At 64.2% G+C, this 57,671-nt stretch carries 49 protein-coding genes and 2 pseudogenes (2 of these 51 only partly in view); 22 read left to right on the top strand and 29 right to left on the bottom strand.

The annotated features are described in order from the left end of the window. The 4 genes from AC5RW2_RS19380 to AC5RW2_RS19365 all read right to left on the bottom strand — a co-directional run. On the bottom strand, positions 1–11 hold the beginning of the coding sequence (locus AC5RW2_RS19380; RefSeq protein ID WP_493963649.1) for a TetR/AcrR family transcriptional regulator. It extends 1,291 nt beyond the left edge of the window; only the first 11 of its 1,302 coding nucleotides appear in the window; it begins with the start codon at positions 9–11; the stop codon falls past the left edge of the window. Positions 12–172: 161 nt separating this feature from the next. Beyond that, the gene (locus AC5RW2_RS19375) at positions 173–1,024 is read right to left on the bottom strand and encodes a TIM barrel protein (protein WP_493963648.1); all 852 of its coding nucleotides are present in this window, start codon (positions 1,022–1,024) and stop codon (positions 173–175) included. Further along, a complete protein-coding gene (locus tag AC5RW2_RS19370; protein ID WP_493963647.1) occupies positions 1,000–2,205 on the bottom strand; it encodes an acyl-CoA dehydrogenase family protein in 1,206 nt (401 codons plus the stop codon). The genes AC5RW2_RS19375 and AC5RW2_RS19370 overlap by 25 nt, the downstream gene beginning before the upstream one ends. A 142-nt stretch (positions 2,206–2,347) precedes the next feature. Continuing rightward, entirely contained in the window at positions 2,348–2,899 is a 552-nt protein-coding gene (locus tag AC5RW2_RS19365) for a flavin reductase family protein (RefSeq protein WP_493963646.1), read from the bottom strand. A gap of 471 nt (positions 2,900–3,370) precedes the next feature. On the opposite strand from AC5RW2_RS19365, the gene AC5RW2_RS19360 reads away from it, so the two are divergent. After that, positions 3,371–3,769, top strand: a complete 399-nt coding sequence (locus tag AC5RW2_RS19360; RefSeq protein ID WP_493963645.1) for a hypothetical protein — start codon at positions 3,371–3,373, stop codon at positions 3,767–3,769. Between the two features lie 163 nt (positions 3,770–3,932). Here AC5RW2_RS19360 and AC5RW2_RS19355 read toward each other — a convergent pair whose 3' ends face one another. The 11 genes from AC5RW2_RS19355 to AC5RW2_RS19305 all read right to left on the bottom strand — a co-directional run bounded on the left by AC5RW2_RS19355 (position 3,933) and on the right by AC5RW2_RS19305 (position 19,638). Next, entirely contained in the window at positions 3,933–4,901 is a 969-nt protein-coding gene (locus AC5RW2_RS19355) for a flavin reductase (protein WP_493963644.1), read from the bottom strand. 796 nt (positions 4,902–5,697) lie between these two features. After that, positions 5,698–6,900, bottom strand: coding sequence for an MFS transporter (locus tag AC5RW2_RS19350; protein ID WP_493963809.1), 1,203 nt, complete (start codon positions 6,898–6,900; stop codon positions 5,698–5,700). Positions 6,901–6,940: 40 nt separating this feature from the next. Next, positions 6,941–8,623, bottom strand: a complete 1,683-nt coding sequence (locus tag AC5RW2_RS19345; RefSeq protein ID WP_493963643.1) for an ABC-F family ATP-binding cassette domain-containing protein — start codon at positions 8,621–8,623, stop codon at positions 6,941–6,943. A 339-nt stretch (positions 8,624–8,962) separates the two neighbouring features. Further along, the gene (locus AC5RW2_RS19340) at positions 8,963–10,078 is read right to left on the bottom strand and encodes a zinc-binding dehydrogenase (RefSeq protein WP_493963642.1); all 1,116 of its coding nucleotides are present in this window, start codon (positions 10,076–10,078) and stop codon (positions 8,963–8,965) included. A 79-nt stretch (positions 10,079–10,157) separates the two neighbouring features. Next, positions 10,158–13,013 (bottom strand): helix-turn-helix transcriptional regulator, encoded by a 2,856-nt coding sequence (locus AC5RW2_RS19335; protein ID WP_493963641.1) that lies wholly within the window; start codon positions 13,011–13,013, stop codon positions 10,158–10,160. A gap of 39 nt (positions 13,014–13,052) precedes the next feature. Continuing rightward, complete coding sequence (locus AC5RW2_RS19330) at positions 13,053–13,877, bottom strand: fumarylacetoacetate hydrolase family protein (protein ID WP_493963640.1); 825 nt, start codon at positions 13,875–13,877, stop codon at positions 13,053–13,055. 107 nt (positions 13,878–13,984) lie between these two features. After that, complete coding sequence (locus AC5RW2_RS19325) at positions 13,985–14,980, bottom strand: cation diffusion facilitator family transporter (RefSeq protein ID WP_493951703.1); 996 nt, start codon at positions 14,978–14,980, stop codon at positions 13,985–13,987. Next, entirely contained in the window at positions 14,980–15,459 is a 480-nt protein-coding gene (locus tag AC5RW2_RS19320; RefSeq protein WP_493963639.1) for a transporter substrate-binding domain-containing protein, read from the bottom strand. The genes AC5RW2_RS19325 and AC5RW2_RS19320 overlap by 1 nt, the downstream gene beginning before the upstream one ends. 90 nt (positions 15,460–15,549) lie before the next feature. Next, entirely contained in the window at positions 15,550–16,569 is a 1,020-nt protein-coding gene (locus AC5RW2_RS19315) for a PHP domain-containing protein (protein ID WP_493963638.1), read from the bottom strand. Between the two features lie 40 nt (positions 16,570–16,609). Further along, on the bottom strand, positions 16,610–18,049 hold the full coding sequence (locus tag AC5RW2_RS19310) for a phytoene desaturase family protein (RefSeq protein WP_493963637.1): 1,440 nt from the start codon (positions 18,047–18,049) through the stop codon (positions 16,610–16,612). Further along, positions 18,046–19,638 carry a glycosyltransferase family 87 protein gene (locus AC5RW2_RS19305; RefSeq protein ID WP_493963636.1) on the bottom strand — a complete coding sequence of 531 codons (1,593 nt, stop codon included), beginning with the start codon at positions 19,636–19,638 and terminating at the stop codon, positions 18,046–18,048. The genes AC5RW2_RS19310 and AC5RW2_RS19305 overlap by 4 nt, the downstream gene beginning before the upstream one ends. Before the next feature lie 140 nt (positions 19,639–19,778). Between AC5RW2_RS19305 and AC5RW2_RS19300 the strand changes: the two are divergent. The 10 genes and pseudogenes from AC5RW2_RS19300 to AC5RW2_RS19255 form a co-directional block, all read left to right on the top strand. After that, positions 19,779–20,891: pseudogene (locus tag AC5RW2_RS19300) on the top strand (cytidylyltransferase domain-containing protein); the annotation flags it as partial. A gap of 114 nt (positions 20,892–21,005) precedes the next feature. Then, the gene (locus tag AC5RW2_RS19295) at positions 21,006–21,923 is read left to right on the top strand and encodes an N-acetylneuraminate synthase family protein (RefSeq protein ID WP_493963808.1); all 918 of its coding nucleotides are present in this window, start codon (positions 21,006–21,008) and stop codon (positions 21,921–21,923) included. 10 nt (positions 21,924–21,933) lie between these two features. Further along, complete coding sequence (locus AC5RW2_RS19290; protein WP_493963635.1) at positions 21,934–22,905, top strand: glycosyltransferase; 972 nt, start codon at positions 21,934–21,936, stop codon at positions 22,903–22,905. Next, positions 22,902–24,254 carry a polysialyltransferase family glycosyltransferase gene (locus AC5RW2_RS19285; protein WP_493963634.1) on the top strand — a complete coding sequence of 451 codons (1,353 nt, stop codon included), beginning with the start codon at positions 22,902–22,904 and terminating at the stop codon, positions 24,252–24,254. The genes AC5RW2_RS19290 and AC5RW2_RS19285 overlap by 4 nt, the downstream gene beginning before the upstream one ends. 10 nt (positions 24,255–24,264) lie before the next feature. Beyond that, positions 24,265–25,377, top strand: coding sequence for a hypothetical protein (locus AC5RW2_RS19280; RefSeq protein WP_493963633.1), 1,113 nt, complete (start codon positions 24,265–24,267; stop codon positions 25,375–25,377). After that, on the top strand, positions 25,374–26,618 hold the full coding sequence (locus AC5RW2_RS19275) for a DUF6716 putative glycosyltransferase (RefSeq protein ID WP_493963632.1): 1,245 nt from the start codon (positions 25,374–25,376) through the stop codon (positions 26,616–26,618). The genes AC5RW2_RS19280 and AC5RW2_RS19275 overlap by 4 nt, the downstream gene beginning before the upstream one ends. A gap of 69 nt (positions 26,619–26,687) precedes the next feature. After that, a complete protein-coding gene (locus AC5RW2_RS19270) occupies positions 26,688–27,119 on the top strand; it encodes a hypothetical protein (protein ID WP_493951712.1) in 432 nt (143 codons plus the stop codon). An 81-nt stretch (positions 27,120–27,200) separates the two neighbouring features. Next, positions 27,201–27,878, top strand: coding sequence for a DUF6766 family protein (locus AC5RW2_RS19265; protein WP_493963631.1), 678 nt, complete (start codon positions 27,201–27,203; stop codon positions 27,876–27,878). A 133-nt stretch (positions 27,879–28,011) separates the two neighbouring features. Beyond that, a complete protein-coding gene (locus tag AC5RW2_RS19260) occupies positions 28,012–29,097 on the top strand; it encodes an inositol-3-phosphate synthase (protein ID WP_493963630.1) in 1,086 nt (361 codons plus the stop codon). A gap of 86 nt (positions 29,098–29,183) precedes the next feature. Continuing rightward, entirely contained in the window at positions 29,184–30,284 is a 1,101-nt protein-coding gene (locus tag AC5RW2_RS19255) for an acyltransferase (protein ID WP_493951715.1), read from the top strand. A 98-nt stretch (positions 30,285–30,382) separates the two neighbouring features. On the opposite strand, the gene AC5RW2_RS19250 is transcribed toward AC5RW2_RS19255, so the two are convergent. From AC5RW2_RS19250 to AC5RW2_RS19225, 6 genes and pseudogenes are all read right to left on the bottom strand, one after another. Beyond that, a complete protein-coding gene (locus AC5RW2_RS19250) occupies positions 30,383–32,071 on the bottom strand; it encodes a formate--tetrahydrofolate ligase (RefSeq protein ID WP_493963629.1) in 1,689 nt (562 codons plus the stop codon). Between the two features lie 431 nt (positions 32,072–32,502). Then, positions 32,503–32,763 (bottom strand): GlsB/YeaQ/YmgE family stress response membrane protein, encoded by a 261-nt coding sequence (locus AC5RW2_RS19245; protein WP_493963628.1) that lies wholly within the window; start codon positions 32,761–32,763, stop codon positions 32,503–32,505. 502 nt (positions 32,764–33,265) lie between these two features. After that, positions 33,266–33,697, bottom strand: a complete 432-nt coding sequence (locus AC5RW2_RS19240; RefSeq protein WP_493951718.1) for a hypothetical protein — start codon at positions 33,695–33,697, stop codon at positions 33,266–33,268. A 798-nt stretch (positions 33,698–34,495) separates the two neighbouring features. Next, the gene (locus AC5RW2_RS19235; RefSeq protein WP_493963807.1) at positions 34,496–34,801 is read right to left on the bottom strand and encodes a histidine phosphatase family protein; all 306 of its coding nucleotides are present in this window, start codon (positions 34,799–34,801) and stop codon (positions 34,496–34,498) included. Between the two features lie 99 nt (positions 34,802–34,900). Further along, a pseudogene (locus AC5RW2_RS19230) lies at positions 34,901–35,314 on the bottom strand (histidine phosphatase family protein); the annotation flags it as partial. Positions 35,315–35,319: 5 nt separating this feature from the next. After that, positions 35,320–36,825, bottom strand: coding sequence for a CCA tRNA nucleotidyltransferase (locus AC5RW2_RS19225; protein WP_493963627.1), 1,506 nt, complete (start codon positions 36,823–36,825; stop codon positions 35,320–35,322). 101 nt (positions 36,826–36,926) lie between these two features. Between AC5RW2_RS19225 and AC5RW2_RS19220 the strand changes: the two genes are divergently transcribed. The 7 genes from AC5RW2_RS19220 to AC5RW2_RS19190 all read left to right on the top strand — a co-directional run bounded on the left by AC5RW2_RS19220 (position 36,927) and on the right by AC5RW2_RS19190 (position 44,463). Further along, positions 36,927–37,451 carry an NUDIX hydrolase gene (locus AC5RW2_RS19220; protein ID WP_493940607.1) on the top strand — a complete coding sequence of 175 codons (525 nt, stop codon included), beginning with the start codon at positions 36,927–36,929 and terminating at the stop codon, positions 37,449–37,451. Between the two features lie 54 nt (positions 37,452–37,505). Continuing rightward, positions 37,506–39,200 (top strand): murein biosynthesis integral membrane protein MurJ, encoded by a 1,695-nt coding sequence (murJ, locus tag AC5RW2_RS19215; RefSeq protein WP_493963626.1) that lies wholly within the window; start codon positions 37,506–37,508, stop codon positions 39,198–39,200. Between the two features lie 89 nt (positions 39,201–39,289). Beyond that, positions 39,290–40,813, top strand: coding sequence for an ABC transporter substrate-binding protein (locus AC5RW2_RS19210; protein WP_493963625.1), 1,524 nt, complete (start codon positions 39,290–39,292; stop codon positions 40,811–40,813). Between the two features lie 139 nt (positions 40,814–40,952). Continuing rightward, a complete protein-coding gene (gene trxB / locus AC5RW2_RS19205; protein ID WP_493963624.1) occupies positions 40,953–41,936 on the top strand; it encodes a thioredoxin-disulfide reductase in 984 nt (327 codons plus the stop codon). A gap of 26 nt (positions 41,937–41,962) precedes the next feature. Beyond that, positions 41,963–42,289, top strand: coding sequence for a thioredoxin (trxA, locus tag AC5RW2_RS19200; protein WP_127513209.1), 327 nt, complete (start codon positions 41,963–41,965; stop codon positions 42,287–42,289). Positions 42,290–42,292: 3 nt separating this feature from the next. After that, on the top strand, positions 42,293–43,480 hold the full coding sequence (locus AC5RW2_RS19195; protein WP_493963623.1) for an N-acetylmuramoyl-L-alanine amidase: 1,188 nt from the start codon (positions 42,293–42,295) through the stop codon (positions 43,478–43,480). 776 nt (positions 43,481–44,256) lie between these two features. Continuing rightward, the gene (locus AC5RW2_RS19190) at positions 44,257–44,463 is read left to right on the top strand and encodes a hypothetical protein (protein WP_493963622.1); all 207 of its coding nucleotides are present in this window, start codon (positions 44,257–44,259) and stop codon (positions 44,461–44,463) included. 2,269 nt (positions 44,464–46,732) lie between these two features. Here AC5RW2_RS19190 and AC5RW2_RS19185 read toward each other — a convergent pair. The 8 genes from AC5RW2_RS19185 to rpmH all read right to left on the bottom strand — a co-directional run bounded on the left by AC5RW2_RS19185 (position 46,733) and on the right by rpmH (position 52,528). Next, complete coding sequence (locus tag AC5RW2_RS19185) at positions 46,733–48,037, bottom strand: ParB/RepB/Spo0J family partition protein (RefSeq protein WP_493963621.1); 1,305 nt, start codon at positions 48,035–48,037, stop codon at positions 46,733–46,735. Between the two features lie 86 nt (positions 48,038–48,123). After that, a complete protein-coding gene (locus AC5RW2_RS19180; RefSeq protein ID WP_493963620.1) occupies positions 48,124–49,203 on the bottom strand; it encodes a ParA family protein in 1,080 nt (359 codons plus the stop codon). A gap of 105 nt (positions 49,204–49,308) precedes the next feature. After that, positions 49,309–49,944: a 16S rRNA (guanine(527)-N(7))-methyltransferase RsmG gene (rsmG, locus tag AC5RW2_RS19175; RefSeq protein WP_493963806.1), complete on the bottom strand. Its 636-nt coding sequence runs from the start codon at positions 49,942–49,944 to the stop codon at positions 49,309–49,311. Positions 49,945–49,984: 40 nt separating this feature from the next. Beyond that, the gene (locus AC5RW2_RS19170; RefSeq protein ID WP_493951727.1) at positions 49,985–50,551 is read right to left on the bottom strand and encodes a Jag family protein; all 567 of its coding nucleotides are present in this window, start codon (positions 50,549–50,551) and stop codon (positions 49,985–49,987) included. Next, entirely contained in the window at positions 50,548–51,513 is a 966-nt protein-coding gene (gene yidC / locus AC5RW2_RS19165; RefSeq protein WP_493940598.1) for a membrane protein insertase YidC, read from the bottom strand. Before yidC ends, AC5RW2_RS19170 begins: the two co-directional genes overlap by 4 nt. Before the next feature lie 14 nt (positions 51,514–51,527). Further along, positions 51,528–51,926, bottom strand: a complete 399-nt coding sequence (gene yidD, locus AC5RW2_RS19160; protein WP_493951728.1) for a membrane protein insertion efficiency factor YidD — start codon at positions 51,924–51,926, stop codon at positions 51,528–51,530. Next, positions 51,923–52,318, bottom strand: a complete 396-nt coding sequence (gene rnpA / locus AC5RW2_RS19155; RefSeq protein ID WP_493963619.1) for a ribonuclease P protein component — start codon at positions 52,316–52,318, stop codon at positions 51,923–51,925. The genes yidD and rnpA overlap by 4 nt, the downstream gene beginning before the upstream one ends. Before the next feature lie 72 nt (positions 52,319–52,390). Continuing rightward, positions 52,391–52,528, bottom strand: coding sequence for a 50S ribosomal protein L34 (gene rpmH / locus AC5RW2_RS19150; protein WP_127513203.1), 138 nt, complete (start codon positions 52,526–52,528; stop codon positions 52,391–52,393). A 426-nt stretch (positions 52,529–52,954) separates the two neighbouring features. Here rpmH and dnaA point away from each other — a divergent pair, with 426 nt between their 5' ends. The 4 genes from dnaA to recF all read left to right on the top strand — a co-directional run. Further along, a complete protein-coding gene (gene dnaA, locus AC5RW2_RS19145; protein WP_493951730.1) occupies positions 52,955–54,370 on the top strand; it encodes a chromosomal replication initiator protein DnaA in 1,416 nt (471 codons plus the stop codon). A gap of 508 nt (positions 54,371–54,878) precedes the next feature. After that, positions 54,879–56,003: a DNA polymerase III subunit beta gene (gene dnaN, locus AC5RW2_RS19140; protein WP_493940595.1), complete on the top strand. Its 1,125-nt coding sequence runs from the start codon at positions 54,879–54,881 to the stop codon at positions 56,001–56,003. A 41-nt stretch (positions 56,004–56,044) separates the two neighbouring features. Beyond that, on the top strand, positions 56,045–56,962 hold the full coding sequence (gene gnd, locus AC5RW2_RS19135) for a phosphogluconate dehydrogenase (NAD(+)-dependent, decarboxylating) (RefSeq protein WP_493963805.1): 918 nt from the start codon (positions 56,045–56,047) through the stop codon (positions 56,960–56,962). 10 nt (positions 56,963–56,972) lie between these two features. Then, on the top strand, positions 56,973–57,671 hold the 5' portion of the coding sequence (recF, locus tag AC5RW2_RS19130; RefSeq protein ID WP_493963618.1) for a DNA replication/repair protein RecF. The gene runs 498 nt beyond the window's last position; the window shows 699 of its 1,197 coding nt (coding positions 1–699); it begins with the start codon at positions 56,973–56,975; its stop codon lies beyond the right edge, outside the window.

The following is a 57,671-nucleotide window of genomic DNA, read 5'->3' as shown; positions in this document are numbered from 1 at the left end:
TGTGACCTCACGTTGCAGCGCCCATCTTCATCTCCAGTAATATGCGGCGTTCCATATGCAGCGGCAGCGTTCCCCCGGGTCCGGCGGAAGGCTCCCTGAGCAACCCTATCGCGATGGGTTGCGCGCAAACTCCAGAACTAGCTCTTGTCAGGCAGCTATCAGCGCGTTGGCGTTAGTGCATACCCGTGCCGCTCATAGTTCTGAGACTACTTAGCTCGCTCTCCACCGACGTAGACGCGGGGAATTCCAAACCGATTGGACCGTCATATCCGACGCTCGAAAGCACCTCTGCGAATGCCCACGGGTTACTCCGGCCGGGTGCAGGACCAATACGGCCGGGTGCGTGGGCGTATTGAGCGTGGCCGATCAAACTTCCGAAGCGAACCACCTCGGCAGCAACATTTAACTGCATCGCGAGGGCATGATATGCGTCGAACAGCATCCGTACGCTGTTATGGCCAACCGATTCGACGAACCGTGCGCAGTCCTCCGGCGTCTGCAGCAGGAAGTCGGGGACGTCGCCGTTGTTGAGGTGTTCGATCACCAACGTCACGCCCGATGCCGCAGCGAGCGGGGCGAGGTCGACTATCACATCCCGCACCTCTAACAACTGGCGCGCTGGAGAGGCGTCGCTGCGGGCGCGCCCGACAAGTACGTTGACAGCCCGGCCCCTGGCACGGCTCACGAGACCGATCGCGTCGGTAATTGCTGCCACTGCCTCGTCGCGGCGTTTAGGGGCGTTCAGGATGCCGCGGTCGCCTCGCGTGAGGTCGCCGGCGAACGCATTCATGCACGCGATTCCCACCCCAGTGTCGGACGCGGCGGCAACGAATGCTTCACGCTCGGCGTCGTCGTCGATCCACCAGCTTTCGACCCATTGAAACCCGTGGGCCGCCGCCTCAGCGGGCCGCGTGCACAAAGCGTACTCCTGGTACAGCAACGACAGGTGAGCGGACCACGGGTCCTGCGGCCGGACGAGACCCGCCCGCGTTGGAGGCGTCAGCGCTGCACCGATTCCTGCCATGCCTTGAGAATGCGGGGGGCCACATTGGCGAAGCTGGAAGGTGCGACTGCTACGTGGCTCAATGCGACGCGCATGTCGCGCGTCAACCGGGCAAGAGGCGCATTCCGCGGAACTACGGCGGATCCCGACCACAGAGCGGAAGTGGACACGACGTCCTCCATCACCCGATGAATATGGGTGGAGACCTGTTCCATGCGGGCGACGTGGTATTCGGTCACGGCTCCTTCGGTGACGGCGGCATCCCAAGCTTCCTGATATGTCTGCAACGCCCAGGCGCGCGCAGCCTGGTAATGGGACTCGATACGCACGAACTCATGCCGAAGCAGCGCATACTCGTCTAGCGGGACAGGCACGCCACCACGGCGGCGCCCCTTGACCACGGTCGACACCTCCTCGAGCGCACGCTTCATCACACCGAGGCCGAAAGCAGTGTGACCGAGATACGTCGCTCCCCAAAGACCGAAGTTGAAAATCGGGGCTTCGGCTTTGTCTGTCTCAGTCCAAGATACGAACCATTTATCTTCCAGCACGTGCTCTTTCACCAGGTACTCGCCTGACCCTGAACCGGAGAGACCGGATGCGTCCCAGTTACGCAGGAACTCAACGTTGTCCTTGTGCGGGTAACCAAACAGCACAACCGGGTTGCCCTCTTGGTCCAGTACCTTCTCGTCGTTCTCATCCACCTCGAAGAAGAGGCCTACCGGACGATCGACATGCAGGGTGCCACTGCCGAAAGGCACTGGCTTCGATTTGACCAGATAGCCGCCATCTACCTTGAGCGCTGTTCCGGGCGGGGTCGTGTTTCCGGCGCCACATAGCAGCGAATCCCGTCCGTTACCGAAAAGCTCGAACACGGTGTCGCGCTTCAAATTCATCGCGGAGATGGCACTCCCGGCCGAATGGACCATATACACCCACCCCGTGCTGGCGTCGATGCGACTAATTTCCTCCAGCACATGGATCCAGACGACGGCATCGGCCCCATGACCACCAAGTTCTGCGGGGAAGGTGAGCTTGTATAGTCCTGAGTCCTTAAACGCGTTCACCACCTTCTCTGTGACGCTCGCATTCTTTTCGCCTTCGAACATTTCTGCTTCGATCAGGGGAGTCAGGGAATGTACCACCGAGAGCCAGTAGTCGATCTGCTCTGCCTGGGTTGCAGATGCTTGTGTCATGGTCATTAAAACTTCCTTGAGAATCTTGATCCGAAAGCATTTAGTTTCGGAATCTGAGCTTCGAGACTGTCGGGGGCCCACTCCACGGTCTCAACGCGATCGGCACAACAAACGGGCAAGGTGGATGACACGCGGACGCATTCGCCTGTCAGGCGGCGCCTGCGAACGAAGGGTAACTGCCTCGGCAGAACACCATCGGGTGATCCTGGCCGCTAGCGACGTCAAGATCCAGCACCTTCCCCACGACGAGGAAATGATCGCCCAAATCAATCTCGCGGTCGAGCTCGCAATCTATCCACGCGACGACGCCGCTGTCGAGGATCGGGGCGCCGGAATGTGGCGCAGGATGATAGGTCAAGCCGCGAAACTTGTCGCCGCCGCTTGTCGCGAGCTGCTTTGCGAGCTGGCCATGGCCTTGGGCGAGAACATTGACGCAGAAACGGCCAGCTTCACGGATTTGCGGCCAGCTGGTTGATGCATGCGTCGGATAGAAACCTACGAGCTGGGGGTCAAGGGAGATAGAAGTGAAAGACCCAATGATCAGCCCGGCGGGTGTGCCATCGTCCTTGGTACCGGTGATCACCACCACGCTGGTCGGGACGTGAGAAAGCACCCTGCGAAACTTCATCGGGTCACTGTGCGGCTCGACGTCATGGCTCAAGGAGATCCCGGACGTGCGCGATTCGGTTGTTTGCTGCATGAGACTCCTTGGCTTAGCGTGACTAAACTCACCTGTGTGATGCGATGCACATAAGTATTGACCATTCAGTTTGTGGAGTCAAGCTGCGTAAAAGCGCGCCCTTGGTCGCGTTCCCAAGGACGTATAAGGTCTGAGATTTGAAGTCGTTTTTTCTGCTGAAGTGGGCCCGTATCGAAACAGTATCAATCGTCCAATTAAGGACGATGCAGCAAACGTTTTGAGGCCGGTCGCTCGGGGCTACACCTGAAGTAAACGAGCAGGTGGGTCCTCATGAGGAGACGGCCGATACTGCCCCACTTATGCCGACGGGTGTTGTCGAAACGGTTACCTCGGGGTGGCTGGAATCGGCTTGTTACTTTGCGCGTCGATCTCCGCGACGTCCGCCTGGCAGTAGATCGCAAGGTCACGGTGCCTGAGGGCGTCTTCTGACCGCCCCGATAAACCCAGGGCTGGAAGATGTCACAGAGACCCTTGAGTAATCTGGCTTACTCGGTCGGCTTCGGTTTTAGCCCGGCGATGGCCGAGGGGCTGGAGAAGATACCGGCAGATGCCTGGAAACGGGCCCATACAGCGACAGCATCGAACACGACGGCGCCTGGGTTCCTGCACCGGTTCGCGACCAACCGGAGAACCGGGTCGTGGGCCGAGCTGGAAGTCCGCCACCGGCTGCGTGCCCGCTGCGACCGCATCCGGGTCAGTAAGGACACCGGGCCAACGAACCTGCCACTGCAGGCCTTCACCTCCAACCGAATCTGGACCCACCTGGTCACGCTCGCCGTGGAATTGAGCGCCTGGATGCAGATGCCCGTCCTGCCCGGCAGCTCGGGCACGGCGCTGGGAACCCAAACGCCTGCGCGCCAGGATCTATGAAACCGCCGGCCAGATCATCACCACCGCACGCTGGATGATCCTGCACCTGGCCGGGAAAAGAGCAGGCTAAGGGAGCCCACATTCAAACCCAGGGCAGACGGCGACGCGCTAGGACCGCGGCCTCGTGGACGGATCAATCATCTGCATCCCGGAACGCCCTAGGTCACGCTGTGTTATCTCGCGCTTCAACCAATTCGCCTCCGTCGAAGAATGCCCCGTTCGCATAAACAAGTGGAGCAGCCTCATTCGAGGTGACGCGACGGACACGTCCAATGAAGATGGTGTGTGTGAGAGCATGCAGCGTGTCTTGAAGTTCTACCTCCATTGCGGCAGCAGCGCCGTCGATGAGAGGCACGCCATGCTCACCGGGGTGCCAAGAGACCTGGTCAAACTTTCGGTCCTGCTTCGTCGCGAAGACTCGCGCGACATTGAGCTGGTCGGCGGCCAGAACGTTGACGGAGAAGTGGCGTGCTGCCATGAGGTGTGAGTACGTCGAGCTTGACTTTTGGACGCAAACCAGGATCAGAGGCGGCTCAAGCGACACGCTCGAGAACGCATTGACTGCAAGCCCTCGCGGTTCCCCGTCAGATTCGATGGCAACCACGGTAACCCCTGTGACCATCTTGCGATGCATGGACCGCAGCACGTCGACGCCGACGGCTGTCTCAACGTCCTCCTCGGCCTGCTGCCGGGCGCCGCTTAAAGGGACACCAACCGTCGCATAGCCTCCACGCCGGTCGTAAGTAACGTCCTCCTCGACGACGAGATCGTCCTCGAAGCGGGCAAAGCTAGCCCCGGACACCGAGTACTCACGGCCAGTGGGAGGGAGTCCCAGGTACTCGTCCTGCAGCGTACCTTTACTCGTCCAGTAAAGGGCGAGGTCGGATTCGCCTTCAACAACCCGAGTGATGCGCATGTCCAGATCCGGAAAGCTCTTTCGCATCTCCACGATGGATGCTTTGAGCTCGTCGCGTGAGAAACGCGACTTGCGCCCTCGTCGAACGTACGAGCCAGCGAACACGTCATCGAGCGCGTCCACGTCGCCGCCTCCCCATGCACGTTCGAGGGCGTTCAAGACTGCGACCGTGCGCGGCTTCAGATTGGTCCGCGTTGGGGTGGATTCCTTAGTCATGGATACTCCCTTTTTCTCTAAAGCGGATTCTTCCCAAGAAGGATGCCGTGCCTCCCTTGTGACTAGGAGACTGAACAGTTGTTAGCTACACCTAAAGGATCATGCCCGGCCAATGCACCCGACGCGTCTGTGCACTGAAATTCACACCGACTGCATGACCAAATAACCCGGTGCGTGGTTCCCTGTAATTCGATCCGATCACGGCGAAGGCGGGTGGTGGTCGCTGCGTGCCGGTGCCCCTTACGCAAAGTCATGCGGTACGTGCCCTCCAATACAACCCCGTTATTGTCGCGATTAATGTATGCCACATCCATCTAATAGCGATGTTGTCAGTCCCTGCTGCCGCAGTCAATGATCCAGCGAGATTCACGGCCCACCAACCAACCGCGCTTGGGGTTTCGATCGAACGGTGTGGACGTGGCACACCAGGCCGGCGGCAGACGGTATCCGGGACGCAACAATGGGCGAAGTTGAAGGGAGCGGCCGACGACGCTGGGCTGTTCAATTTATCGCTGTCGTGAATTCGAGGATGCAAATTCGTACAGCCGTTCCAATCGCGCGTGTAGAGTGCCCCGCGTCTCCGTCCGCCGAGGCCGACCGGGTCCGGGGACGGCCGCTGTAGCGGGCACGCGCAGCTGCGCGAGCAGCGGCAACAACATTCGGCGAGTTGCCAGACCGCTCGGAAGTTGTCAGCGTGACGGGTGGGAGTCCGCTGCCGCGGAGCTCATCAGCCCACACAAACGGGATGCTCGGGCCGTCCGCCGATTCCAAGCACCCGCACGAGCCATAGCTGACGCTAGTCTTGGGATGGTGTTGTCTGTCGCTGCTCGCGGGCGGCCGGGGCGGTCAGCAGCGAGGCGACCATCACCGCGGCCACGGCCAGCAGGGCGTTGCGGAGGCCCACCTGTTCGCCCAGGAACCCGAGGAAAGGCGGTCCGGCCAGGAACGCCACATAGCCCAGGGTCGAGACCACCGACACCCGCCCGGCGGCCCGGGCCGGATCGTCCGCGGCCGCGGACATGCCCATGGGAAAGCCCAGCGCCGCTCCAGCGCCCCAGAGCACGGCCCCGGCGAAGGCCAGCGGCAGGTTCGGCGCCAGCACGAAGAGCAGCAGGCCGGCCAGGGCCGTGCCCAGACTGACCCGCAGCACGGCCACGCGTCCCCAGCGGTCGATGAACCGCCCGCCGGCCAGGCGCAGCAGCGTCATGGCGGCCACGAACACCCCGAACATGACCGCGCCCGTCGCCTCGGTGGCGCCGAGCCCGACGACGGTGGCCTGGGCGATCCAGTCGTTGGCGGCGCCCTCGGTCAGGGCGGCCCCGAGGACGACGACGCCGATCAGCACCGTGCGCCGTTCCCGCCAGGCGGCGAAGCGGCCGGGGCGGGCCCCGCCGTCGTCGTCATGCTGGGGCCGGTGGGGCAGGAAGGCCCGCGGCACCACCCACGTGGCGGCCGCGACCACCACCGCCAGCACCGCCAGATGGGCGGCCAGCGATACCCCGAGCACGGAGAGCCAGGCGCCGATCATGGCCCCGGCGAACGCGCCCAGGCTGAAGGCGGCGTGGAACTTCGGCATGATCGTGCGCAGCAGCTTCCGCTCGACGTCCGCGCCCTCGATGTTCTGCGCCACGTCCCACCAGGCCACGCCCACGCCGTAGCAGAACAGCGCCGCGGCGGCGGCGGGAAAGGAGCCGGCCGCCAGCGCGGCGGCGAGTCCGGCGGCGCTGGCGGCCGCGATCAGCCCGCCGGCCCGGACGCTGTTGGCCGTGCCGATCCTGGCGGCAAGCGGGCCGGCGAGGGGCAGCGAGATGACCGAGCCGAGGCCGAGGGCCAGCAGCAGCGCGCCGATGCTGCCGGCGCTGATGTCCAGCGTCGCCGCGGCGGCCGGGATGCGGGCCGCCCAGCTGGCGAAGACCAGCCCGTTGAGCCCGAAGATGGCGAAGGTCGCGTAGGTGGCGGCGCGGACCGGGCCGGGCGGTTTGCCGGGCCCGCGCTTCAGGGCCTTGCTCCGCTCGACGTTCTCCCCGACGCCGGGCGGCTCAGCGCTCCCGGACAACGCGTTCCTCGTCCCAGACCGGGGTTTCGCTCTCGTAGACCCTGCCGTCGGTGCCGAAGACCAGGAACCGGTCGAAGCTGCGCGCGAACCAGCGGTCGTGGGTCACGGCCAGCACCGTTCCTTCGAACGCATCAATGGCCCGTTCCAGCGCCTCCGCGGAGTGCAGGTCCAGGTTGTCGGTCGGCTCGTCAAGCAGCAGCAGGGTGGCGCCGGAGAGCTCCAGCAACAGGATCTGCAGCCGCGCCTGCTGGCCGCCGGAGAGCGAGTCGTACAACTGCTCCGCCTGCCGGGCCAGGCCGTAGCGGTCCAGGACGGCGGCCGCGGCCTCACGGCCCAGTCCGGAGCGGTGGTCGTCGCCGCGGTGCAGGATGTCCACCAGCGACTTGCCCAGCAGGTCCGGCCGCACGTGCGTCTGGGCGAAGAAACCGGGGCGGATCCTAGCCCCGAGCTTGACCGTGCCGGTGTGCGGCACGTCGGCGATCCGCACCTCGGAGACCGGCAGGTGCTCCTTCTCCGGGTCGGTGCCGCCGCCGGCCAGCAGGCGCAGAAAGTGGGACTTGCCCGAGCCGTTGGACCCCAGCACCCCCACCCGGTCGCCGAACCAGATCTCGGTGCTGAACGGCTTCATCAGGCCGGTCAGCTCCAGCTTGGTGGCTACCACTGCCCGCTTGGCCGTCCGCCCGCCCTTGAGCCGCATCTGCACGTTCTGTTCGATCGGCACGGCCTCCGGCGGCCCGGCCTCCAGGAACTTCTCCAGCCGGGTCTGGGCGGCGTGATAGCGGTTGGCCATGTCCGAGCGGAAGGCGGCCTTGTTCTTGTACATGTTCACCAGCTCTTTGAGCTTGGCGTGCTCCTCGTCCCACCGTTTGCGCAGTTCCTCGAACCGCGCGTTCCGGTCGTCGCGGGCCTGCAGGTAGCTTTCGAAACCGCCGCCGTGGACCCAGGCCGTGGCTCCGAGGGCGCCCGGCTCCAAAGTGACGATTCGGGTGGCCGCGTTGGCCAGCAGCTCCCGGTCGTGGCTGACGAACAGCACCGACTTCCGCGACTCGCGCAGCTTGTCCTCCAGCCAGCGCTTGCCGGGCACGTCCAGGTAGTTGTCCGGCTCGTCCAGCAGCAGCAGTTCGTCCGGTCCGGAGAACAGGGCTTCCAGCACCAGGCGCTTCTGCTCGCCGCCGGACAGGGTGGATGCGTTGCGGTACTGCGCCCGGTCGAAGGGCACGCCCAGCGAGGCCATGGTGACCTCGTCCCAGACCGTCTCCTGCTCATAGCCGCCGGCATCGCCCCAATCCGCGAGCGCCTGGGCATAGCGCATCTGGGTGGGCTCGTCGTCGTGCTCCATCATGGCCAGCTCCGCCTCGTCCACCGCGCGGGCGGCGGCGGCCAGGGCCGGCGGTGCGGCGCTGACCAGCAGGTCCCGGACGGTCGTCTGGTCGCGGACCTGGCCGACGAACTGGCGCATGATGCCCATGCTGCCCGAGCGGGCCACGGCGCCTTCATCCGGGACCACGTCGCCGGCGATGATCCGCAGCAGGGTGGTCTTGCCGGTGCCGTTGGGGCCGATCAGCGCGGTTTTGGCGCCGTCGCCGACCTTGAAGCCGACGCCGTTGAGCAACTGGCGGCCGTCGGAGAGGAAATAGGCAATATTGGAGACGTCGAGATGGGCCACGGAACCAGTCTGTCATGGCCCGGGCATACGAAATGGCTCAAAGTCAGGCCTCCCCATTAGCCAACTCACTTCGAGCCATTTCGTGTGCGGCATCTGGATCCACCGCCCGCAGGCAGGTCCCCCAACTCGGATCCCCATACCGCCGCCTCCGGTAGGTCTCCCGTCCGGTTGCTGACACCTTCAATCATGGTCGAGGACGCCTGCGTATTCCAGATCAATCCACCCTAGTTAGGAAACCCTAGGGTGCTTCGTTCCCTCACTGGGGGCCGCTGGACGCAGGCAAGGCAGGCAGCTGCCGGAGGACGTCCCGGCGGCGGCGCGGACCGTATGCGCTCGCCCTCAGGGCTTGAAGAGCCGCCGGACAACCTGCCCCTGAGCCAAGGCTTCGAGGCCCTCGTTGATCTGGTCCAGCGGGCAGGTGTCCGTGTGCAGCAGTTCGACGGGAAGCCGACCCTCGCGCCAGTACTCGATGTAGCGGGGAATATCCCGCTCCGGGACCGCATCACCCATGTAGGACCCGAGGAGGCGCTTGCCCATGCCGGCAAATTGCAGGGCGGGCACGCTGAGCTCTTGGGAGGGGTGCGGAAGGCCAACGGCGACGACGGCGCCGCCCCGGTTGGTGACCTCCAGGCAGCCGGCCAGCACGCGGGCGGAACCGGCGGCTTCGACGGCGACGTCCACGCCGCCGCCAGCCGCCTTCGCTGTGAGTGCGGCGGCTTCGTCCGGCGTCCCCACCGCGGTGGCGCCTGCCTGCAGCGCCACAGCATGCTTGGCAGTATTCGGATCAATCGCGATGACGTCCGATGCTCCCGAAATCCGGGCAGCCATGACCGCCGCCAGTCCCACGGCCCCCAGGCCGAAAACCGCCACCGTCTGCCCTGCTTCAACCCGCGCCGTGTTGATCACCGCTCCCATGCCGGTCAGGACGGCGCAACCGAACATGGCCGCCACCTCATCCGGCACGTCCTCTCCGATCACCACAACCGATTCCCGGGCGACCACCGCATGATCCGAGAACGCGGAGACGCCGAGATGGTGGTTGATCCTTCCGCCGTCGGGAGAGCGGAGCAGCGCTTCGCCGTGCAGCAGATCGCCGCTGCCGTTCGCCTCGGCGGCCCGATCGCACAGGGCCGGCCGGCCACCGAGACAGGTACGGCACTGCCCGCAACTGGGAACGAACACCAACACCACGTGGTCGCCGATCCTGACGTCGTCCACGCCTGCCCCGATGCTCGCGATGCGGCCAACCGCCTCATGCCCGAGGGCCATCGGCAAGGGGCGCACCCGGCTTCCGTCGACAACCGACAGGTCCGAATGGCACAGGCTGGAATAGCTGATGTCCACGCCAACCTCGCCATGTCGTGGCGACGGCGTGGCGAGATCCTCGATGACAAGCGGCCTGGATTCGTCGTACGGCCCGGGCAGGCCCGCAGTGTGAAGCACGGAAACACGCATGTGCCCTCCTTGATCTGGTGCTGTCTGGTGGCGTCGTTGGTTGAGCGGCCCGTCGGCTACCTGCTGCCGCGGGCCGCCGTCAGTCCCGGGGGTCGATCACGGTGGGCAGGGCCTTGCGGGAGCTGATTTCCAGCTTCGCGAAAGAGCGGGACAGGTGCCATTCAACCGCCTTGATGGTGATGAACAGCTCGGCGGCGATCTTGCGATTGGTGAGTCCTTTGGCGGCCAGCGAGCAGACCCGGTACTCGGCCGGCGTCAGCCGGTCCGCCTTGTTCTCCGCGATCATCGGCAGCTGCGAGTCCTGCTGGGCCAGCAGGCGGGTCATCCGGCGTGCCACCGCGGCGGCGCCGATCCGGTTGGCCAGCACCAGGGACTTCCGCGCGGCCGCCAGCGCTTCGGTGCGGAACACCTGCAGCTCGTCCGCCTGCGGGAACGAGAGGCACGTCTCGGCCAGGTCCGCCAGTGCCAGCGCCAGCTGGTACCGGCCTTCGTTCGCCTCCAGCAGGGCGATGGCCTCCCGCAGCATGACGACGGCGGTCCGCCCGGGTTGGGCCAGCGCGGCGAGCCGCAGTACCGTGCCGGTCAGGCGGGGAGCGCCGAAGGACCGGACCTCCTGCAGCAACTCGGCGGCAACTGCGGCGGCGTATTCGGTCTGGCCGGCGCGTGCAGCTGATTCGATGCTGCTGCGCGTCCACAGACTCAACGTGGGGCCTAGACCAGAGCCCAGGTCCATCGCTGCGGAGAAGAACTCGAGAGCCTGCAGGTGCTCGCCGTGTCCGGCGGCGACCACTCCGTGCAACTGCAGGGCCATGGCTTGGACCAGCGGCACACGCTCTTCCTCGAGCGGGACCCGCTTCAAGAGGTCGTCGGCCGCGGCAAGATCATCGCGGGCAAGATAGATCTCGGCCAGCGTCACGCAGGCCACTTCCAGGTACGTTCGCCAGCCGGTATCCGCCGCCTGCATCGCGGTTTCCAGATCCATCTGCGCCAGCCGCAGCCGGCCCCGGTTTAGGTGGATGGCACCGCGACAGTAACTCAGCGTGGCGTTGGCCATCGGCAACGAGTTGGCCCGTGCTTCGGCTATGGCTGCATCCAGCAGCTCCAAGGCGGCGGCATCCTGTTCCGAGCCATTGAGTGCTCCCGTTGCATAGTTGATGATGTTGGATTCCACGCCAACCTCGGCCAAGAGCTTCCCGCCGGCATAAGCGCGCAGCGCCAGTTCGCCGCTGCGCTCGGCGTCCGCGCCAGTCACGCTCAGCCGCAGCGCCTCCTGGACCAGCAGCATGCGGTCGCTGGGGCTATCGTCGGCCGGGTCCTGGGCCAGGATGTCCGTTATCTCCTGGCCGTAATGCGACGCAAACTGCAGCTGCTGGAATCCCGCTCCGGTAGCCGCCGCAACCACGCGACGCCTGAGCTCGGTGTCCGGTTCGTCGTCGTTCTCCAGTTCCTTCAGCGCCTGGCTGAAGCAGCGCGAACTCTCCTCCACCCGGTTGATGGCGTACTGCGCCTCGGCAAAATCCATCAGCAGTTCTACCCGGGCCCGTGTGCCCTCGGTCATGGCCAGTGCCCGGCGCCCGAAGTCCTCTGCCTGTTTAATGCGGCCGGCTGCCTGATGGGCCAGCGCGGCTTCAATCAGGATCCTGCGCTGCAGTTCGGAGGGCAGCCGTTCCTCAGCCATCGCCCGGCCGATCCAGCGCACGGCAAGCTCGCTCGAGCCGGAGCGGCGCGCGCCGGTGGCGGCGTCCAGCAGGATTTCGGCGGCAGCGGGATCTGCGCCAGGCTCGGTGGCCAGCAGATGGCCCGCGACGACGGCGGGTTCGCTCCTTTGTGCCCGCAAGGCGGCAGCCGCCAGGCCATGAAGCCCGGCCCGGCGTTCCGGATCCAGCCTGGCGAGCACTGCCTCGGCCACCAGCGCGTGCTGGATCCGCGGCCTGGGACGCAGCGAACTCAGAAAACGCGTCGCGGCCAGACGTTTCAGCACCGGGGCGATCCTGTCTGCAGGCAGTCCGGTCATCCGTGCCAGTAACTGCCCGCTGGCGTCCTCCCCCAGAATGACGACGGCGTCCAGCACCGTCCGCTCCTCCGCCGAGAGCCGGGCGAGGCGGTCTTCCAGCACCTCGGCTTCGGCGCTGGCCCCTTCGGTACCGACTTCGACGCCGCGCTCCAGGATCTCGTGCACGTAGAACGGCATCCCTCCTGCCGCCGCATGAATGCGTGCCGCCTCCGTAGGATCCACGGCGGGAATCCGATGGGCTGCCCACTCTGCCACCGCGCGGCGGTCGAGCGGTTCCAGCGGCCAATGCACCCGCCCGCCGGGGCGGAGGGCGCCGTGGCGCTGCGCACCGTGCCGGGCACCGCCGTCGGCTCCATCCAGCAGCAGGGCGTCGGTCCGGATCCCGTCACCGCGCTCGGCGCCGTGACCGGTGCGCACCCCGCGCACGATCAGCAGCGGGGCCCCGATCAGCAGCACCCCCATGTCCGAGAGCGACTGCAGCGAAAGTTCATCCAGCCACTGGGCGTCGTCCACCATGGCGATGATTGGGGCTTCCTGGGCCAGCGAGCGCAGCACCCAGGACGCGGAATAGGTGAGCGCGTCCTTATGCAGCGGCCCGCCGGCGGAGGTCAGGAACGAATGCAGCACCCTGCCCTGCCCATCGAAGGGCGGGCCGTGGTCCGGCAGCTGCTGGGCAAGCGGCGCGAACCACTGCCAGAACATGGAACCGGGCAAGGAACGACGGGCGGCGCCGGCGGCGCGCAGCAGCTTCCAGCCGCGCGAGGAGGCGTCCGCGAAAAGCGTTTCCAGCAGCGTGGTCTTGCCGATGCCGGACGGGCCGCTGACCGTCAGTTCGATGCTGTGGCCGGCTTCCACGGCTGAGGCGAGGTCGCGCCACTGCGCCACCTCATCCTCACGCCCGTACAGCCGGGTTTGTGCCACGCTTTGATCCTAAGCCGCGGCTCCGGCAAATGCGACGTTTCAGCGGGGTTCTTCGGGCACGCAGTGGTTGCGCAGCTCGCCGATCCCCTCGATCCGGGTGACCATCCGGGCCCCGGCGGGGATCCATTCCCGCGGCTTCCGGGCCAGTCCCACGCCGGCAGGGGTCCCGGTGGCGAGCAGGTCACCGGGCTCCAAGGTCATGAACTCGCTGACATAGGACACCAGCTTGGCGCAGGAGAAAATCAGGTCGGACGTGGTGCCGGACTGCTTGGTGACGCCGTCCAGCTCGCATTCCACCGCCAGCCCGGCTTCGGGATCCAGCTCATCCGCCGTGACGACGACAGGGCCCACCGGAGTCGTGCGGTCCCAGTTCTTGCCCTGGAACCACTCCGAGGTGCGGCCCTGCCAGTCGCGGACCGAGACGTCGTTCATCACCGTGTAGCCGGCAATCGCCGCGCGGGCGCCAGCCTCGTCCGCCTGTCTGACCTGGGAGCCGATCACCACGGTCAGTTCTGCTTCCCAGTCGATCTTGCTGCTGGCCGCGGGCAGCACCACATCATCCGTCGGACCGACCAACGCGTTGGCGTACTTGGTGAAGATCGTGGGGTACTTCGGGACTTCCTGGCCCACTTCTTCGGCATGCGCGTAGTAGTTAAGCCCCGCGCAAAGGATCTTGCCCGGGCGCAGGATCGGCATTGCCAGCTCCGAGTGCTGGGGGGCCGGGCCCGGTTCGCCGGAGAGAGTGCGCCAATCATCGCGCTGCAGCAGCTCGCCCACGTCCTTGGCCGGCAAGTATTCGGTGGTGTCGCCGTCCTGCCGGAACGCCTGCGTGGTTCCGTTCCGCCGTACTGTACCCAGACGCATCTGTACCTCCTCGCGGCAGCCGTGCACCGCCGTCGTTAGCTGTTGGCAGCACTAGAAGCCGCCCCTCTGCACGATATACGGTGCGGCCGGGGCCCGGCGCACCCGGGTCAAAGGTTTCTTTCAGCTTGGCGCTCGGACGATCCACCCGCTTCCTCGGGCAGTTCGGAGACCGGCACCAAGACCATGTCATGGAGCATCCAGTGCAGGTCGATGCAACCGTCCCTGGCCTCTTCGAGGGCTTTGACCGACGGGAGCCGGCCGTCGCGCGGCACGACGAAGGCTTCAGCGTGCAGCACATGGCCCTGGTCCCGGACGCGCGAACCGGACTCTTCAACCCAGTCCAGTTGGCGGAGGTACTCATCAATGCGCTGGATCAGCGGATGGGGCTCGGAGGCATCGTAGGTGGTGGCGCGGGTGTCCATCAGATCGGTGATCGATCCGCGCATGTTCTTATATCCGTCGCGCAGAATCCCCCCGGCAATGAACAGCGCTGCGGCGGCGTCGGCCCACCACAGGCCGATCCCGATGCCGGCAACACCCACGATCGATCCCACTGCTGTCTTCCAGTCGGCCTTGTTCATGTCCGCATCGGCATAGAGGACTTTGTCGTGCAGCTGCTCGGCGAGTTTTTCTTTGGCGCGGCCGAGCAGCACCGGTGGCAGGGCTGTCACTGCCATGACCGCCATCATCAGCCATCCGAGCCAGATGGTGTGGCCGAGGATCTGGACCGAGCCGATCGGCGGGTGCTCCCCCTTCAGCAGGCCCATGCCGGAATCGACCACCAGGAACGCGCCCATGGTGCAGAGAGCCACCGCCGCGACAAGGTGCGCGATTCCGGTCGACCGGTGGTATCCGTAGGGGTACTTCCGGGTGGGCGGCCGGTTGACGATTTTCATCGCCAGCAGGAACGCAAGCGGCGGCGCGAAGGAGAGCATGTCTTCAATCCAGGCCGCCTTCATCGCCTGTGAATTGCCCATCACCAGAAAGACCAGAGTGACTGACACGGCCAGGACGCCGATGGTGATCCACTGGATCCTGATGGCGCGCCGCAGGGCTTCTTGCTGCTGGTCGGGCAGCTCGGTGCGGCCAAACCTGGCGTTCATCACTGCCCCTTCCCGTCGAGAAGAAACTGTTCCAGTTCCTGCAGGAAGGCATTTTCGCCCATCCTGGAAGCCATGACGTATTCCTCCTTGCCTCCGTCGGGGGCACGGCCCTCGGCGTAGGGCTGGGTCAGCGCGGCCTTGTCCGACCACGGCGATTTCTTCGTCAAACCACCGATGACCAGGTCAAGTTCGCCGCGTTCCAGCTGCCCCATCAGGGATTCCTCGCCGGCCGCCGTCCAGTCGATGGTTGCTCCGCGGGTGGCAGCGAATTGTCGCACCAGGTCTGCCTCCGAACCTGCCGGGTCCTGGCCGTTGTGGACTGCCGTCCAGGGCGGGTTGTGCGAGATACCGACTCTGAGGTTTCCGTTGCTGATGCGGTCCAACGTTCCTTCCGGGTCCGCGGGCATCTGCAGCCCGCAGGAGCACATCAGCAGCACGACCAGCACCGCCAACGCTGCCTTCGAAAAATTGTTCAGCATGCTTAGGACCATAGCTGATTTGACTTGTAGTGCATGTCGCGCCGCATGCCGAAGTGGGCAACTTCATCTGCGAGTGCTCTGCATGAACGGTCAGCGCCCTTGGCTGCACCACTCCAGCAGCCGCTCCACCGGCCAGGTGGTGATGATCCGTTCGGCTGGGACGCCGTTTTTTGCAGCACGTTCGGCACCGTAGTGGAGGAAATCCAGCTGACCGGGCGCGTGCGCGTCGCTGTCGATGCTAAACAGGCAGCCGGCGTCGAGGGCGAGCTGGATCAGCTCATCCGGCGGGTCCTGCCGCTCCGGCCGGGAGTTGATTTCGACCGCGACGCTGTTCTCGGCGCAGGCGGCGAACACGCGCTCGGCGTCGAACTCCGATTGCGGACGTGTTCCCCGCGATCCTTTGACCAGCCGCCCGGTGCAGTGGCCCAGCACGTTGGTGCGCGGATTGTTAATCGCGCCGAGCATGCGCCGGGTCATGGTGCCGCGGTCCGACCTGAGTTTGGAGTGCACGCTGGCCACCACCACGTCCAGCCGGTCCAGCATCTGCGGTGTTTGGTCGAGTTCGCCGCTTTCCAGGATGTCTGCTTCGATGCCGGTCAAGACCCGAATACCGTCGGCCTTGGCATTGAAGCCGGCCACGAGGTCAAGCTGCCTGGCGAGGCGCTCCGCACTCAGGCCGTTGGCAATCTTGAGGTTCGGCGAATGGTCGGTCAGAGCCAGATAGTCGCGGCCGAGCCAGCGTGCTGCGTAGACCATGTCCTCCGGCGGCGAGCCGCCGTCGGACCAGTCGCTGTGGCTGTGCAGATCGCCGCGGAGGGCCTGGTGCAGTTCGCGGCCGCCCTCGGCCAGCGGTTCTGCCGATCGTTCCCGGAGCTGCACCAGGTAGTCGGGGACCTCGCCGTCGACCGCCTGCTGAATGACCTCGAAAGTCCTGGCCCCGATCCCCTTCATGCTCTTCAGCCGGCCGCTGCGCGTCCGGGCGGCCAGCTCGTCCGGTTCCAGCCCCGCCGCCACGGCGGCGGCCCGCCGGAACGCCTGCACTTTAAACGTGGGCGCCAGTTCGCGCTCCAGCCAGAAGGCGATTTCATTCAACGCCGCTACGGGATCCATGGCACCATCTTGCCTTCGATCAGCCCGGCGGGCCACGGCTTCACGGCTGCAGGGGCGGTACCGTCAGCCCGAAATGCGTCTGCAGGGCGAGCGCGGCGGCGCGGTAGCCGGCCATCCCGTGCACTCCGGGCCCCGGCGGTGTTCCTGCCGAACACAGGTAGACGCCGTCCAGTGGCGTCTGCCAGGGTTTGGGGCTCAGCACCGGGCGGGCCGCGAGCTGCAGCAAGTTGACCGCGCCGGTGCCGAAGTCACCGCCCACGTAGTTCGGGTTATACATCTGATAGTCGGCCGCGGACATGCTCGCGGAGTCGACCACCAGATCGGTGAATCCCGGCGCGGCTCGTTCCAGCGCGGCCGTGATCACCGTCTCCATGTCACGGGTGGAGCCGCTCGGTACGTGGCAATAGGCCCACAGCACGTGCCGGCCGGCAGGGGCCCGGGATGGATCGACCACGGCCGGTTGTGCCGCCAAGATCACCGGGTCCTCCGAGTGCCGGCCACGGGCAATGTCCCGCTCGGAAGCTGCGATCTGCTCCCGGGTGCCGCCCAGGTGCACGGTGCCGGCGCGGCGCAGTTCCGGGTGTGCCCACGGGACCGGCCCGGAGAGAATGTAGTCCACCTTGGCCGCGCCGGGTCCGTAACGGAAATGCTGCAAGGCACGGGCATAACGGGCCGGGAGCCGGCCGCCGGCCAGCCGGAGGAATTCCGTGGGCGAAGTATCCAGCATCACCACCCGGGCATCGGTCAGCTCAGCCAGCGATGCCACCCGGTGCTGGGCCTCCAACCGGCCGCCGTGTGCCCGCAGGTCCTGGACCATGGCGTCGATAATGGCCTGCGACCCCCCGGCCGGGAAGGGAAATCCCACAGCATGTGCGAGCGCGCCGAGCATCAGCCCTGCCCCGGCCGACGACAGGCGTCGCACACCGCCCGTGGTGTGTGCGGCGACGCCGGTGAGCAGGGCGGGTGCGAACTGTTCCTTGAAGCGCAGATTCCAGGCGGGCGACCCCTGTTCCAGGGTCCGGATTCCGTACCGGAAGGCCGTCACCGGGCTGGTCGGCATGCGGAGCAGTTGGTCCATGGTGAACTCCAGCAGGGCATCGGTCCGCTCCACCAGCGGCCGCATCAGCTGCCGGTAGGCGCCGCCGTCGGCGCCCATCCCGGCAACGGTCTGCTCCAGGTCGCGGTAGGCGACCGCCGCGGCGGCCCCGTCGATCACGTGCCCGTAGGAGACCTCTGGCGCCAGCATCTGGATCCGCCGGTCCAGCCCGAACTCGCGGAAGAACAGCGAGGCTGCAGCCATCGGATGCACTGCCGAGCACACGTCGTGCCAGTGGCCCGGCTGCATCAGTTCCAGTGTCCGCGCACCGCCACCGGGCGTCGCCGCCATTTCGAAGACCGTGACGTCCAGGCCGGCTCGCGCCATGATCACCGCCGCGGCCAGCCCGTTTGGCCCGGCGCCGACTACCGCTACGTCCGTCACGATTGATTTTCCCCTTCCGACCTTCGGTCCAACCTTGTGCCCTCCGCGTCCTCACTGGCAATGCCCGGCCACCGGCGCGAGGGCCGAGACGCATCTATGCCAGTCGAAGAATATAGGACAGCGTCAGCGGCTGCGCCTGGCACCGGGCCCACCCGTGCCGCGCGGACGCGGCCGGGCAGTGGCAGCGCGAACTTGTCGGCAGCGCCGTCAAACCCGCCGCCTTGGGGATCATCGGTATCCACGCGCCGAACCGGATCATGTTCAGGCAGCCAGATGTCCCGGACCACCTTGGCCATGATGTATGCCGTGGCGGCTATATGGGCCAGCACCGCCAGCACGTAGTACGGCGCGTCCAGGTTCCGCGCCGCTTCGCCGCCGCTGGTGACCTGGCCCAGGTGCATCCAGATGGCCCACCAGTGCATCACCTCGAAGAACTGCCAGACCAGGAAGTCGCGCCATCGCGGGTGGGCCAGCGCCACCAGCGGCACCAGCCAGACCACGAACTGCGGAGAATACACCTTGTTAGTAAGTACGAACGCAGCCACCACCAGGAACACCAGCGATGCCATCCGCGGACGGCGCGGTGCCGCCAGTGCCAGCACCGCGATACCTGCGCAGGCTGCCGCGAACAGCAGGAAGGATGCAGTGTTGATGAACTCCGGGCTGAGCAGTAGCAGCTGCTGCCGCTGCGCGGTCAGATTGTAGGCGTACCAGATGGACGAATACCCGGCCTCGCGCTGCCGGCTGTAATCCAGGAAATGAAACCAGCTGCCGAAGTCCCGCAGCATAAACGGCAGGTTGGCGCCCAGCCAGACCGCAGCCGCGGCCGCAGCGGACGCCGCCAGCGGGCGGTACCGCCCCGTGCGGACTGCCAGCAGCAGGATGGCCCCTAGGATCAGCACCGGGTACAGCTTCAGCGCCGCACCCAAACCAATGAACACGCCCGCCAGGACCGGACGGCGCCTGGCGAAGGCGAGCATCGCCAGTGCCGCCAGCATGGCAGCCCACAGGTCCCAGTTGATGGTCCCTGCCAGCACGATTCCCGGTGCCAGCGCCACCATGGCTGCATCCCAAGGCCGCCGGTGGCTCATGCGCGCCGTGGCAACCACCGTGACCAGCCAGGCCACGGCCGCCAAGGTGGCGTTGATGTCGAAATACGCCAAGGCCCGGCCCGCTGACACACCCTCGCCCGGCACCAGCCATGCCGTCGCCCCGGCCAGCAGCCCCAGCAGGACCGGGTACTCAAACGAACTGCCCGCGCTGACAAACGGCACCATGCCCTCGGCCAGCCCGCGGGTTTCGAACAGCACCGGCCAGTCCGAATAGCAGCCCATGTAGAAGTAGTCCGGCAGCTCCCATCCGGCCAGCCGGCACGGCGTCTTGACCAGGACCGAGAGCAGCGCGGCGAACGTTGTCAGGATGATCAGCACGCGCTCAACGGTGAAAAAGCCCGGCGAGACCAGGCCCGGAGCGCTGTGCCGGCCCAACGGTCCGCCCACCACTTCGGTGAACTGCTTGAGGAACGGATCGTTGCGGCTGGGCACCACAATACGCAGCGGTCTGCGGCGCGAAGAGCGGGACCCGGGCATGCTCCAAGCGTACTGGCGGCTGCACTATCGGCTACAGATGCGGGACCGCAGGGCGGGTTGGGTGAAACGTTCTCTGCTGCTTGCCTTCCCGTAACCTTGGCCACCCCCGGGCGTTACCGGCCCTTCCTACCGTGGCTCCAATGAGTTACACCGACCCCCCGGAAGTCCTGGTCGTCATCCCGGCCCGCGGCGGCTCCAAAGGGATCCCGTTCAAAAACCTAAAGCCCGTGGCCGGCCGCAGCCTGGTGGCGCGCGCCGTTGACAGTGCGCTGGCGGCCCCGGCGGTGACCGACGTCGTCGTCAGCACTGACCATCCGGACATCGCCGTCGAAGCCGAACGCTGCGGCGCCCGCGTGGTCATCCGCCCCGCGGACCTCTCCGGCGACACCGCCAGCAGCGAATCTGCGGTGCTCCACGTGCTCGCATCGCTGCCGCGGCAGCCGGCGGTCACGGTCCTGCTGCAGTGCACGTCCCCGTTCATCGATCCGGACCACCTGAACGATGCCGTGCTGGATGTGCTGGAGGACCGCACGGATGTGGCCTTCTCCGTCACCGAGAGCCACGCCTTCCACTGGATGCATGACGCCGGCGGTGCCGTCACCGCCGTCGGGCACAACGCCAACGTGCGGCCCCGCCGGCAGGACCGCACGCCCCAGTACCGCGAAACCGGCGCGTTCTACGCGATGCGCACCGAAGGTTTCGTGGCCCGCAAGCACCGTTTCTTCGGCCGGCTGAAGCTCCAGGAAGTGCCCGCCGAGCACGCCGTCGAAATCGACTCGCTGGAAGACCTGGCCGTGGTCCGCGCGCTGGCCGACCAGGCAACGGCACCCCGGACCCGCGTCCTCGACGTGGATGCCTTGGTCATGGACTTCGACGGCGTCCACACCGACGACCACGCCTTCGTGAATGCCGACGGCGAGGAGTTCGTCCGCGTGAGCCGCGAAGACGGGATGGGAATCTCCCGGCTGCGCAGTACCGGAATTCCCCAACTGATTCTGTCCACCGAACGCAACAAGGTGGTCAGTGCCCGGGCGCGCAAGCTCGGCGTCGACGTCCTCCAGGACGTCGCGGACAAAGCCGGTGCGGTCCGCAGCTGGATGGCCGCCCAGCGGCTGGACCCCGATCGGGTTGCCTACGTGGGCAACGACGTCAACGACCTGCCCGCCATGGGCGTCGTTGGTTGGCCGGTGGCTGTGGGCGATGCCCGCGCCGAGGTCAAAGCTGCAGCACGCACTGTGCTTCAGCACCATGGCGGCGACGGCGCAGTCCGCGAGGTCTGCGAACTCATCCTCGCCGCGCGCAGCGGTGCCGCCGACGAAGGCAGCCGCCAAGAACAAGCCACAGCAACAACAGAAAGAGTGCAGCTCATGACTACCGAAGCTACCGTTTCGAACAGTGTTCCCGCCGGTGCGCCGGCTCCCGTCGCGATCGGTGATGTGCAGGTCGGTGCCGGGCAGCCGGTCTACGTGATCGGCGAGATCGGGATCAATCACAACGGCGACATCGAGATCGCCAAGCAGCTGATCGACGTGGCGGCCGAGGCCGGCGCGAACGCGGTGAAGTTCCAGAAGCGCACCCCGGAGATCTCCACCCCGGCGGATATGCGGGACAAGATGCGTTCCACTCCGTGGGGCGAGATGACTTACCTGGACTACCGGTACCGGGTGGAGTTCGACATGCCGATCTACCAGAAGCTGATCTCGCACGCGGCCGACCGCGGCCTGCACTGCTTCGCCTCGCCCTGGGATGTCCCCTCGGTTGCGTTCATGGAAGACGCCGGCGCGCTGACCCACAAGGTCGCCTCCGCCTCCGTCACCGACCTGGACCTGCTCACCGCGCTGCGTGAGACCGGCAAGCCGGTGATCCTCTCCACCGGCATGTCCACGATCGAGCAGATCGACAAGGCTGTGGAGACCCTGGGCACGGACAAGCTGATCCTGATGCACGCCACCTCCACCTACCCGCTGCCGCCGGAAGAGGCGAACCTGCGGATGATCTCCACGCTGCAGGAGCGCTACCAGGTGCCGGTGGGCTACTCCGGGCACGAGCGCGGCCTGCAGATCTCGCTCGCCGCGGTGGCGCTGGGCGCGGTCACGGTGGAGCGGCACATCACGCTGGACCGGACCATGTGGGGCTCGGACCAGGCGTCCTCGCTGGAGCCGAAGGGCTTCGAGGCGCTGATCCGCGACATCCGGATCCTGGAAGATGCCATGGGCGACGGCGTCAAGCGCGTCTTCCCGGGCGAACTGGCCCCGCTGTCCCGGCTGCGCCGGGTGGACGGCTAAGGGGCACCCCATGAACCAGCCATTACTGAGCGTCATCATCCCGGCGAAAGACCAGGCACCTTTCATCCGCGACGCGATGACCAGCCTGACCCGCCAGTTCGATGATCCCTCGGTGATGGAAATCATCGTCATCGATGACGGTTCCACCGACGGGACCGGGGAGCTGGCCGCCGCCTTCACCGGCCGGCTCCCCGGCCTGCAGATCCACCGCAACGACACCGCCAGCGGCCTGGCCGCGGCACGCAACCAGGGCCTGGACGCCGCGGCGGGACGCTACATCACCTTCTTCGATCCGGATGACTGGTACGCCCCCGGGCATCTGTCCCGGATCACCGAAGAGATCGGGCAGCTGGGCGTGGACTTCCTCCGGGTGGACCACATCCGCCACACGAACGGAGTCCGGACCGTCCACCGTGCCCCGCAAGCGGTCCGCGGCATCGCCCTCGATCCCCGCCGGGACATTGGGCCTTCGAACGATTCGACCATGGTGGACTACCCGTACGCGCCCTTCGGCATCTTCGACAGCGCGCTCAAAGAGGCCGGCCTGCTGCACTTTCTCGACGGTCTCCATACCGCCGAGGACCGTCCCTGGATCTGGCGCCTGCATCTGCAGGCAGCCTCCTACGCAGTCTCGGATCAGTTGGGCGCGTTCTATCGCCGCGGTGTAGCGACGTCGTTGAGCCAGATCTTCGACCGCCGACAGCTTGATTTCCTGCGCAGCTACGCCGAAGTCTTCCGCTTGGTGGCGGAAGACCGCGAGGCCTACCGTTTTCGGCCGAAAGCAATCCGCCAATTCCTGGCCATCGCGTGCCACCACCTCGACCGTTCGGATTCCATGACCCCGGCTGTCCGCCAGGAGCTGGCGGCCGGCGTGCGTGCTGCCGTGGCCGGCCTGCCGGCCGCCGCGGTCGCCGCCGGGCTGCAGTCCCTGGGCGACCGCCGGCGCGAGACGCTGGAAACAGCGATCGGAGCATCGAAGTGAAAGAACTATTTGTCGTCTCGACCCTGTATCAATGTGTCTCGCTGGCAGCGGCCATCGACGACGACGCTTTGCCGGAGACCGGCCATGAACGCATTTTGGTGCTCACCAACAACGCGATGATTCCGGAGGTCACCGTTCCGTTCCACGAGGCGCCGGGTTTCACCGAGGCGGCCAGCCGATTCGACCGTGTCGTGGACCTGAGCAGCCTGCTCTGGCCTCGCCGCCCCGGCCAGTTCAGTCCGCGCGAGCAAGACCTTGACTTGTGGCAGAAGCTGCTGCGCTCGGAATGGGAGCTGGGCAGCGCCCCGGTCCACCTGTACGTCGAATCCATCCAGGTGAATCCCGCGATTGCGTTGGCCCGCATCTTTGCCAGCGCACGGGTCTCGGTGCATTCGGACGGCCTGATGAGTTACGGCCCCACCCGGAACCCTGTCCCGTTGGCCGTGGCCCAACGGCTCGATTCCCTGCTGTATGTGGATCTGGTTCCGGGACTGCGCCCGCAGTTGCTGCGCGAACACCATCCGAGACTGGTTCCGGTGGAACCGGCGTCGCTGCGCCGCGCCATGGAAGAACTGGACCGGTCACTGCCGCCGCTTCCCCTTCCGGCAGCCCCCCACCAGGATGGGGCCGGAACCGCCCTGCTGCTGGGCCAGTACCTGGCGGACCTCGGCATCCTTTCGGCCGAGGAGGAAGTGGCGCTTCACCGCCAGATGATGCAGAAGGCCAAAGACCAGGGCATCCTGCACTGCGTGTTCAAACCCCATCCCAGCGCCGGGCCGGGAGCCGTCCGCTCCATCGAGGCCGCGGCCCACGAGCTCGGCGTGCAGCTGGACATCCTGGAGTCCTCCGCCCCGGCCGAAGTGGTCATGCAGCGGCTTCAGCCGCGCTTGGTGGTGAGCTGCTTTTCCACCGCCCTGATGACGGCCAAATACCTGTTGAACATCGACGCCGCAGCCGTCGGGACGGCGCTGCTGCTGGAACGGCTGAGTCCGTACGAAAACAGCAACCGCGTGCCGGTCACCATCATCGACGCCGTCCTGGAACGGAACATCCAGGCACCGGACCAGGACGGTGCGGACACTCCGGCCGCGCGGAGGCTGCAGCCGCTGGTCGAGGCCGTCTCCTATTGCATGCAGGCAGAGACGCTGGCGGCAGTCCGCCCCAGCGCGGAAGCCTATCTGCACAGCATCCAGGACGGACCCCAGATGCGCTACTTCAAGCGGCGGCGGCTGACCAAGCTTCAGCTTCCCGGTGGACTGCCCGCGGCCGACCGCGCGCGGGCGCTGGCCAAAGTCGGACGGATCGGCCGTCGCGCCGTCCGCAAGCTCAAATCGGCCGTGGCCTCGTGAGGCGGAAGTGATGACGGAGGCAGTGGCCACGGCAGCGTTCCTCCCCCAGTTGGGTCCGGCGGTGGACCGCCGGCTGGCCCACCCGAAGCCTGGGCCCGCAACCAGGCGGGGGCACCGGAGCGAACTGGTTCGACCGCGCTTCGGCCGTGCCGCCGTCTGGGCTGAGTCGCCCCTGCAGTTGCTCAGCGCCGTCGAGGCCCACGGTGCAGGGCTGCTGGGCCAGGAGACGCTGATCCACCCGCGCAGCGACGCCGTCGGCATGGACAGCACGCTGAAGTCGCTGATGGAACAGGTGCCGAGCGGGGTGCGGTTCACGCCGCCCGCATCTGCCCTGCCCGCGGTCCGCAGCCGCAAGCTGGACCGCTGGGTCACCGGGGATGCCTACTCCGGCAGGGTGCAGACCGAGCTCTTGCGCGGCGTGGTCGCCGACGAACTGGTCATTGTGGACGACGGTTTGGCAACGCTGAGTCTGCTGCAGATGCTGGTCAGCGATGGACCCACCCCGCTGATCCGTCCGCGGGCCATGCCGACCATGCGGCGCAAGGCGCTGGGCCTGGCCACGTGGTGGACCCTGCGCCGGATGGCAAGCCAGGGCCGGCTGCTGGTGTTCACGGCTCTGTCGGTGCCTGCCCCCGTGGAGAAGAAGTTCAGGGCCCTCGGCGGCCACCTGGAACGGCACCGGTTCGAGTGGCTGGGCACGCAGCCGGTCACCGAGAACATCACCGAACCGACCATCGTGGTTGGTTCGGCCATGCCCGCCGACAAGCTGATCCGGCCCGAGCCGTACCTGGACTGGGTGCGGTCGTTGACCGAGGAAGGCCCGGTGGCCTATTTTCCGCACCGCCGGGAACAACCCGACCTCCTCAACGCCCTGGACAGCCACCCGCTGATCCACGTCAAGCAGCACACGATTCCGGTAGAAATGCGCCTGCGCGGCCTGCGGCCCGGTCAGGTTGTCCGCGCACTGCCCTCCACGGTACTGGCCTCCCTTCGCCTGATCCTGGCCCCGTCTGGGGTACCGCTGAAGGGACAGCCGGTACCGGAAGACTGGTGGTTGCCGGAGACAACGGTAGAACTGCGCCGGCATCTCAGCAGTTCGCTGCGCGAGGGAGGCAAACGATGACTTTCGGGCCTCAAAGCACAGCCGGGTCGTCGGTCGGCGGGAACAACAGCCGGCCGTTCCGCGTGCTGGCGGTCGCTGACAGCGATTCTTACCTGAAATTCGCCTGCGCCACGCTGGAATCCCTTGGGGAGGGCTGGGAGCGCGAAGTGCTGCTGGTGCGTTCCCCGATCCTGCCGACGCTGGAACAGATCCAGGCAGCCACCGCCGGAACGTTCCTTGCCGGCAAGGCTCCCCGGGTGATCCCCGCCTCCGGGCTGCGGACCGCCCTGGCGGGCGCCGACGTCGTGCTGGCAGCGGCCACCGGACCGGTGGTGGAAGAAGTTTTCTCGCAGGCCTCCCGGATGCCGCACCGGCCAGCGCTACTGTCCGCGCTGCCCGGCGTTGCCTTCCCGGCCACCCGCAAGGCACTGAACTACCGCGCCCTCGGCGACGCTTTCATCACGCACAGCCATGCCGAATGCCGCGCTTTCAGCGATCTGGCCGATGCCATGCGGCTGCCGCAACGGATCCTGGTCTCACGGCTGCCGTTTTTGGCCTCGCCGGCCCGTCCGGAACCGCAGCAGGTCCCGCTGCGTTCGGTGGTTTTTGCGCCGCAGGCGAAGGTTCCGGTGGAGCGCGACCAGCGCGTGGCCATCCTGCAGGCCTTGGCGGCGTTGGCGCGGCGCAGGCCGGAGCTGTCGGTGCGGGTGAAGTTGCGGGCGTGGGCCGGCGAGCCGCAGACGCACCTGGAGCAGTACCCCTTCGACCAACTCTGGTCGGATCTGGTGGCGGCGCGCGCGGTCGGCGGGCATGAACTGCAGTTCTGCACCGGTCCGATGTCCGCTCAGCTCACGCCGGCTGCGGCGATGGTCACGGTCAGCTCCACGGCTGCCTTGGAAGCGCTCGACGCCGGCCTGCCGGTGCTGATTTTGGACGACTTCGGCCTCTCCGAGCAGATGCTGAACAAGGTCTTCGACGGCTCCGGGCTGGTGGGGAATCTGGCGGATCTGGTGGCTGGCAGGTTCCAGCACCCCGACCATCGGTGGCTGCGGGACAACTACTTCCACGTCCAATCCGTGCCGTTGGACGACCTGCTGGTGAACTTCGCCGAACGCGCCCGGGCCGGAAAACTGGCGACGGATCCGGAACGGCTGGCTGCGGTCCAGCGCCGCAAGATGCGCTCGAAGCTGCGCACCGTGCTGCCCTCGCCGGCCTTGAAACTGGTGCGCCGGCTGCGCAATGCCCGCCGCCTTCCAGCCTGAGAGTCACGCAGGCAAACAGACACGGTTGGGAACAGCTCGCGTCCGGGTACTGACCGGGCAGGAGGAAAAATGCGCACGAGTCGTTCCAGGCCGCGCCTGCGGCACCTTCCGCCGCTGGCAGCACTCATGGTGCTGGCACTGGGCGCCGCCGGCTGTTCGTCCTTGAACCCGGGCAGCGAGGAGGCCGCTGCCGCCGCGAGGGGGTTCCTCGCCGCAGTCCAGGCCGGCGACGGCGCCGCCGCGTGCGCCTTGCTGGCGCCGGTGGCTGTCGAAGCAACCGAGGACGCCGAACCAGGCAGCTGCCCGCGGAAGATCCTGCAGCTGGACCTGCCCGCTGCCGGGAAAGTGACCGGGAGCCAGGCCTTCGGACGGAATGCGCAGGTGGTGCTGGACACGGAAACCATGTTCCTGACCCGGTCGGGAGACCGCTGGAAGGTCCTCGGCGCGGGCTGCACCTTCCGGGGCGAGCGCCCCTACGACTGCGCCGTAGACGGGAGCTGAGATGCGCTGGTCTTTCTGGGTCTTGCTGGGCCTCATCACGGTCGGGCTGGTCTACATGGCCGCGATCGGGGTGTTGGCAAGGTGAAACTCAACCCGCTCATTACAAATGGCCTGAGCACCTTTTTCGGCCTGCTGTTCGGCGCCTCGCTGGTCGGCCAGGCGTTCTCCGGGCTGGCCCCTTTCAATAACGAGCAGATCGCCTCGGGTCTGGAGACTATTTCCTTCTGGCAGTACGTGACGTCGTCCAGCTTTGCGGTGGACGTTTCCGAAAACTGGCAGTCCGAATACCTGCAGTTCCTGTTGCTGATCCTGCTAAGCATTTGGTTTGTGCAGAAAGGCTCCCCCGAGTCGAAGGAACTGGACAAACGGGGCAAGGAGTCGGACAAGGAACAACTCCTGGGTCGGTTCGCCCGGCCGGATTCACCCAAATGGGCCAAGGCAGGCGGCTGGCGCACCAAAGTTTTCTCGAACTCGCTGGGCCTGGTGATGGGTGCCATCTTCGTGGCGTCTTGGCTGGTGCAGTCGATCAGCGGCTTCAGTGCCTTCGCCGAGAGCCAGATCGGCAACCTGCAGGATCCGGGCAGCTGGGGTGAATACGTGGGCTCCCCGGAGTTCTGGAACCGGACCCTGCAGAACTGGCAATCCGAATTCCTCGCCGTCTGGTCCATGGTGATCCTTTCGGTCTACCTGCGCCAGCGTGGTTCGCCCGAGTCCAAGCCGGTGGGACAGCCGCACGATTCCACTGGGGTAAGCGGTTAGCCTCGGCCCGCCCGAAATAGCGCTACCGTCTCGGGAATGGTCTGGCCCAGCGGTGTGTTGAAACACGGCGTAGACTGGATAGGCTGCCCGCCATCGGCGTGGCGGCCAGACAGAAGTGTTTCGAAGGAGAACCGTGGCAGAGAACCCCATCCGGGTAGCGATCGTCGGTGTTGGAAACTGTGCGGCCTCGCTGGTCCAGGGCGTCCACTACTACCGTGGCGCCGACCCGAGCGCAACGATCCCCGGACTCATGCACGTTGCGTTCGGCGCCTATCACGTCGACGACGTGCAGTTCGTCGCGGCGTTCGATGTGGACGGCAAGAAGGTGGGTCTCGACCTGGCCGACGCGATCGGTGCCAGCGAGAACAACACCATCAAGATCGCCGACGTTCCGGCCACCGGCGTCAAGGTACAGCGCGGCCACACGCTGGACGGCCTGGGCAAGTACTACCGCGAGACCATCGTGGAATCCGACGAGGAGCCCGTGGACATGGTGGCGGCCTTGCGTGACGCCAAGGTTGACGTCATGGTCTGCTACCTGCCGGTGGGGTCCGAGCAGGCAGCCAAGTTCTACGCGCAGTGCGCCATTGACGCCGGCGTGGCCTTCGTCAACGCCCTGCCGGTCTTCATCGCCGGCACCCAGGAATGGGCCGACAAGTTCACCGCCGCCGGCGTTCCGATTGTCGGCGACGACATCAAGAGCCAGATCGGCGCCACCATCACCCACCGCGTGATGGCCAAGCTGTTCGAAGACCGCGGCGTGGTCCTGGACCGGACCTACCAGCTCAACGTCGGCGGCAACATGGACTTCAAGAACATGCTCGAGCGCGAGCGGCTGGAGTCCAAGAAGATCTCCAAGACCCAGGCCGTCACCTCGAACACCTCCGCGGTGCTGGGCGACGACGATGTCCACATCGGCCCGTCCGACTACGTGTCCTGGCTGGATGACCGCAAGTGGGCGTTCGTTCGGCTGGAGGGCCGCAACTTCGGCGATGCCCCGGTCTCGCTGGAGTACAAGCTCGAGGTCTGGGACTCGCCGAACTCCGCGGGCGTGATCATCGACGCGATCCGTGCGGCCAAGATCGCGCTGGACCGCGGCGTCGGCGGACCGATCCTTTCGGCGTCGAGCTACTTCATGAAGTCCCCGCCGGAACAGTACGACGACGAGACCGCCCGCGAGAGGGTTGAAGCCTTCATCCGCGGCGAGTCAGATAGCTAAGACGCACTCCAGGTAAGGGCCGGTCCGGCAAGGACCGGCCCTTAACCTTTGCCGGGGTGGCAACGCCGCCCGGGTAGATTGGGGCCATGGCCGTATCCTCCCCGTCCCCGTCCGGACAGCTTCACGGAGCGGCCCCTCGCCGGCGCCGCAACTATGCGCTGGACATCCTGCGCATCGTCAGCATTGTCGGAGTGGTGGCCATCCACTCCTTTGGTGAATTGGCCGGCGACGACGACGCCCGCGCGCAGCCCGATTGGCTTCCGGCAGCGATCATCGACATCGCCTTCATCTGGGTGGTGCCGGTCTTCGTCACGATCTCCGGTGCCCTGGTGCTCGCACCGCGGGCGCATACCGAAGGTGCCAGGGCTTTTTACCGGAAGCGCGCACTGCGGCTGCTGCCGGCCCTGGTGGTCTGGCATCTGGTTTACATCTTCATTGGCAACTACCTGATCCTGGGCCGCGAGCTGAATCCGGGCGAGGTGCTGGTGTCAGTCTTCGACACCCAGGTCTATCCGCACCTCTACTTCCTCTGGCTGATCCTGGGCCTGTATCTGGTGGCACCGCCGCTGGCCGGCTACCTGAACCGCGTGCCGCTGCAGCGCGCCGCCGCCGCGACCTGCGCCGTGCTGGTCCTGACCCTGGCGCTGTTCAGCCTGCAGGCGGCCAGTATCCAGTTCCAGTGGGGCTGGGAATATCCGTGGAACATCCTGACCCAGTGGTTCCCGTACGTGGGTTACTTCATGGCCGGCTGGGTCATCACCCAGTTGCGCGTCCCCCGCGGTGCCGCCGTAGCGGCAGCAGGCGCCGCCGTCGTGCTCTCCGTTTTCAACATCTGGCACTGGATCCACAAGGATTCCACGCCGCTGCTCAACATCATCACGCCGTCCAGTTACGTGGGGCTGGGCGTCACCGCGGCGGCCCTGTGCATCTTTACCGCCACGTACTTCCTGCTGGCCGGGTGGCAGCCCGCCAGCTGGCTGGGCCGGACGCTCATCCAGCTGTCGAACGCCTCCTTCGGGGTGTTCCTCTGCCATTACCTGTTCCTGACCTGGTTGACGTTCCACGTCTTCCCCGACCAGGAACCGACGCTGGCGCTGATCTCGGTGAAGTTTTCCATAGCCACCATCGGCTCCTTCGCCCTGACCCTGCTGGCGCTGCGGACTCCGGTGGTGCGGCGCGTGTTCTGAACGCAGCACGCGTTCGGAACACGTAACCTTCAGCCAAGCCGGGGCCGAGGAACCACCCCGGTGATTCTTCGGCCCCGGCCGGAGGACCCTTGGTGGCGCTAGAAGAGTCCGGTGATCACGCCGTCGTCGTCCACGTCCATCCGGCCCGCCGCCGGCTCCTTCGGCAGACCCGGCATGGTCATCACGTCGCCCGTCAGCGCGACGATGAAGCCCGCGCCGGTCTTGGGGATCAGGTCGCGCACCGTGATGCTGAAACCGCTGGGGGCGCCCAGAACGGAGGGGTCGTCGGTGAAGGAATACTGCGTCTTGGCCATGCATACCGGCAGTTTGCCCCAGCCGTTCGCCTCAATTTCGGCCAGCCGCTTGCGGGCCGGACTGGTGAATTCCACATGGTCCGCGCCGTAGATCTGCTGGGCGATCGTCTCGATCTTTTTCTCCACTGTCTGGTCCAGGTCGTACAACGGGGAGAAGGATTGTTGCTGCTGCAACACCTGCGCCACTTTCGCGGCCAGCGCGTCGCCGCCGGTTCCGCCGCCGCCCTGAGCCCAGACATCGGCCACCGCCGCCTCAACACCCTTCTGCCGACACCAGTCCAGCACCCAGTCCAGTTCCTCCGGGCTGTCGGTGGTGAACTTGTTGATGGCCACTACCGATGTGAGGCCGAACTTGGCAGCGTTGTCCACGTGGCGTTCGAGGTTGGCGATGCCGGCCTGAACGGCTTCCAGGTTGGATTCCTTCAGCTGGTCCTTGGGGATGCCGCCGTGCATCTTCAGCGCGCGGATGGTGGCCAGCACCACTATCGCCGACGGCGCAAATCCTCCGGCGCGGGCCTTGATGTCCATGAACTTCTCCGCGCCCAAATCCGAACCGAACCCGGCCTCGGTGACCACGACGTCGGCGAGCCTCCGGGCGGTCTGGGTGGCGAGCAGCGAATTGCAGCCGTGGGCGATGTTGGCGAAGGGGCCGCCGTGCACAAAGGCGGGCGTGCCGGCGATGGTCTGCACTAGGTTCGGCTTGATCGCGTCCTTGAGCAGCATGGCCAGGGCACCCTGCACGCCCAGGTCAACCACGGTTACCGGCTGGCGGTCATAGGTGTAGCCGACGGTGATGCGCGACAGTCGGGCCTTCAAGTCGGCCGGGCCCGACGCGAGGCAGAAAACAGCCATCACTTCGGAGGCCACCGTGATGTCGAAGCCCGCTTCGCGCGGCACTCCCTGGGTTGGTCCGCCAAGTCCGATCACAACCTGGCGCAGCGCCCGGTCGTTCATGTCCAAAACCCGCCTGAACGTTAGCCGGCGCGGGTCAATCCCCAGGGCGTTGCCTTGGTAGATGTGGTTATCCACCAACGCCATCAACGCGTTGTTGGCCGAGGTGATGGCGTGGAAATCTCCGGTGAAGTGCAGGTTGATGTCATCCATTGGGAGCACCTGCGAATAGCCGCCGCCGGTCGCCCCGCCCTTCATGCCCAGGATCGGCCCGAGCGACGGTTCCCGGATGGCCACCATGGTTTTGTGGCCCGCCTTGGCCAGCGCATCGGCCAATCCCACCGTCAGCGTCGACTTGCCTTCGCCGGCCGGAGTCGGCGACATCGCCGTCACCAAGACCACCTGGCCGCGGGGTTCCTCGAAGCCGGCACCGAGCTTGGCCGGATCGATCTTCGCTTTATAGCTACCGTAGAGTTCCAGCGCCTCCGCCGGGATTCCCACCTCCTCGGCAATTTCGGTGATGGGCCGCAAGGTAGCGCGGCGGGCAATCTCCAGATCGGTCAGCGGAGCCGGTTCAGACATCTTCGTCCTTCTTCCCTCGCATGGGCCATAAGGGCAGCATTGCTGCCACAGCCAACGTATCAGCCGCAAACGCCCCCGTCACCGGTCTGTGGCGGAGCAAAAGCAGCGTGCGGGGTGCAACGTTTCGGCCCTGTCGTGGGACGGCGCGTCCATATGCCCGGACAACGCCGCCCGCGCGGCGTTGGGGCCAACTCGGATCAGCACCCGAAAGGCGTAATTTCGGCGCCGGGCGAGAGCTGGTTCGGCCTTTCTGCCATCGCTATTTCGTTCCGCCACTCCTATTTCGGCATTGAAACGAGCACCTCTCCCCCGCCGATCAGATGCTTTCGGCAACCAGGCTCTTCCTTCGTCAGCCGCTGTTCAGCCAACACGGAGATGGCCCGCCGCGCGATTGCGCGGCAGGCCATCTGCGTGTTTCGGTGTTGCGGCCGTTAGCGGCGGACCGCCCGACGACCGGACAGGCCCTCGGCCACACCGATCAGGAGCACCGCTGCGATGACCGCGACAATGAATCCAAGAACGTTCAGCTCGAAGATGTCACCGGTCCCCAGCAGGTTAGCAATGACACCGCCGATAATCGCGCCGACAATGCCAAGCAGCAGCGTGGCCAGGAGCCCCAGGTTCTGCTTGCCGGGCTTGATCAGGCGAGCAAGCGCTCCGATAACTAGTCCAGCGATAATAAAACCGATCATGTTGCCTCCTCAGGTTGCGATGCATCTACGATAAGCATACTTACCGATCAGAGGCAAAACGTTCCGACCACTGGCTAAACGTTTTATGCAGGCCATTGCGCTTGCCGGAGTCCAGCCGCGCACCCCCGAGGAGAGGCGCACAAGCCTTTGTAGTTGACGCGGATCCCGGGAATGGCCAGCGGCGATGGTGGTTCGGAGGCCCGGTTGCCCTCCGGCTAAAAACGACGCTATTCCCCGCCACAACCCTTATCTAGGCCTGCACGCGCACGCTTAGCTGAACGGATGTGCAGCTCGGAAAACCGCTGGTGGCACCCGCACAAATGTCCTCGCCGGAGCCGAGTTGGAGCAGTCTCCTGCCAGCTTAAAGGCGGAAGCCCGCGCCGGGCAGCAACCCGGGCGCGGGCTTCAGCTACATCGGGTCCAATGCGCTTCATCGGATCCTCCTCGCGAAAGTGTCCCCTACAGGACGGCGTATTCAATTGCACTTGCTTGGCTGGGAACTTCAGCGAATGAGCTGCTGGTGCGACAGCAAATCGTCGCGCACTTGTTCCAAGCGCTGATCATCAACACGCACGTTCTGTATTCGTTTCCAGAGCGAGACGCTCTGGCGGAGCTTGCGGATCATGGCATTCACCTCCTGCCTGTCCAGGAAATTCGGCATCGCCGCAACTGCGGCTTGTTCGGGCGCCGGCCAGGCCAAGTCGGCAGCGTCGGAGGCGACGGCGGCGGAGTCGGCACCTTCGGCAACGCTGCCTTCGGGACCGGCGGCAGCGTCAAGGTCGCGCAAGCTTCCGGCGCTGATCAGCTGGCCGTGGCCGCGCCGGCCCTCATTCGACAAGCGCGCATCGGACAGGCGCGCATCGGACAGGCGGGGTTCGGACGGACGGATGGACCGTTCGGGTGCAGGCGATAAAGCTGCATCCAGCGGTTTCATGAAGGTTTCCTCTCGTGAGTGGGTCGGAATTCGGGCAGAAAGCGTGGCGGAATCCAGGGGAGTCTCGGCTGCCGGTACGGAGCCCCTGGCGGTTGATAAAGAACCGGCTGAGGCGGCCGTAAGGGCAGGGGGAAATGCGGTACGAGTGCTCATAGCGAAGTCCTCAAGCAGAAGGTGAGGCCTCCGCGCAGGAGAGCTAGAGAAATGCGTTGATTGAGGAAAGGCAGCGGTTCATGACAGGAACCGGTCCAATCAGCGACGTTCTAGTGCGCAGAAATGGCGGAGGCGGGTCGTCGGAGCGCGGCGAAGGAGTTAAACACTCCGCCCGGCGTCTTGGTCATAATCACAGATCCCACCTCCCTTTCTTAATAGCGCCAATAAAAACCGCCCGGACCAAACTCACATGATTGAGAAAGTTCAATCGGACGTGTTTAACCTACCCGACGACTGCTGCTTCTGCCTAGCCAGTTCCCGGAACTTGTTTCACATTTCCTCTTTCCACCGGCGTGTCCGGGGCAACACGCCGCCGCACGACGGCGCAGGCTCGGCCACACCCTCCAAGGGCCACACCCTCCAAGAGGGTCCTCGGCGCGGAAGGCCCGCAGCTCATCGAGTGGAGAATAGTTGCGGCTATCGCTGGCGTGTCGCAGCACTTATTTGCCACCCGATTGTCACCACGTCTCTGCGCGGCTGCGCCTGCTGACCGCACACCGGCAGGAGGTGAAACCGGACGCCATTTGCGTCGAGTTTGACCGCAAAACGGCGGTAATGATTACACCAACCCGCGTTGGCCGGTGGCTAGAGGTTCCAGCCGGCTATCGCGGGTGTCTTCTTGTCCCAGCCCAACCGGCAGACGGCAGCCGTCTCAAGGACAAAATGCCGGCCCTCGGCCGGTTCCATTCCGAGCCAACGCGCGGCCAGCACGCGGAGGAAGTGTCCATGTGCCACCAGCAGCACCTGCCGCGGTGCGGATGCCTCGGACGACGACGGACCGGAGGCAGGCGGTCGGCCCGACGTTTCGAACGGGAACGGATCGAAGGCTGGCGCTCCGCTGTCCGCCGTTCTGGACGGCAACGCACCGGAGGCCGGCGGTCGGGCCGACATTTCGAACGGGAACACACCGGAGGCCGGCGGGCGGCCATCGGAAGCGCCATCGGAAGCGCCATCTGAAGCATCGTCGGAAGTCCCGCCGCTGGAAGCCGCGTCGTCGCCGCCCTCCAGCACTTTCGCGATCACATGGTCGGCGCGGTCGGCCACCTGTTGCAGCGACTCGCCGCCGCGGACGCCGTGGGTCCAAATCAGATAGGAGGGATCTATGGCCCGGAGCGCGGCGCTTTGCATGCCTTCATAGTCCCCGTAGTCCCACTCGTGGGCTTCCGGCACCACTTCCGCTTCCGGATAACCGGCCAGTTCGGCGGTCCGGCGCGCACGGACCAACGGAGACGTCAGCACGGTGCGGAAACGGACTCCTGCCAGCTTCGCAGCGGCGTCGCGGGCCTGTTGGACGCCGGCCGGCGTGAGCTCGAGATCGGTCAGCCCGGTGTAGCGGTGATCCCGCGACCACTCGGTTTCACCATGGCGCATCAGCCACAGCACCGGGAAGTCGTGCGGACCCATTAAGGTCACCGATCCTGGTCTCCGCGCGGCGCTGGCGCGTCTTGGTCGGCCACCGGGACGAATTCCGGCTGCTCCCGCCACCAGGCCAGCAGTTTCGCCTCTGCCTCTTCCGGCGCCGCCGGTCCGTTTTCCAGCCGTTGTTCCAACAAAAACCTGTAGGCCCGGCCGACCAAGGGCCCGGGCTTGATCCCCAGCAGCGCCATGATGCGGGCGCCGTCCAGGTCCGGCCTCACGGCATCTAGCTGCTCCTGCTCCTGCAGGGTGGCGATCCGCTGTTCCAGGTCGTCATAGGCAAAGGCGAGCTGCTCCGCCTTGCGCTTGTTCCGCGTGGTGACATCGGAGCGGGTCAACCGGTGCAGGCGTTCCAGCAGCGGCCCGGCGTCGTTGACGTAGCGACGGACGGCCGAGTCCGTCCAGCCCGCCTCGCCATACCCGTAGAAACGCATGTGCAGTTCCACCAGCCGCGACACGGCCTTGATGGTGTCATTGTCGAAGCGCAGCTTCTTCATCCGCTTGGCGGTGAGTTTGGAGCCCACCATGTCGTGGTGGCGGAAGCTGACCGCGCCGGACGGTTCGAACCGGCGGGTAGCCGGCTTGCCGACGTCGTGCATCAGGGCGGCGAACCGCAGGACAAAGTCCGGACCCGGCAGCGCGCCGTCGTCGTCCGTCTCCAGGTTGCAGGCCTGCTCCAGCACGGTGAGCGAGTGCTGGTAGACGTCCTTGTGCCGGTGGTGCTCGTCGATTTCCAGCCGCAGCGCGGCAACTTCCGGAAGCACATGGTCGGCCAGCCCGGTGTCCACCAACAGGTCCACACCGGTGCGCGGGTCCTTGCCGTTGACCAGCTTGATCAATTCGTCGCGGACGCGTTCGGCGGAGATGATTTCGATCCGGCCGGCCATGTCCTTCATCGCTGCCGCGACCTCGGGTACCACCGTGACCCCCAACTGCGAGGCGAACCGCGCTGCGCGCATCATCCGCAGGGGATCATCGGAGAACGACGACGACGGCGCGCCCGGGGTGCGCAGCAGGCCGGCGTGCAGATCCTTCACGCCGCCATATGGGTCCACCAGTTCGAGCGAGGGCAGCCGCAGCGCCATGGCGTTCATGGTGAAATCGCGGCGGAACAGGTCGTCCTCCAAAGACGTTCCGAACGCCACCACGGGCTTGCGGGAATCCGGGTCGTAGGCTTCCGCCCGGTAGGTGGTCACCTCAATCATGTGCTGGCCCTTGCGCATGCCGATGGTGCCGAAGTCGCGGCCGATCTCCCAGAAGGTGTCCGCCCATTTTTTGACGACGGCGATGGTGGCGTCCGGGTCGGCGTCGGTGGTGAAATCAAGGTCCGGGGAGACTCGGCCCAGGAACAGGTCGCGCACCGGTCCGCCGACCAGCGAGAGTTCGTGGCCCGCGGCTGCAAAAAGCTCACCCAGTTCAATCACCACGGCCGGCAACGGCAGGGACGGGGCGTTGGAGCCGGTTGCGGAAGGGAACTGCGAACCAAAAAGGTGAACCATAGTGACTTAAGCGTGCCAGATGCCGGGCACGATGTTTAACAATGTCCGGCGGCTCGGCGTCGGCATCCTCGGGTTGGCACAAAAATCGTTAGAGTGGACGCATGGCACACCCGGTTCCGAGCGCCCCGAAGCGCACTCCGCTGACAGCGTCAGTGGGCAGCGCCGCGCCCGGACACCATTCCCTGCCGACTGTGGAGGAAATCTCGGCCGGCGGCGTCGTGGTGGATACGTCCACCAGCGACCTGAACGTGGCCATCATCGCCCGCTTCAACCGGGGCGGCCGGCTCGAGTGGTGCCTGCCCAAGGGACACCCCGAAGGCCGGGAAACCAATGAAGAGGCCGCGGTCCGCGAAGTTGAAGAAGAAACCGGCATTAAGGGACGTGTGCTGGCCACGCTGGGCAGCATCGACTACTGGTTCACCGTCAGCGGCCACCGTGTCCATAAGACCGTGCACCACTTCCTGCTCGAGGCCACCGGCGGACTGCTAACCATCGAGAATGACCCGGACCATGAGGCAGTCGACGTCGCGTGGGTGCCGTTGGCGGATCTGGGCCGGAAGCTGTCCTTCCCGAACGAGCGGCGGATCGTTGACCTGGCCCGCGAAGTCCTGCCCGGCCACCTCTGAGCCGCAGCCGGGAGCGGCCCTTCGGCCGGTCTTCAGGTGAGAACATAGAGGACGATGTCCGAGACCAAGATCCCCGCCCAAGAACCCGTGCAGCACAGCACGGCCAAGTCCAGTGCCATCATGGCGGCCGGAACCATGGTGTCCCGGATTCTGGGCTTCGTCCGGACCGCCCTGCTCGCGGTCGCCATCGGTGCCAACACGACGATGGGCGACATCTTCGAGAAGGCCAACACCATCCCGAACATCATCTACCTGCTGCTGGCGGGCGGGGTGTTCAATGTGGTGCTGGTACCGCAGATCATCAAAGCCAGCCGGAAGAGCGACGGCGGTGCCGACTTTGTCAGCCGGCTGCTGAGCCTGACGCTGCTGGTGCTGGCCGGCATTGCGCTGCTGGCGACGCTCCTTGCCCGACCGATCATCTCCGTCCTGACCCGGGGTTGGACACCGGTCATGTTGGAACTGGGCACTGTTTTCGCCATTTGGTGCCTGCCCCAGATTTTCTTCTACGGCCTGTACGCAGTGGTAGGCCAGGTGCTCAATGCTCACGGGCGCTTCGGCTGGTACATGTGGGCTCCTGCCCTGAACAACGTGGTGGCCATCGGCACACTGGGGCTGTACATCGCGCTGTACGGCCGCTACCTGCCCGGCCGGGGCGATCCCGAACTCTGGACCGGCGCACAGACCGTGTTGCTGGCCGGCGGCACCACCCTGGGCATCGTGTTGCAGGCACTCCTGCTGCTGTGGCCGCTGGGCCGGCTCGGGCTGGGCCTGAAGCTCAAGCTCGGCTGGCGCGGTATGGGCTTCGCGGCCATCGGAAAAGTGGCGCTGTGGAGCCTGGCCACCATGGTCATCGCCAACACCGCTTACCTCTTCTACGGGACCATCGCCTCCGGCGCCACCGCTGCCCGTGCCGAGCTGGCTGGATCCGGCGCCTCGATCCCCGGCGAGTATGCGCTGAACACGGCCCAGCTGATTGCCATGCTGCCTCACTCGGTCTTCGTCCTCTCCGTGGCCACAGTGCTGTTCAACCGACTGTCCCACCAACAATCGGCCGGGGCTTTGGAGGATGTGCGCCAGACGGTGAATTCCGGCCTGCGCACCATCGGCGTCGCCAGCGTTTTCGGTGCAGCCGCCGTGGTGGTGCTGGCCGGTCCGCTGGCCCGGCTGTTCGCCGGATCCGGACCCACCGCTGCGGCCTCCGCCGCGTCGATGGGCCAGGTCCTCACCATCCTGGCCGCCGGCATGCCGTTCATGAGCATCTACTTCTTCCTGGGACGCGTGTTCTACGCGGAGGAAGACGCCAGGACGCCGCTGATCATGCAGGCCATCTGTTCCGGTGCTTCGGTGCTGCTGGCCGTGCTGATCGCTTGGCTGGTGGACCCCACCATGGTGGTCTACGCGTTGGCCCTGTTGTTTGCGGTGTTCCACGTGGTCTCGGCCGTGCTGGCGCACCACTTTGCCCGACGCCGGCTGGGAGACTACGGCGCGGGGCGCGTCGTGGACACCTACATTCGCCTCGGCTACGCGGCATTGGGCTCCGGCTTGGTGGGGGCGGCAGTGCTCTGGCTGTTCGGGGGTTACGCTCCTGGCGGATTCGCTTGGCAGTCCATCATCACGGCCATGGTGACCATCGCCGTCGTCGGACTGGTGATGGCGGCGGTTTACCTGCTGCTGCTGCGTGCCATGCGTGTCCAAGAGTTGAATGATTTCCTGGCGCCCATCATGAAACGGCTGCCCGGACGCGCCTGACAGAAACGGGAATCGGCTCCGGCACCGGCTAGCATGGAAATCAAATTATCTAGTCAGGGGCGCCAGTCCAGGACAGCCGGGAGGAACTAGTGCCGCAGCCAGTTGATGTGGGCATGCTGCTTGGTGGCCGTTACAAGGTCACAGCGCAAGTGCTTGCCTCCGCCGAACACGATCTGGTCCTCGACGGTGTGGACCAGGTACTCAACCGGCCCGTCAGCATTCTGGTGTCGGCACCGGAAAATGCCAGCCAGGTAGCCATGAGCGCCCGCGAAATTGCCACCGGCGAGCGGGCAAGCAACGTTCAGATACTGGACCTTGGCAATGCCGACGGGGTTACCTATCTGGTCACCAACGAGGCGCAGGCCGCCGATCTGCTGGACTTGGTCATTCAGCGGGACGGCCCGTATGTTGAGCCCTTCTTCACGGACACTCTCGGTTCCGAAATCTTCGGCCAGGTGCGCTCCACCGAACCGGAGCCGTACGAGGACGAGTACGAGTACGAGGAATACGACGACGAGCCCCGGCAGAGCCTGCGCGACCGCCTGAGCAAGCTCGACCTGCCCAAGCTGGGAAAGAACGCGCCGGAAGGGGCCGCCAAAGCCCGGTTCGGCCGCCAGCCGGAAGGCGTGGCCTCTGGTGCTGGATCCGCTGCCGGAGCTGCCGCCGCTGCTGCCTCTGCCGGTGCGCACGTTCCGCCGCCGCCGTCCGCGCCCCCCGCTCCTGCGTCCGCAAGCCCCGCGACAACGCCTGTCTCGCGGCAGGTCCCGGCTTCCCGGCCGGCAGCCGCCCAGCCGGCCGAAAAGCCCAAGGTCAGCTTGTGGTCGGAGGACGACGGCGACCGGGCCGAGGTCCGATCAGCCGCCATGTTCCCGGTGGCTGCCCGCAAGAGCAACGAATCCGATACCGACGACTACGAGTACGACGAATACGACGACGAGGAACGCAACAGCCCGCGGTCGTCCAAGTTGCTGGTAGGCGGGTTGCTGGCCGTCTTGTTGGTGGTCGCCATCGTCGTGGCGGTCAGCCAGCTGAACCTCTTCCGCGGCGGCCCGGTGGCCGATGGATCGGCGGCCGGAAATGAAACCGGCGCCGCGTCCACCCCGGCGCAAACCGATGCCGAAGAAGAATCTGCCCCCGCCGCTGAAGTAGTCAAGCCGGTCATCGCCGACCTCACCCGCCAAGTCCCGGACATGCCGGAACTCGACGCGGAGAACGACGGCAAGCTCCCCGAAGCCGTTGACGGCAACCCCGCCACCTACTGGGCCAGCTTCCAGTACGTGTCGGACACGTTCGGTGGCTATGCCGGAAACATGGCGCTGGTCGTCGAGCTGAAGGAACCGTCGAGCATCAGTTCCGTGGTGCTGACTCAACTGAGCGGTACCGGTGGAAACTTTTCTGTGCTCTTGAATGACGAGCCGACCTTGGACGGCGCCAATCAGGTCGCCCAGGGCAGTTTTACCGCACAGAAGACCACCATCCCGGTTCCTGAACAGGACGGCGCTGCTCCCAAGGCCCAGTACGTGCTGATCAACTTCACGCAGTTGCCCCGGCTCTCCAACCCCATGGGCGGTCCGCCCTACGGCATCCGCATGGCAGAGATCGAGGTCTCCTAGCCGCTGAGGGTAGGTCCGTGCCGCCCTGGCACGGAATAAGCCGGCGCGGGGCGCCGTTGAGAGAAGTGTTGGCCTTGCTGCCCGCTCAAGGCGGCCGGGCTAGGCTTACATCAATACCAGAGGAAGAGGTTCGCAGGCAGTGAGCACAGAAACCACACCGTCCGTCCGCGACGTCATCATTGTTGGGTCCGGTCCGGCCGGCTACACGGCAGCTGTCTACACCGCGCGAGCCAACCTCAAGCCACTGCTCATCGCCAGCTCTGTTGAGGCAGGCGGAGAGCTGATGAACACCACCGACGTTGAAAATTACCCTGGCTTCCCCGGTGGAATCCTGGGCCCTGAGCTCATGGAGAACTTCCAGAAGCAGGCCGAGCGGTTCGGAACCGAGATCCTGTTTGAAGATGTCACAAGCCTCGAGCTGGAAGGTGACGTCAAGAAGGTCACCATCGGTTCGGGCGAAACCTTCCTGGCGCGTTCGGTCATTATTTCCACCGGCTCTGCCTACCGCGAGCTCGGCCTTCCGGACGAAAAACGCCTCGCCGGACATGGCGTCAGCTGGTGTGCAACCTGCGACGGTTTCTTCTTCAAGGGCCAGGACATCGCGGTGATCGGCGGAGGCGACTCTGCCATGGAGGAAGCCCTCTTCCTGACTAAGTTTGCGGACTCTGTCACGGTTGTCCACCGCCGCGATACCCTGCGTGCCTCCAAGATCATGCAGGAGCGTGCTTTGGCGCACGAAAGGATCAAGTTCGTGTGGAACTCGGAGGTCGTCGGTCTGGAAGGTGACAACAAGGTCACCGCGCTGAAGCTCAAAAACACAGTCGATGGTTCGGAGACGGTGCTGCCTGTGACCGGTGTTTTTGTCGCCATTGGGAATGATCCCCGGGTCTCCCTCGTCCAAGGCCAGTTGGAACTGACGCCCGAGGGCACCATCGCGGTTCAGGGACGGTCCTCCAGGACGTCGCTGCCTGGGGTTTTCGCCGCCGGGGACGTCATCGACCCCACCTACCGCCAAGCAATCACGGCGTCGGGAAGCGGCTGCGCCGCCGCCATCGACGTGGAACACTACCTGGCCGACCTCGCTAGCAGCCAGGCCGGCATCGCTGAGCCCGCAACCGTCTGAGACCGGTTCGAGAAAGAGAGAACAGCATGAGCAACGCAAAAGATGTTACAGACGCTACTTTCGAAGCGGACGTCCTGAAGTCCACCAAGCCCGTGATCGTTGACTTCTGGGCAGAGTGGTGCGGCCCTTGCCGCATGCTCTCGCCGATCCTCGATGACATTGCTGCCGAACACTCCGGCAAGGTTGACGTAGTCAAGCTCAACGTAGATGACAATCCCGCCACCGCCGCACAATACGGCATCACCTCCATCCCTGCCGTCTACGTTTTCAAGGACGGCGCAGTTGCAGCGACCTCTATCGGCGCAAAGCCGAAGCAGGTCATCGAGCAGGAATTTGCTGAGTTCCTCAACTAAAAGATGGAAAACGACGCGGCAGACCAGAGTCTGCGCCGTTCAGACATCAGTCGGCGCGTAGTAGCCCTTCGGGAAGGGCTGCTACGCGCTGGTGTTTCTATGGCGTACCTTGCTCCGGATCAGGTAAACAACCCCATGGTGTTTGATGACCATGTGGATGCTGCCGTGCGCACCTTTCAACAGGACCGGGGATTGAAGGTCGACGGCATCGCAGGCCCGGAGACGGAAGGAGCTCTGGCCGAGGCCCAGTTCAAGCTGGGTTCACGTCAACTTGCCTACACCGTAGACGGGCCAGCGCTTCGTGGCGACGACGTGACCGAGCTGCAGCGTCAGCTGTCTTTTCTAGGCTTTTACTACGGCCACATTGATGGCGAGTACGGAAAACGTACCTACCTGGCAGTCCGTGAACTGCAGTTGAACTTAGGGCTTGAAGCCTCCGGCGTCGCCGACGCCCAACTGATCGCGTCGATGGAGCGCATCAACCGGACTATCAGTCCCAGCCAGGCGTTTTCGCTGCGTGACTACGAACGCCTTAGCCAGGCATCTGCAACCTTGCGCGGTCGCACTATCGCCATAGCACCCGGATCCGGCGTCGACGCACAACCAGGAACCGTCGACGCGTCTTCGGGTGAGCCACTCACTGAGAAGCTCGTCGCCGGGGACGTGTCCTACCGATTGGGGAAGATCCTCACGGAGCTGGGTGCGCGCGTGGAGATCATTGAGAAGCAGCCCGTAGAGGGAAGCGATGACCGTGCCGATTTGATCAAGGCCGCGTCGCCTAGCCTGAGCATTGCTGTCCACTGTGATTGGCTGCCTCAGCAAGCCGCCAACGGTGTGAGCGCCTTCTTCTGGGGTCGGCCGGAGTCTGGCGAGGTGCGCTCACCCATCGGTCATCGCGCTGCAGAACTGATCCTGAAGGAAGTGGTGGCACGGACTGGTTCCACGTCGCTGGGTCTTCATGGCCGTAGCTGGGACATATTGCGCCTCCCCAGCACGCCATCCGTTCAGTTGGATATCGGCTATTTGAGCAGCCCGCTCGATTCTTCTCGACTTGCCGATCCGATCTACCGCCAAATCCTGGCTGATTCCATCGTCATAGCGATTCAGCGCCTCTACCTTTTGGAAGAGGACGACGAGCCTACCGGGACTCTTGCCCTGGACGACGTACTTCGCTTCAATCCCCCGTCCTAGAAACGTTTCTCGCTCCGTTTCACGTGAAACGGAAACGCTTATTGTGATTCTCCGCTGCGCCCGTTGTTAGCCCGAAAAGCCGTTTGCTGAAGCATCTTGAATGACACAACTAGTCGCAGCGTGCTCGCACCTCACCGATGCCAAGTCACTCGGTAGCCACAAAAGAAGAATCTGATCTGCATCTGGGCGGACCCTAAACCGGTCAGCGTGGTCAGGGATTGAAGCATATGGGTATCGCGCCCCATCAGCGCAAAGCACCGAAAGCCTGCGCATTGACCCGCCAAAGATGCCCACGTAGCGGCTATCGCGGACATATTTGAGAATGCCTGCGTAGCGGTACATCAGCCGGGTCGGTACCCGCCAGCCCAGCACATGGGTCATGGAGCTTCCGATGAGCGAACGCCGAGCCGTCACGAAAACGGTGTGCCCGGGCTGATCGGGTCTTCGCCGCGCTCAAGGCCACCGCCGCGAAGTTCCCGTTCACGATCCTGGGGTCGACTCGGACAACGGTACCGAGTTCATCAACTGGGAGCATTTCCGCTGGTGCGAGCAGGAGGAACTGACGGTCACCAGGTCCCGTTCCGGAAACAAGAACGTCAGGGCTCTCGTGGAACAGAAGAACTGGCACATCGTCCGCCAGATCGTCGGATATTACCGTTGTACCCCCACGCCGAACTGGAGTTGCTGAACAAGATCTTGGGGCTGCAGCGGTTGTTGACGAATCACTACGCTTCCCAGCAGAAACTCATCACACGACGCCCCGCCCCCCCGCGGGTGTGCCCTCGCCGACTAGGACGCCGTTCAACGCCGGCAAGAAGCAACTGACAACGGAAAACACGCCCCTGAACCCGGCCGCAATTCATCGCAAGATCCAGGCGCTCTGCGTCGAACTGCTCGCCCTGGCCACAGCAACGAGCGCTCCGGGCAAAACCAAATGGTTCCGCGAATCGAGCCTACGCGCGAATCTTGACATGATTCTCTGACGCCTGTTTCACGTGAAACCGACCATTGCCTTCTACGACGCAGTTCCCGCCGGGACCCAACCGGCACCCGCGCACACCGCTCTGCCACAAATGGAGAAGACGACGGTGTTTCACGTGGAACGAGGAGCTCAGGGTGTGCCTCTGATGGCTAGATGTTTTCTCCCAAAAACGTTTTCGGTAGGCTACCCCCAATGCCGGCGCGTACCGCTCGTGTCCTGCGTCGCCCTAAAGGCTTCTGCATCTGAATCCTTATTCTTTCAGGGAACAAGAAAAGCAATATCCGAAATCGGTCTTCTGCTGCTTCCTCCACTGTCGTCCTTGCGCATAGTGCAGGTGCGTTGCCACTTGATCTAGGAAAGCAGGGAGCGGGCGAAGCGCGTCTGTGTCGACCAGTGAGCCTCCCAGCGCATTTGTAGTATTGCTCTTCGATCCACGGGAACGCTTCTCTTTACCGACCCCAGCCTGGAGTGCGTTGCGGAAAGGCCGGCTCCTTTCGCCAACGGGGCCGCGTAGTACTCATGAGCTTGGGTATTCGACGTGCGTCGATCTGGCACGATTCGGATCAGCCCAGCTTCTGCTCGATGGGGACGAGGACCATCCATAGTCAGGACCGCACACAAAATGCGCGCGTACGCGAATAGTGTTGAGCTACCACCGGCGGATGCACATTGCAGGCCTGGGGAACTGGTCTCCCCTAACAGGTCCGTCTCGCGGTCAACCCGCGACGCCGGCATACTTGGAGCGCCGTAACTGGCGTCTCGATGTCCTGGGCCCTTCACGTTTCACGTGAAACACTCCAGAGTGGAGCAATCGTTACTAGTCCTGGCGCGGGCTGGAGTCTAAGGCCCGTGTCAATTCCGTGCCTGACTCGCGGCTTTTTAATGCCCTTGTTCGAGTCCGGGCTCTTTGCCGTAGTCCCGCTGCTCCCTCAAGTAGGCGTCCAATCAGAGTTGTCGGTGAAAGCTATGCGAGTGCACGGAGTTGCTCTTGTCATTGTTGTCCCCGCTGGGTCGCGCGCTGGCCGTGGCTTGGTTAGCCATGCTCATCCCGGACCACGATCCCTCCGATCAGGTGCCTATCCCGGCCTCGGGTTTCTGCTCGCGTGGTCCGCATTTGCTGCATAGTTTCACGTGAAACGAATGCTACAGTGAACCTCATCCTGCTAGCAGGCGCGCCGTAGCTACCTGGAACAGGTGGACGGAACCCGCCAACTTCACCACACAAGGGGCAAGATAATGCAGGATTTCTATGTCGCTTGACGAGGCCCTGCCCATACGGGTCGTTCCGGACGAGCTAATCCGCGGCCAGCTGCCAAGACGTGCGGCGGGTAAATATAGGGCGGCAGCCGCAGGCTCGCGTTATGGCAAAAGAGGGCCAGTCTCTGGCGTTACAAGACCGCATAAGAAGCCGGAGCGTTTCACGTGGAACACTTCGCTGGCCTTAGATCCTCGGAGCTTCTCGGCGCCCCCCCTTCATAAGAAGCTGTGCTTGCACTGAGTCCGCTGCTCCCCATTTGTGGGCAGCGAATCGGGAGTGCCAAGATAATCGGTGCGACTGAGATCTGTGACGGCTACTCAATGTTGTCGCCGAAAACCGCTCTTGGTCGGCAGTTTTGTGGGGTAGTAATCCCGGCTCCGAGTATCCTCATATGCTCATCCTGCTCATATGTCCCGGCCGAGTGCTCATAAAGTCTGCTTGGTCTTGTTTCACGTGAAACGGAGGGCACGGCCTACAAGCGGTGCGCGCTGGTCACCCCGGCTGGAGCTCGTTCTGGAGGCACTAGGAGGACAGCGGCCAGAAGGGCCGAATGCAATTCACCGCGTCAGAATGCAGGGCTGGTTCCGGACACCCACTGGGCGGGAGGTTGGAGCGCGCTTCCCCCGCAGGCCCACCGATTCGGGGCCGGCTACGACAAAGCGCAGTGACCGATGACAGCCAGAAGCGCGCGTACATGTGAGGAACAAAAAGGAGCGTGCGTTTCACGTGGAACATTTCCCGCCCTCTAGGCCGGTGCGACGTGCCTGTCTCGGGTCCCCTTTGCGAGAACAAAATGTCGGACAGCACAAGTACGCAAGCGCAAACGCAAAAGCGAAAAAGGGAAACCGACTACTAAAGCAGGGCAACACACGGGTCCGACCCTAACAACGCTTGCTAGTCGTAGAATGAGACGCACGGCCAGATCCGGTACAAACTTCTGCAATCCAGAACCCGCTAATACGAAGGGCCCGTCCACACTGGACGGGCCCCTCGTTTCACGTGAAACATCCGGCTAAGGGGCCGCCGGATTCAGGACATCCATGATGCGGTTCAAATCATCGACGCTTGCGAATTCAATGCTGACTCTGCCCTTCTTGGCGCCCAGGGTGATCTTTACACTGGTGTCCAAGCGATCGGATAGAGAGTTGGCCAAGTAATCGAGCCGCTCGTGCCGGGCTCCCTCGCGGGGCCGCCCCTCCCGTTTCGGCCGGCGAAGGCCATCGCTAAGGGAAACGATCTCTTCGGTGGCACGAACGGACAACCCCTCAGCAACAATCCGCTGGGCCAGCTTCTCCATTTCGGCGGGATCTGTGAGGGCTAGGAGGGCACGGGCATGACCAGCACTGAGAACACCCGCAGCTACCCGGCGCTGCACCAGCGGTGGCAGCTTCATCAACCGCAAAGTGTTGGAGACCTGCGGGCGCGAGCGACCGATACGATCCGCGAGCTCGTCATGTGTGCAGCCGAAGTCGTCCAGCAGCTGCTGGTACGCCGCAGCCTCTTCGAGCGGGTTGAGTTGGCTTCGATGCAGGTTTTCAAGAAGTGCGTCGCGAAGGAGATCGTCATCCAAGGTGGACCGGATGATTGCCGGGATGGTTTCCAACCCAGCAGCCTTGGTAGCCCGCCAACGGCGTTCGCCCATGACCAGCTCGTACTGGGCGTCCACATCATCAGCCGGACGGACAACGATGGGTTGCAGTACACCGATTTCCCGAATCGAATGCACCAGTTCAGCCATGTCTTCTTCATCGAAGACCGTACGCGGCTGTTTGCGGTTTGGCTGAATTGCTGAAACCAGTACCTCTGCAAAGGTCGCCCCTGGAACTTCAACCAGGTCCGGTCCTGCTGTTTCACGTGAAACACTCGTGCCGGAGGGCTGCTGCTGACCACCGCTCGCGCCATCCGCCGGCTGCTCGGTCGCGGGTACGCTGGGCTCTTTGGAGTCCTCTGCCGAGATCCGGCCGCCGGTCTGCGGAGCCGGATCAGAGGTCTCACTCTTGTCCGTTTTCTTGGGTGCTGGCTTCTTGGAGGCAGGCTTCTTGGTTCCATTCGGCGTGGTTCGCCGCGGGGCCCTGAGAACCTCGGCCATCTGCGCCGCACTCGACCCCCCAACCGAATCTGAATCGGTGCTGGTAATATCCGGCGCATCCGCATCATCCCGTAGGGAGGATGCAGGGAAGAAGACGTCGACAGGACGCTGGGTTCGCTTCCTGGCTAAAGACCCCTGGACTTCGGTTGTTTTGGGCTCTTCGCTTACAGGAGTGCTGGGAATCAGTGCGCCCAAGCCTCGTCCTAAGCCACGGCGTTTTTCACTCATCTGGACCCTCTTCCGTCATGCGCCGAGCTGTCGCGCACTACCTCGTTTAAGGCGTAATTCTAACGTCTTACAGACCGAATTCTCGGTTACTTGCCTCGCTCAGCGATTTCAGCAGCGGCCTCCTGATACGACAAGGCTCCGCTGGAGGACGGGTCATAAGTGATAACCGTCTGCTGGTAGCTCGGCGCCTCGGAAATGCGGACAGACCGGGGAACAACCGCGCTTAAAACCTCGTTGGGGAAGTGTTCCCTGACCTCGGCTGCCACTTGAGCGGCGAGGTTCGTGCGGCCGTCGTACATTGTTAGCAGGATGGTTGAAACCACCAAGCCAGCGTTGAGGTGCTTCTGAATCATCTCGATGTTCTTGAGGAGCTGGCTCAACCCTTCCAGGGCGTAGTACTCACACTGAATGGGAATCAGAACCTCTTGGGCCGCAACAAACGCGTTCACCGTTAGGAGGCCGAGGCTGGGTGGGCAGTCGATGAAGACATAATCCAACCGGGGCAAGCCGGCGGCATCACGCTCCTGCGCATAAACTTCGATAGCGCGCCGTAGGCGCTGTTCTCTTGCCACCAGTGAGACGAGCTCAATCTCTGCACCAGCCAGGTGAATGGTGGCGGGCGCAACGATCAAATGGTTGATGTCAGGGCATTGAGCAATCACTTCACCCAACGGCATGTCGTTGATGAGGACGTCATAGATGCTGTCAACATCCGCATGATGCTCGACGCCGAGAGCCGTCGACGCGTTTCCCTGGGGGTCGATGTCGATGACAAGAACGTTCAGGCCAGCCATAGCCAGAGCAGCTGCGATATTGACCGTGGTGGTGGTTTTGCCGACCCCGCCCTTTTGGTTGCTGACCGTCAGCACCCTGGTTTGAGCTGGCCGGGGAAGTTGTTTGGCCTTCAATCGTTCACGCCTACGGTTTTCGCTCGCCAGTTCTTGAGCGAGAGGTGTGCTTTCGTCGATCGAATCCATAACGTTCGGAACCGTAGCCTCTATCTTGACGTCGGAGTTGGCCGCTTCGGCCCGATTAGCGCTGGAGGTTTCACGTGAAACAAGTCCGGTTCCGGTGCTCGAAACAACCGCAACTGGTTGACGGGGGTCTTCGAGAGAAGATGACCCATCGGTTGCGGTCTCACCCACTCCCGATACCATGTCGCTCATCGCCATTTTCGATTTGCCCGCTTTCACTCTCCCGGCACGACCCCTCTTAGCCTATCGTTGCGCGGCCGGTTTCACGGGCGATCCGAGGGTGTGTGGACCAACAGGTTACGCTGCAACGAGGATTCGAACGACCGTCGTCGGCTCTTCCAGGAGTCCATCTCCGACGGTCAAGATCTCTGTTTCGCGGCCGCCCAACTTCCGAATGACTTTCGCAGCCTTCTCCACTTCGTCGGCAGCGCTGCGACCCTTGATGGCGAGCATCTCGCCGCTACCGTGCAGCAGTGGAATCGACAGTCGCGCAAGTTTGTCCAAAGCGGATACTGCCCGGGACGTCACGACATCTGCTGAAACGTCGTCCGCGGCAAGCTCAGCCCGTGTACGTACTACGGTAACGTTGTCGAGCCCCAAGTCATCGACCACTTCATTGAGCCAGACTACCCGCCGCTCCAAGGGCTCTATCAGCGTCAGGCGCAAGTCGGGCCGCGCTAACGCCAAAGTCAATCCCGGCAGGCCGGCGCCGCTCCCGACGTCAGCAACCGCGGCGTCTGGACCTATCAGGTTGGCGACAACCGCGCAGTTCAGGACGTGCCGGTTCCACAACCGCGGGACTTCACGGGGGCCCAACAGCCCCCGTTCGATTCCGGACGTGGCCAAATGCGCAACGTAGCGTTCGGCCAGATTCAGCCGGTCGCCGAAAACGGCCTGGGCAGCCCTGGACTCTGCCACCGTCATCTCAACTATGGACATACCTATGCCCTATCCAACCAGCAACTGAACAAGGTCAGGACTCCACCGACACAACAATGTGGCGGTTGGAACCTTCGCCCTCCGATTCGCTGACCAGGCCAAGGTCAGCGATGGCGTCATGAACGATCTTGCGTTCATACGCGCTCATCGGCTCCAGTGCCACATCCTGTCCGGATTCCTTGGCCTCGGCGACCGCATCCTGCGCGATCTTGAGCAGTTCCTTGCTGCGGCCTTCGCGGTAGCCGGTGATATCCAAAACCAACCGCGAACGGCTGCCAGTTGACGTCAGGACAGACAACCGGGCCAGCTCCTGCAAAGCCTCGAGCACTTCTCCGTCGGCCCCTACGAGCGACTTGAGGGCCTCATTGTCCTCGTCTTCGGAAACGATAGAGATGTACGTGCGACCATTGCGCACTTCAATATCGATGTCCCCATCGATATCAGCGATGTCGAGGAGTTCCTCAAGGTAGTCCGCAGCTACGTCTCCCTCTTCGTCCAAACGCTTGGCAGAATTCGAAAGGGCAGCCTCCTGCTGTTCGTCTGCCGCAGCTGCTTCGCCGGAAAGTTCTTCAGTCACTTCGGATACGCTTTCGCTGCTCATTTTCTCTTCCTGTTCTTACGCTGTGGCTGATGGCGCTGGCCTTTCGGCTCCGCGGGAGCTTCGACAGCAGGCTCTTCTGTCTTCCGCTCACCGAGCAGCGGAACCATCGGCAAGCCCTTCTTCGCGCGCCGATCCGCCAATTCGCGGGCAGCCTGCGAACCAGGGGTAGGCATGCGCCGGATGACGAAGAACTGCTGAGCCATGGTCCAAATGTTGGTGGTCGTCCAGTAGATCAGAACACCGATCGGGAAGTTGATGCCGCCGATGCCAAAGACGAGCGGCAGGATGTACAACATCATTTGCTGCTGCTTCATAAACGGGGACTGCATGGCTTCGGCAGACATGTTCTTGGCCATGATCTGCTTCTGGGTGATGAACTGCGAGGCCGTCATGGCCAGGATCATGATGATCGACAGGACAACAACCGCGCCTTGGTTCGCTCCACCGCCGCCGTGAAGCAGGGACGCCGATAGCGGGGCGCCGAAAATGGATGACGCATCGAACTGCCGGATGAGTTCGGGGGAAAGCGCGCCGATGCCCTCACCGTTGGCGCTGGCGTGGGAGGCGGTGCTGAGCACCCGGAACAGTGCGAAGAAGAATGGCATCTGGACCAGCATCGGCAAGCAGGCCGAGAACGGGTTGGTTCCGTGCTTCTTGTACAGCGCCATCTGCTCCTGCGTCATAGCCTGACGCGAAAGCTGATCGGTTTTTCCCTTGTACTTCTGCTGCAACTTGCGCAAGTCAGGTTGCAGGGCCTGCATTCCCCGCTGGGCCTTGATCTGCTTGACGAAGACCGGGATGAGGGCGGCGCGGATCACCAACACGAGCCCGATGATCGAAAAAGTCCATGTCCAGCCATTGGCCGGATCCAACCCCAACCAAGACAGGCCGGCGTGGAAAGCCCACAGGATCCACGACACTACCCAAGTGAAAGGCAGCAGGATCGTGCTCAGGAAGTCCATTGTCTATTTACTCCTCAAGCCGCTTCGCGGCCTTCATCGTCGGCCGGAATCACTGGGTGATTGAGTTCGATTATCCGGGGAATTCTGGCAGGGTTCTCCTGCAGCCACAGGTCAAAGGAAGGCGACGCCGGAACAGGGTCGACGCCACCGGGATTCCAAGGATGGCATCGGCATAACCGTCGCGCAGCCAGCCAGCTGCCTTTGGTGGCACCATAAACGGTCACAGCTTCAAGGGCATAGGCAGAACAAGACGGGAAAAAGCGACACACCTGGCCATACAACGGCGAAATGGTCTTGCGGTAGACCGCGAGAGCGCCAATCAATACGGACTGAGGGATCGTGTGGATCCGCTTGGCGGTGGCGGTGGGAGAGGGAGCCTGCGTGCAATGGGCAGTGGAACTCATGCCGCTCATCCCTTCTCCTCGGGCGCAACGCGCGCACGCGCTGTAGGCGTTGCAGTCAACTTCATCACGGCCGTTTTGAGCGCCTTCCGGTAATCATGTTCCAACGCGTCGAAATCCGCACTGGACGCTGCCGGAAGAGCGCGCACAACAACCGCGAGTCCTTGGGAACACTGATTGTCCCTCAGACTAGCCGCTGCGAGTTCCCGCAGTCTTCTCTTAACGCGGTTGCGGATGACGGCGTTCCCCACAGCCTTAGAGACGATGAAGCCAAAGGCAGTAGGTTCGGCCGGCCTAACAGCTGCCGCATATAACACCAAGTTCCGGCGCCCTGATCGGACGCCGGAACGGACAGTTGTTGAGAAGTCCGCCGATGCGCGCATCCTGTGCTGACTGGAAAGCATGGCGCTACACAGTCGGCCGAAATGCGATGCTGCGGGAACGGAACCTCACAGCCAGATCGACAAACCGGCTATTTAGGCCGACAGTTCGGTACGGCCCTTGCTGCGGCGTGCTGCCAGGATGGCGCGGCCGGCGCGAGTGCGCATGCGAAGGCGGAAGCCGTGCTTCTTGGCACGACGGCGGTTATTCGGCTGAAAAGTCCGCTTGCTCACGGTGGTTACTCCAAGACGGTCGACAGATGCGGTTGGACCCGTTGCAACAGGGGGAAGAACAGGTCGACGCTCTGATATAGGCGCCTACTTCAGGACCTGGACGCAGGGCGTGCACGGATACCAAAGTAGACATGAAGGACTAGTCAACGTTAGGCGATGGCGGCAAGAACCGTCAAACCAGCAGCCTCGCCGCCCGGGCGTTTCCGTGGATAACGCCTGTGGACAACTCTAGCAAAAACGCGATGCGCCCGGTTTAAAGGCCTCAGGGCAGGGCGTCCACAGGCCCCTGCATCCCAGCTGTTATCAAGCAGAATCATGCTCTACGCTTGCAGGAGCCCCTTATCCACCGTCTGTGAATAAGTCTGTGGATTTCGGGCACGCTGTCGGCAGAGGCCGAAGCAAGATGAGCTTTTGAGGGGTATCTAGGTGGACACGGACCAAATAAACGACGTCGGAAGTTCCTGGCGCAAAGTGGTCCGCACGCTGGAACAGGACGATCGCGTCACGCCCAGGCAGCGCGGTTTCATCGTTTTGGCCCAAGCAAAGGGGCTGATCGGGACGACGTTGCTGGTTGCACTCCCCAACGAACTGACCCGCGAAGTCTTTCAGTCGCAGCAGCTCAAGGAACCGCTGCACGACGCGCTGTTCGAAGTTTTCAAGGACGATATCTTGTGCGCTTTCAGCGTCGACACGGATATGGCTCCGCAGGCCGAACCAGAACCCGAACAAGAGCCCCGGCCGGCTCCCCCGGTCGTGCGGAACGAGGCACTGCCCCAGCCGCCAAAGGAGAGCACCTCCCAGGAGCTGGGCCGGCTCAACCCGAAATACATTTTCGACACGTTCGTCATTGGCTCGTCCAACCGCTTCGCACACGCGGCTGCCGTAGCGGTGGCCGAAGCCCCCGCAAAGGCGTACAACCCACTGTTCATTTACGGCGATTCCGGACTGGGCAAAACGCACCTGCTGCACGCCATCGGGCATTACGCCCGCCATCTCTATAACGGCATCCGTGTCCGGTACGTCAACTCCGAAGAATTCACCAACGACTTCATCAACTCCATCCGCGACGATGAAGGCGCCAGCTTCAAGCAGCTGTACCGCAACGTCGACATCTTGCTGATCGACGACATCCAGTTCCTGGCCAACAAGGATGCGACGCAGGAAGAGTTCTTCCATACGTTTAATGCCCTCCACAACCACAGCAAGCAAGTAGTGATCACTTCGGACCTGCCGCCGAAACAGCTCTCCGGTTTCGAAGAACGGATGCGGTCGCGCTTCGAATGGGGGCTGTTGACGGACATCCAGCCACCAGAGCTGGAGACCCGGATCGCCATTCTGCGCAAGAAGGCCATCAGCGAGGGGCTGTCTGTGCCCGATGAGGTCCTCGAATACATCGCCTCCAAGATCTCCACCAACATCCGTGAACTTGAGGGCGCACTGATCCGGGTGACCGCGTTTGCCAGCCTTAATCAACAGGCAGTGGACATGGGCCTTGCCGAGATCGTGCTCAAAGACCTCATCACCGACGAGGGCGCGCAGGAAATCACTTCGGCCACGATCCTTGGCCAGACGGCGGCCTACTTCAAGCTCAGCATGGAGGAACTGACCAGTAAGTCGCGTACCCGGACGCTGGTGACGGCACGCCAGATCGCCATGTACTTGTGCAGGGAGCTGACCGACATGTCCTTGCCGAAGATCGGCCAGGAACTTGGCGGCCGCGACCACACCACCGTCATCCACGCAGACCGAAAGATCCGCGAGCTGATGGCGGAACGCCGCGCGATCTACAACCAGGTAACGGAACTGACCAACCGCATTAAGCAGCAGCAGCGCGACAGTTAGCCTCGCCGGCGCCTACGCGACTGGAACTACACCGCTGAAATTAACAGGTGTGGATAAGGCTGTGGATAGTTAAGTGGAGAACCCCGGTACTTAAGAGGACAACTGCCCGGTTGCCTGTGGATGCGCGAAATCACAAGGATTTTCGTCCACAGCCGCCCAGCACAGTCTTCGATCTCCCTGCACATCTTGTGAACAGGCAACTTCCGCGCAGCAGCAAGCAAGACCGAGGTTTTCCACAGTATCCACAGCTGTTATTAACACTACGAATCCCATTATTTGAAGTTCTTTCGAATAACATTTGACCCTGTCCCGGTTCCCCGACGCCCCGCAGAACAGCTGAAGCGAACATCGCCATGCTCCCGGTGCGCATTGACCGTTGCTGCGGCTAAGCTTGCACAGAGAATTGTTGCCATCTGCTTCAGCCTGATGCCGTAGTCCAAGCATTTGCACCAGGCCAGACGCAGGCGGCCTTCCCCAGCATGTTCGTTGTGAAAGGCGGCTTACTTCAGTGAAGTTCAGAGTTGATCGGGATGTTCTGGCGGAAGCCGTGACATGGACAGCCCGTTCCCTGTCACCTCGTCCGCCGGTGCCCGTTCTATCGGGCCTGCTCATTCGTGCTGAAGGCGGGATGGTCAGCCTTGCCAGTTTCGACTACGAGATTTCGGCCCGTCTTCAGATTCCGGCGGACGTTTCCGCTGAGGGAACAATCCTGGTATCCGGACGCCTCTTGGCCGACATCTGCCGCAGCTTGCCTTCGGCCCCTGTCGACATCGAAACCGATGGCTCAAAAGTCGCGCTGACCTGCCGGAACAGCCGGTTCAACCTGGCAACCATGCCGGAAGGCGATTATCCGGAGCTGCCGGCGCTGCCTGATGTCAGCGGAGTGGTGGACGGAGAAGCTTTCGCCCAAGCCGTCAGCCAGGTGATTATTGCGGCGAGCCGTGACGACACTCTGCCCATCCTGACCGGTGTCCGGATGGAAATTGAAGGCGATTTGATCACCTTGCTGTCGACGGACCGCTATCGCCTGGCACTGCGTGAACTTCACTGGCGTCCGAGCACTCCGGGCATTTCCACCAGCGCCCTGGTGAAAGCCAAAACGCTGAGCGAGGTGGCCAAGACCCTTGGCGGATCCGGCGACCTCAACATTGCCTTGTCCGACAACAGCGAACTGATCGGGTTCGAAAGCGGCGGCCGCCGAACCACGTCGTTGCTGGTGGACGGTGACTATCCAAAGATCCGATCGTTGTTCCCGGACAACACGCCGATCCACGCGACCGTGGAGACGACAACCCTGATCGAAGCGGTCCGCCGCGTTTCGCTGGTGGCCGAGCGCAACACCCCGGTCCGGTTGGCCTTCACTGACGGCCTCTTGACGTTGGACGCAGGAACAGGCGAAGACGCCCAGGCTTCCGAGGCGATTGAAGCTGCGCTCTCGGGCGATGAGATCACCGTCGCCTTCAACCCGCACTACCTTTCCGAAGGCTTGAGCGCGTTTGACAGCAAATACGTCCGGTTTTCCTTCACCACGCCGCCCAAGCCTGCGGTCATCTCCGCTCAAGACGATCTCGAGGGCGAGGACAAGGAAGACTACCGGTACCTGCTGATGCCAGTGAGGTTGCCCAACCAGTAGCCGCCCCAGCCGCCCATCGACGAGAGGAAAGAGTGAGTACCATGCACATCGGACTGATCGGCTTGGGTCGGATGGGTTTCAACATGCGACAGCGGCTTCGGGACGGTGGCATCGAGGTGACCGGGTATGACCGCAACCCCGAGGTCAGCGACACCGCATCAGTCGAGGAACTGATCCAGTCACTGCCGGTCCCGCGCACCGTATGGGTGATGGTGCCTTCTGGTTCGGTTACCGACTCAGTCATCACCGAACTGGCGGACAAGCTCTCCGCCGGGGACCTGGTCATTGACGGCGGAAACTCCAAGTTCACCGCGGACCGGGACCATGACGCGCTTCTGGCCGACCGGGAGATTGGCTTCCTCGATGTTGGCGTATCGGGCGGCGTGTGGGGTCTGGAGAATGGCTACGGCTTGATGGCCGGCGGACGTGCCGAGCTGGTCGAGGCAGCGATGCCGCTCTTCGACGCCTTGCGGCCGGAAGGTCCACGGGAGGAAAGTTTCGTCCACGTGGGCGACGTCGGTGCCGGCCACTACGCCAAAATGGTGCACAACGGGATCGAATACGGACTGATGCAGGCGTACGCCGAAGGGTACGAACTGCTGGAAGCCAAGGACATCATCAAGGACGTCTCGGGAACCTTCAGAGCCTGGCAAAAGGGAACGGTGGTCCGGTCCTGGCTGCTGGACCTGATGGTGAAGGCCCTCGAAGAAGACCCCGGCTTGAGCCAGATCAGCGGTTACGTCGAGGATTCCGGCGAAGGCCGGTGGACGGTCGAAGAAGCCATCGCACACGCTGTTCCCGCCCCGGCCATCACCGCCGCGTTGTTTGCCCGGTTCGCATCACGCGAAGATGATGCCCCCGCCATGAAGATGGTGGCTGCCCTGCGCAATCAGTTTGGCGGGCATCCCGTCAGGAAGCCCGGACAGACCCAGCCCAACCACGGCACCGAGCCGAAGTAGCAGTACCGCATTGTTTGTTGAATTCCTTTCGCTGACTGATTTCCGCACCTACCCGCAGCTGGATATCGCCTTAAAGCCGGGCGTTACCGTGTTTGTTGGGTCAAACGGCGTCGGCAAAACCAATATCGTCGAGGCCATCGGCTATCTGGCCTCCCTCTCCTCGCACCGGGTCAGCAATGACGCACCGCTGATCCGGTTCGACAGCCCGCGTTCCTTAGTGCGCGCCAGGATAGACCGCGGTGGACGCAGCACGTCGCTGGAGCTTGAAATCACCGCCGGCAAGGCCAACAGGGCGCGCATCAACCGGGGCGCTCCGGTGCGTGCCCGCGACATTTTGGGCCACCTGCGCACGGTGCTCTTTGCTCCCGAGGACCTGGCACTCGTCAAAGGCGACCCGTCCAACCGGCGACGCTTCCTGGACGAGCTGCTGGCCAGCTTGGTTCCGCATCACGCGGCCACGCGCAGTGACTTCGAACGCGTCCTCAAACAGCGCAATGCGCTGCTCAAGTCCGCCCGCGCCAGCGGACGGTTCACCGCCGCTCATGAAGCGACGCTGGAGGTGTGGGACCAGCACATGGCGGAGGCCGGCGCCGCGCTGCTGAAGGCGAGGTTGGAACTTGTGGGCCTCCTGCAGCCGCACCTGGACGCGGCCTATGCGGCGCTGACGGATGGCTCCAAGCGGGCTGCCGCCGTGTACCGGTCCACCATC

Source organism: Arthrobacter sp. B0316-1-20, from assembly GCF_059091865.1.
The sequence above is the reverse complement of the archived record's forward strand: the minus strand, read 5'-3'. Positions and strand labels throughout refer to the sequence as shown.

Bases quoted from the DNA above. Each gene is read 5' to 3' on its own strand.
- murJ (WP_493963626.1), top strand. From the start codon at position 37,506: ATGTCCGAGACCAAGATCCCCGCCCAAGAACCCGTGCAGCACAGCACG.
- rnpA (WP_493963619.1), bottom strand. From the start codon at position 52,318: ATGCTTTCCAGTCAGCACAGGATGCGCGCATCGGCGGACTTCTCAACA.
- AC5RW2_RS19280 (WP_493963633.1), top strand. From the start codon at position 24,265: ATGACGGAGGCAGTGGCCACGGCAGCGTTCCTCCCCCAGTTGGGTCCG.
- AC5RW2_RS19180 (WP_493963620.1), bottom strand. From the start codon at position 49,203: ATGAGCGACATGGTATCGGGAGTGGGTGAGACCGCAACCGATGGGTCA.
- AC5RW2_RS19195 (WP_493963623.1), top strand. From the start codon at position 42,293: ATGGAAAACGACGCGGCAGACCAGAGTCTGCGCCGTTCAGACATCAGT.
- AC5RW2_RS19365 (WP_493963646.1), bottom strand. From the start codon at position 2,899: ATGCAGCAAACAACCGAATCGCGCACGTCCGGGATCTCCTTGAGCCAT.
- AC5RW2_RS19225 (WP_493963627.1), bottom strand. From the start codon at position 36,825: ATGGTTCACCTTTTTGGTTCGCAGTTCCCTTCCGCAACCGGCTCCAAC.
- AC5RW2_RS19240 (WP_493951718.1), bottom strand. From the start codon at position 33,697: ATGAAACCGCTGGATGCAGCTTTATCGCCTGCACCCGAACGGTCCATC.
- AC5RW2_RS19250 (WP_493963629.1), bottom strand. From the start codon at position 32,071: ATGTCTGAACCGGCTCCGCTGACCGATCTGGAGATTGCCCGCCGCGCT.
- AC5RW2_RS19320 (WP_493963639.1), bottom strand. From the start codon at position 15,459: ATGCTGAACAATTTTTCGAAGGCAGCGTTGGCGGTGCTGGTCGTGCTG.
- AC5RW2_RS19185 (WP_493963621.1), bottom strand. From the start codon at position 48,037: ATGAGTGAAAAACGCCGTGGCTTAGGACGAGGCTTGGGCGCACTGATT.
- AC5RW2_RS19255 (WP_493951715.1), top strand. From the start codon at position 29,184: ATGGCCGTATCCTCCCCGTCCCCGTCCGGACAGCTTCACGGAGCGGCC.
- yidD (WP_493951728.1), bottom strand. From the start codon at position 51,926: ATGAGCGGCATGAGTTCCACTGCCCATTGCACGCAGGCTCCCTCTCCC.
- AC5RW2_RS19325 (WP_493951703.1), bottom strand. From the start codon at position 14,980: ATGAACGCCAGGTTTGGCCGCACCGAGCTGCCCGACCAGCAGCAAGAA.
- AC5RW2_RS19375 (WP_493963648.1), bottom strand. From the start codon at position 1,024: ATGGCAGGAATCGGTGCAGCGCTGACGCCTCCAACGCGGGCGGGTCTC.
- AC5RW2_RS19235 (WP_493963807.1), bottom strand. From the start codon at position 34,801: ATGTCGGCCCGACCGCCGGCCTCCGGTGCGTTGCCGTCCAGAACGGCG.
- AC5RW2_RS19220 (WP_493940607.1), top strand. From the start codon at position 36,927: ATGGCACACCCGGTTCCGAGCGCCCCGAAGCGCACTCCGCTGACAGCG.
- AC5RW2_RS19355 (WP_493963644.1), bottom strand. From the start codon at position 4,901: ATGACTAAGGAATCCACCCCAACGCGGACCAATCTGAAGCCGCGCACG.
- gnd (WP_493963805.1), top strand. From the start codon at position 56,045: ATGCACATCGGACTGATCGGCTTGGGTCGGATGGGTTTCAACATGCGA.
- AC5RW2_RS19245 (WP_493963628.1), bottom strand. From the start codon at position 32,763: ATGATCGGTTTTATTATCGCTGGACTAGTTATCGGAGCGCTTGCTCGC.
- AC5RW2_RS19370 (WP_493963647.1), bottom strand. From the start codon at position 2,205: ATGACCATGACACAAGCATCTGCAACCCAGGCAGAGCAGATCGACTAC.
- AC5RW2_RS19330 (WP_493963640.1), bottom strand. From the start codon at position 13,877: ATGCGTCTGGGTACAGTACGGCGGAACGGAACCACGCAGGCGTTCCGG.
- trxA (WP_127513209.1), top strand. From the start codon at position 41,963: ATGAGCAACGCAAAAGATGTTACAGACGCTACTTTCGAAGCGGACGTC.
- AC5RW2_RS19315 (WP_493963638.1), bottom strand. From the start codon at position 16,569: ATGGATCCCGTAGCGGCGTTGAATGAAATCGCCTTCTGGCTGGAGCGC.
- AC5RW2_RS19290 (WP_493963635.1), top strand. From the start codon at position 21,934: ATGAACCAGCCATTACTGAGCGTCATCATCCCGGCGAAAGACCAGGCA.
- AC5RW2_RS19305 (WP_493963636.1), bottom strand. From the start codon at position 19,638: ATGCCCGGGTCCCGCTCTTCGCGCCGCAGACCGCTGCGTATTGTGGTG.
- AC5RW2_RS19295 (WP_493963808.1), top strand. From the start codon at position 21,006: ATGACTACCGAAGCTACCGTTTCGAACAGTGTTCCCGCCGGTGCGCCG.
- AC5RW2_RS19275 (WP_493963632.1), top strand. From the start codon at position 25,374: ATGACTTTCGGGCCTCAAAGCACAGCCGGGTCGTCGGTCGGCGGGAAC.
- yidC (WP_493940598.1), bottom strand. From the start codon at position 51,513: ATGGACTTCCTGAGCACGATCCTGCTGCCTTTCACTTGGGTAGTGTCG.
- AC5RW2_RS19170 (WP_493951727.1), bottom strand. From the start codon at position 50,551: ATGAGCAGCGAAAGCGTATCCGAAGTGACTGAAGAACTTTCCGGCGAA.
- AC5RW2_RS19270 (WP_493951712.1), top strand. From the start codon at position 26,688: ATGCGCACGAGTCGTTCCAGGCCGCGCCTGCGGCACCTTCCGCCGCTG.
- AC5RW2_RS19340 (WP_493963642.1), bottom strand. From the start codon at position 10,078: ATGCGTGTTTCCGTGCTTCACACTGCGGGCCTGCCCGGGCCGTACGAC.